General features: G+C 50.6%; 50 protein-coding genes and 2 pseudogenes (1 of these 52 running past the window's edge). 24 read left to right on the forward strand and 28 right to left on the reverse strand.

Annotated features, from left to right (window positions below; genetic code table 11):
- Positions 1-1,069 precede the first annotated feature (1,069 nt).
- The 3 genes from DW47_RS0109675 (at position 1,070) to DW47_RS0109685 (ending at position 3,697) form a co-directional block, all read left to right on the forward strand.
- Positions 1,070-1,621, forward strand: coding sequence for a flavodoxin family protein (locus DW47_RS0109675; RefSeq protein ID WP_029686239.1), 552 nt, complete (start codon positions 1,070-1,072; stop codon positions 1,619-1,621).
- Positions 1,622-1,787: 166 nt separating this feature from the next.
- Positions 1,788-2,846: a DmpA family aminopeptidase gene (locus DW47_RS0109680; RefSeq protein WP_029686240.1), complete on the forward strand. Its 1,059-nt coding sequence runs from the start codon at positions 1,788-1,790 to the stop codon at positions 2,844-2,846.
- Positions 2,847-2,875: 29 nt separating this feature from the next.
- Positions 2,876-3,697: a M55 family metallopeptidase gene (locus DW47_RS0109685; protein WP_029686241.1), complete on the forward strand. Its 822-nt coding sequence runs from the start codon at positions 2,876-2,878 to the stop codon at positions 3,695-3,697.
- A 44-nt stretch (positions 3,698-3,741) separates the two neighbouring features.
- On the opposite strand, the gene DW47_RS0109690 is transcribed toward DW47_RS0109685, so the two are convergent.
- The 9 genes and pseudogenes from DW47_RS0109690 to DW47_RS0109730 all read right to left on the reverse strand — a co-directional run.
- Positions 3,742-3,927 carry a tautomerase family protein gene (locus DW47_RS0109690; RefSeq protein ID WP_029686242.1) on the reverse strand — a complete coding sequence of 62 codons (186 nt, stop codon included), beginning with the start codon at positions 3,925-3,927 and terminating at the stop codon, positions 3,742-3,744.
- 48 nt (positions 3,928-3,975) lie between these two features.
- Positions 3,976-5,289, reverse strand: coding sequence for an MFS transporter (locus DW47_RS0109695; protein WP_420911400.1), 1,314 nt, complete (start codon positions 5,287-5,289; stop codon positions 3,976-3,978).
- Between the two features lie 185 nt (positions 5,290-5,474).
- The gene (locus tag DW47_RS0109700) at positions 5,475-6,440 is read right to left on the reverse strand and encodes a PDR/VanB family oxidoreductase (protein ID WP_029686244.1); all 966 of its coding nucleotides are present in this window, start codon (positions 6,438-6,440) and stop codon (positions 5,475-5,477) included.
- A gap of 50 nt (positions 6,441-6,490) precedes the next feature.
- Entirely contained in the window at positions 6,491-6,970 is a 480-nt protein-coding gene (locus DW47_RS0109705) for an aromatic-ring-hydroxylating dioxygenase subunit beta (protein ID WP_029686245.1), read from the reverse strand.
- Between the two features lie 2 nt (positions 6,971-6,972).
- Positions 6,973-8,268, reverse strand: a complete 1,296-nt coding sequence (locus tag DW47_RS0109710; RefSeq protein ID WP_029686246.1) for an aromatic ring-hydroxylating oxygenase subunit alpha — start codon at positions 8,266-8,268, stop codon at positions 6,973-6,975.
- Between the two features lie 18 nt (positions 8,269-8,286).
- Positions 8,287-8,814 (reverse strand): nuclear transport factor 2 family protein, encoded by a 528-nt coding sequence (locus DW47_RS0109715; protein WP_241430723.1) that lies wholly within the window; start codon positions 8,812-8,814, stop codon positions 8,287-8,289.
- 31 nt (positions 8,815-8,845) lie between these two features.
- Positions 8,846-9,991 (reverse strand): amidase, encoded by a 1,146-nt coding sequence (locus DW47_RS0109720; protein ID WP_029686248.1) that lies wholly within the window; start codon positions 9,989-9,991, stop codon positions 8,846-8,848.
- A 268-nt stretch (positions 9,992-10,259) separates the two neighbouring features.
- Positions 10,260-10,721, reverse strand: a complete 462-nt coding sequence (locus tag DW47_RS0109725; RefSeq protein ID WP_029686249.1) for a MarR family winged helix-turn-helix transcriptional regulator — start codon at positions 10,719-10,721, stop codon at positions 10,260-10,262.
- Positions 10,722-10,951: 230 nt separating this feature from the next.
- Positions 10,952-11,506, reverse strand: a pseudogene (locus DW47_RS0109730) (AbgT family transporter); the annotation flags it as partial.
- Between DW47_RS0109730 and DW47_RS17265 the strand changes: the two are divergent.
- From DW47_RS17265 to DW47_RS0109745, 3 genes and pseudogenes are all read left to right on the forward strand, one after another.
- A pseudogene (locus DW47_RS17265) lies at positions 11,498-12,209 on the forward strand (LysR family transcriptional regulator); the annotation flags it as partial. The pseudogenes DW47_RS0109730 and DW47_RS17265 sit on opposite strands and share 9 nt — an antisense overlap.
- An 88-nt stretch (positions 12,210-12,297) precedes the next feature.
- The gene (locus DW47_RS0109740) at positions 12,298-13,926 is read left to right on the forward strand and encodes a peptide ABC transporter substrate-binding protein (protein WP_029686251.1); all 1,629 of its coding nucleotides are present in this window, start codon (positions 12,298-12,300) and stop codon (positions 13,924-13,926) included.
- Positions 13,927-13,992: 66 nt separating this feature from the next.
- A complete protein-coding gene (locus DW47_RS0109745) occupies positions 13,993-14,562 on the forward strand; it encodes a GNAT family N-acetyltransferase (RefSeq protein WP_029686252.1) in 570 nt (189 codons plus the stop codon).
- Positions 14,563-14,628: 66 nt separating this feature from the next.
- Here the strand turns inward: DW47_RS0109745 and fis are convergent, their stop codons facing one another.
- From fis to msrP, 10 genes are all read right to left on the reverse strand, one after another.
- The gene (fis, locus tag DW47_RS0109750; RefSeq protein WP_000462905.1) at positions 14,629-14,925 is read right to left on the reverse strand and encodes a DNA-binding transcriptional regulator Fis; all 297 of its coding nucleotides are present in this window, start codon (positions 14,923-14,925) and stop codon (positions 14,629-14,631) included.
- 24 nt (positions 14,926-14,949) lie between these two features.
- Positions 14,950-15,915 (reverse strand): tRNA dihydrouridine synthase DusB, encoded by a 966-nt coding sequence (gene dusB, locus DW47_RS0109755; protein ID WP_029686253.1) that lies wholly within the window; start codon positions 15,913-15,915, stop codon positions 14,950-14,952.
- 342 nt (positions 15,916-16,257) lie between these two features.
- Entirely contained in the window at positions 16,258-17,139 is an 882-nt protein-coding gene (gene prmA, locus DW47_RS0109765; protein ID WP_029686254.1) for a 50S ribosomal protein L11 methyltransferase, read from the reverse strand.
- Positions 17,140-17,150: 11 nt separating this feature from the next.
- Positions 17,151-18,608 carry a sodium/pantothenate symporter gene (panF, locus tag DW47_RS0109770; RefSeq protein WP_029686255.1) on the reverse strand — a complete coding sequence of 486 codons (1,458 nt, stop codon included), beginning with the start codon at positions 18,606-18,608 and terminating at the stop codon, positions 17,151-17,153.
- Positions 18,605-18,841 (reverse strand): DUF997 family protein, encoded by a 237-nt coding sequence (locus DW47_RS0109775; RefSeq protein ID WP_029686256.1) that lies wholly within the window; start codon positions 18,839-18,841, stop codon positions 18,605-18,607. Before DW47_RS0109775 ends, panF begins: the two co-directional genes overlap by 4 nt.
- 70 nt (positions 18,842-18,911) lie before the next feature.
- Positions 18,912-20,261, reverse strand: a complete 1,350-nt coding sequence (gene accC, locus DW47_RS0109780; RefSeq protein ID WP_029686257.1) for an acetyl-CoA carboxylase biotin carboxylase subunit — start codon at positions 20,259-20,261, stop codon at positions 18,912-18,914.
- Positions 20,262-20,271: 10 nt separating this feature from the next.
- Positions 20,272-20,733, reverse strand: a complete 462-nt coding sequence (gene accB, locus DW47_RS0109785; protein WP_029686258.1) for an acetyl-CoA carboxylase biotin carboxyl carrier protein — start codon at positions 20,731-20,733, stop codon at positions 20,272-20,274.
- A gap of 21 nt (positions 20,734-20,754) precedes the next feature.
- Positions 20,755-21,207, reverse strand: a complete 453-nt coding sequence (aroQ, locus tag DW47_RS0109790) for a type II 3-dehydroquinate dehydratase (RefSeq protein ID WP_029686259.1) — start codon at positions 21,205-21,207, stop codon at positions 20,755-20,757.
- A gap of 228 nt (positions 21,208-21,435) precedes the next feature.
- Positions 21,436-22,053 carry a protein-methionine-sulfoxide reductase heme-binding subunit MsrQ gene (locus DW47_RS0109795; RefSeq protein WP_029686260.1) on the reverse strand — a complete coding sequence of 206 codons (618 nt, stop codon included), beginning with the start codon at positions 22,051-22,053 and terminating at the stop codon, positions 21,436-21,438.
- Positions 22,053-23,054 carry a protein-methionine-sulfoxide reductase catalytic subunit MsrP gene (msrP, locus tag DW47_RS0109800; RefSeq protein ID WP_029686261.1) on the reverse strand — a complete coding sequence of 334 codons (1,002 nt, stop codon included), beginning with the start codon at positions 23,052-23,054 and terminating at the stop codon, positions 22,053-22,055. The genes DW47_RS0109795 and msrP overlap by 1 nt, the downstream gene beginning before the upstream one ends.
- 239 nt (positions 23,055-23,293) lie before the next feature.
- Between msrP and DW47_RS16385 the strand changes: the two genes are divergently transcribed.
- From DW47_RS16385 to tldD, 9 genes are all read left to right on the forward strand, one after another.
- On the forward strand, positions 23,294-24,559 hold the full coding sequence (locus tag DW47_RS16385; protein ID WP_051150897.1) for a diguanylate cyclase domain-containing protein: 1,266 nt from the start codon (positions 23,294-23,296) through the stop codon (positions 24,557-24,559).
- A 14-nt stretch (positions 24,560-24,573) separates the two neighbouring features.
- Entirely contained in the window at positions 24,574-25,212 is a 639-nt protein-coding gene (locus DW47_RS17680; protein ID WP_338151557.1) for an EAL domain-containing protein, read from the forward strand.
- A 352-nt stretch (positions 25,213-25,564) separates the two neighbouring features.
- Complete coding sequence (gene mreB, locus DW47_RS0109810) at positions 25,565-26,608, forward strand: rod shape-determining protein MreB (RefSeq protein ID WP_029686262.1); 1,044 nt, start codon at positions 25,565-25,567, stop codon at positions 26,606-26,608.
- Between the two features lie 132 nt (positions 26,609-26,740).
- Positions 26,741-27,739: a rod shape-determining protein MreC gene (mreC, locus tag DW47_RS0109815; protein ID WP_029686263.1), complete on the forward strand. Its 999-nt coding sequence runs from the start codon at positions 26,741-26,743 to the stop codon at positions 27,737-27,739.
- Positions 27,736-28,227, forward strand: coding sequence for a rod shape-determining protein MreD (gene mreD / locus DW47_RS0109820; protein WP_029686264.1), 492 nt, complete (start codon positions 27,736-27,738; stop codon positions 28,225-28,227). Before mreC ends, mreD begins: the two co-directional genes overlap by 4 nt.
- An 8-nt stretch (positions 28,228-28,235) precedes the next feature.
- Positions 28,236-28,823, forward strand: coding sequence for a Maf family protein (locus DW47_RS0109825; protein ID WP_029686265.1), 588 nt, complete (start codon positions 28,236-28,238; stop codon positions 28,821-28,823).
- Positions 28,820-30,289, forward strand: a complete 1,470-nt coding sequence (gene rng, locus DW47_RS0109830; protein WP_029686266.1) for a ribonuclease G — start codon at positions 28,820-28,822, stop codon at positions 30,287-30,289. The genes DW47_RS0109825 and rng overlap by 4 nt, the downstream gene beginning before the upstream one ends.
- A 152-nt stretch (positions 30,290-30,441) precedes the next feature.
- Positions 30,442-34,245: an AsmA2 domain-containing protein YhdP gene (gene yhdP / locus DW47_RS0109835; RefSeq protein WP_029686267.1), complete on the forward strand. Its 3,804-nt coding sequence runs from the start codon at positions 30,442-30,444 to the stop codon at positions 34,243-34,245.
- A gap of 69 nt (positions 34,246-34,314) precedes the next feature.
- Positions 34,315-35,760 (forward strand): metalloprotease TldD, encoded by a 1,446-nt coding sequence (gene tldD, locus DW47_RS0109840; RefSeq protein WP_029686268.1) that lies wholly within the window; start codon positions 34,315-34,317, stop codon positions 35,758-35,760.
- A 39-nt stretch (positions 35,761-35,799) separates the two neighbouring features.
- Here the strand turns inward: tldD and aaeR are convergent, their stop codons facing one another.
- The gene (aaeR, locus tag DW47_RS0109845; RefSeq protein WP_029686269.1) at positions 35,800-36,720 is read right to left on the reverse strand and encodes an HTH-type transcriptional activator AaeR; all 921 of its coding nucleotides are present in this window, start codon (positions 36,718-36,720) and stop codon (positions 35,800-35,802) included.
- Between the two features lie 253 nt (positions 36,721-36,973).
- Between aaeR and aaeX the strand changes: the two genes are divergently transcribed.
- The 3 genes from aaeX to aaeB are packed head-to-tail and all read left to right on the forward strand — an operon-like array spanning position 36,974 to position 40,084.
- Entirely contained in the window at positions 36,974-37,177 is a 204-nt protein-coding gene (gene aaeX / locus DW47_RS17000) for a p-hydroxybenzoic acid efflux pump operon protein AaeX (protein WP_071846636.1), read from the forward strand.
- A 7-nt stretch (positions 37,178-37,184) separates the two neighbouring features.
- Positions 37,185-38,117 (forward strand): p-hydroxybenzoic acid efflux pump subunit AaeA, encoded by a 933-nt coding sequence (aaeA, locus tag DW47_RS0109850; protein WP_029686270.1) that lies wholly within the window; start codon positions 37,185-37,187, stop codon positions 38,115-38,117.
- 11 nt (positions 38,118-38,128) lie between these two features.
- The gene (aaeB, locus tag DW47_RS0109855) at positions 38,129-40,084 is read left to right on the forward strand and encodes a p-hydroxybenzoic acid efflux pump subunit AaeB (RefSeq protein WP_029686271.1); all 1,956 of its coding nucleotides are present in this window, start codon (positions 38,129-38,131) and stop codon (positions 40,082-40,084) included.
- Between the two features lie 177 nt (positions 40,085-40,261).
- On the opposite strand, the gene DW47_RS0109860 is transcribed toward aaeB, so the two are convergent.
- The 5 genes from DW47_RS0109860 to zapG form a co-directional block, all read right to left on the reverse strand.
- On the reverse strand, positions 40,262-40,525 hold the full coding sequence (locus DW47_RS0109860; RefSeq protein ID WP_029686272.1) for a YdgH/BhsA/McbA-like domain containing protein: 264 nt from the start codon (positions 40,523-40,525) through the stop codon (positions 40,262-40,264).
- A gap of 316 nt (positions 40,526-40,841) precedes the next feature.
- A complete protein-coding gene (gene argR / locus DW47_RS0109865; RefSeq protein WP_029686273.1) occupies positions 40,842-41,312 on the reverse strand; it encodes a transcriptional regulator ArgR in 471 nt (156 codons plus the stop codon).
- A 337-nt stretch (positions 41,313-41,649) separates the two neighbouring features.
- Positions 41,650-42,720, reverse strand: a complete 1,071-nt coding sequence (gene degS / locus DW47_RS0109870) for an outer membrane-stress sensor serine endopeptidase DegS (protein WP_029686274.1) — start codon at positions 42,718-42,720, stop codon at positions 41,650-41,652.
- A 91-nt stretch (positions 42,721-42,811) separates the two neighbouring features.
- Complete coding sequence (locus DW47_RS0109875; protein WP_029686275.1) at positions 42,812-44,188, reverse strand: Do family serine endopeptidase; 1,377 nt, start codon at positions 44,186-44,188, stop codon at positions 42,812-42,814.
- 89 nt (positions 44,189-44,277) lie between these two features.
- Complete coding sequence (gene zapG / locus DW47_RS0109880; protein WP_029686276.1) at positions 44,278-44,679, reverse strand: Z-ring associated protein ZapG; 402 nt, start codon at positions 44,677-44,679, stop codon at positions 44,278-44,280.
- 218 nt (positions 44,680-44,897) lie between these two features.
- On the opposite strand from zapG, the gene zapE reads away from it, so the two are divergent.
- From zapE to sspB, 5 genes are all read left to right on the forward strand, one after another.
- A complete protein-coding gene (gene zapE, locus DW47_RS0109885; RefSeq protein ID WP_029686277.1) occupies positions 44,898-46,025 on the forward strand; it encodes a cell division protein ZapE in 1,128 nt (375 codons plus the stop codon).
- A 244-nt stretch (positions 46,026-46,269) separates the two neighbouring features.
- On the forward strand, positions 46,270-46,698 hold the full coding sequence (gene rplM / locus DW47_RS0109890; RefSeq protein ID WP_029686278.1) for a 50S ribosomal protein L13: 429 nt from the start codon (positions 46,270-46,272) through the stop codon (positions 46,696-46,698).
- Between the two features lie 15 nt (positions 46,699-46,713).
- Positions 46,714-47,106 (forward strand): 30S ribosomal protein S9, encoded by a 393-nt coding sequence (gene rpsI, locus DW47_RS0109895; protein WP_025903812.1) that lies wholly within the window; start codon positions 46,714-46,716, stop codon positions 47,104-47,106.
- A 303-nt stretch (positions 47,107-47,409) separates the two neighbouring features.
- Positions 47,410-48,051: a stringent starvation protein SspA gene (gene sspA, locus DW47_RS0109900; protein ID WP_029686279.1), complete on the forward strand. Its 642-nt coding sequence runs from the start codon at positions 47,410-47,412 to the stop codon at positions 48,049-48,051.
- 2 nt (positions 48,052-48,053) lie between these two features.
- Positions 48,054-48,545, forward strand: coding sequence for a ClpXP protease specificity-enhancing factor (sspB, locus tag DW47_RS0109905; protein WP_029686280.1), 492 nt, complete (start codon positions 48,054-48,056; stop codon positions 48,543-48,545).
- Between the two features lie 82 nt (positions 48,546-48,627).
- Here the strand turns inward: sspB and DW47_RS0109910 are convergent, their stop codons facing one another.
- The 3 genes from DW47_RS0109910 to gltB form a co-directional block, all read right to left on the reverse strand.
- Positions 48,628-49,632, reverse strand: coding sequence for an Abi family protein (locus tag DW47_RS0109910; RefSeq protein WP_029686281.1), 1,005 nt, complete (start codon positions 49,630-49,632; stop codon positions 48,628-48,630).
- Between the two features lie 444 nt (positions 49,633-50,076).
- The gene (locus DW47_RS0109915) at positions 50,077-51,495 is read right to left on the reverse strand and encodes a glutamate synthase small subunit (protein WP_029686282.1); all 1,419 of its coding nucleotides are present in this window, start codon (positions 51,493-51,495) and stop codon (positions 50,077-50,079) included.
- A gap of 9 nt (positions 51,496-51,504) precedes the next feature.
- Complete coding sequence (gene gltB, locus DW47_RS0109920; RefSeq protein ID WP_029686283.1) at positions 51,505-55,971, reverse strand: glutamate synthase large subunit; 4,467 nt, start codon at positions 55,969-55,971, stop codon at positions 51,505-51,507.
- A gap of 752 nt (positions 55,972-56,723) precedes the next feature.
- Here gltB and arcB point away from each other — a divergent pair.
- Positions 56,724-57,671: the 5' end (the start) of an aerobic respiration two-component sensor histidine kinase ArcB gene (gene arcB, locus DW47_RS0109925; protein ID WP_029686284.1), read on the forward strand. It continues 1,398 nt past the right edge of the window; the window shows 948 of its 2,346 coding nt (coding positions 1-948); the start codon lies at positions 56,724-56,726; its stop codon lies off the right edge, out of view.

The raw sequence follows: 57,671 nt of genomic DNA on the forward strand, positions 1-57,671 counted from the left end.
CCGATGGTAGTGTGGGGTCTCCCCATGCGAGAGTAGGGAACTGCCAGGCATCCAAACAGTCAAAAAGGCCATCCTTACGGATGGCCTTTTTGCATTGGGGCAAATATAAGCGGTGAAGTGCGTTAATAAGTGCCGAAACAACGCTCATGTGGGGTCTCCCGCTGCGAGAGTAGGACAAAAGCGTGCTTTTGAACGTTGCCTGCGGCAACGGCCCGTAGGGCGGTGAACGCAGTGAGCCGTAAACTGCCAGGCATCCAAACAGTCAAAAAGGCCATCCGTAAGGATGGCCTTTTTGCATTGGAGCGGAAAAATAGCCTGTCTCACCCCTCTTTGAGATTGCCTCGTAACGCGATCGAGTTACCTCAATCTCGACACCATTCTGCCTCCGCCCATGCCATAAGCTGCGTAGCATTTCTCTGTAGGCTTATGCAGTAAATGAGGGAGCTTGAATCAACAACGGCAGCCTAAGCATATCAGTGATTACTGCTGCATATTACTGGCAGGCACACTGTTCCATTGGCAGCTGATCACTTGGCCGCTTCCAGAACACTGTCCGGTCGGGGTCGCTTTCGTTTGTGGGGGTTTTTCCTTTTTAGCGGCACAGGCAGTCAGGAGTACACTGAGAAGGATCAGGCTGAATATACGCACGCTTTTCTCTCCAATAACTATTTCAGCCTATAGTAAACCAGCCTCTGTTTAATGTCCTGCCATAGGTCATGATGACCGCAATATTTTCCTGAATTCTTCTGCTGTGGGATGATATCTCGGTGCAATACGGCACAATTATCTGCGAAGAAATATCGATTAACATAATTAAAATCAAAGCGTTACCCTATTAGGTGTCAGCTTTGTTTTTCTGTACTATGCTTGAACACTTGTTACCGCAATACGCCCGTCGCCAGCGAGTGTGCTGAATTCTCGTTTTCACCTTTATCTGACAGGCAGCTGTAGTGGTAGGTGATACTCTCGGGTTAGCTGAATTTTTTGAGTGTCGCAGGCTCTCTGCGGAATTTTCCTTTTATACTTCTACCGTTATTGTGACGGTAGCTTAATGATCAGAGAGGTAATTATGTCTGGTATTTACGTTGTCTATTTTTCCGGATATGGCCACACCCAGCGTGTTGCTGAGAGTGTTGCTGAAGGCGCACAAGCGGCCTTAATTGCTATCGATAACAATGGCGACATCAGTGCCGAAGATTGGGAACGATTAAACGCTGCCGATGGGATCATTTTCGGTGCGCCGACCTATATGGGTAGCGCCCCTTGGCAGTTTAAGAAATTCGCTGATGCCAGCTCAAAGCCGTGGTTTGCACGTCTGTGGCAGGACAAAGTGTTCGGTGGTTTCACTAACAGTGCCAGCCTAAACGGTGACAAACAAAATACTCTTATTTTCTTCCAGACTCTGGCGGCTCAGCACGGCGGGATTTGGGTCAGTCTAGGTGTATTACCGGCTAATACCACTGCGGCAACCCGCGAAGATATCAATAACCTGGGGGGATCTGCCGGGCCACTGGTCCAGTCACCTTCGGATGCTGGGGCAGACCAGATCCCTGCCGGTGATTTAGCCACTGCCCGTCAATACGGTGCCCGTGTTGCGGATATCACTGCCCGTCTAAAATAATCGTCGTATTAGCCCGTATGCTCTCTGCTGCGGGCTTGTCCTCTATTCTGTTAGCATCTCCTTACTTATCCTCTGCATTTACGCCTTATCCTAAATTCCGTATGCTGTTTTTATAACGTGTTAATGACTCAAGGCAACGCTTGCCTATTGAGTATGAAGGATAATCATGGCGATAAGCGCACTTCAGCGCCAGCAACAACTGGCGTTACTCCGGTACTGGCGAGATCACCGATGCCTCAATTTTCCCCGCGGGCCGGTGGGTAAACATAACGCCTTGACCGACGTTCCCGGTGTGCGTGTTGGTCACAGTACACTGGCACAGGGCGAAATACAGACTGGCGTAACGGCAATTGTGCCGAGTCACGATAATCTCTTCCAGAAACCTCTGCCCTGCGGTGTGTCCGTGCTTAACGGATTTGCGAAACCGACCGGTCTGACCCAGATTGACGAGCTTGGGGAACTACAAACGCCGGTACTGCTCAGTAATACCTTTGCGGTGGGAACCCTGTTTACCAGTTTGGTGAAAGCCACGCTGCGTGATAATCCTCAGCTTGGACGCGAACTGCCGACCGTCAATCCACTGGTACTGGAGTGTAATGATGGCTGGCTGAATGATATCCAAGCACTGGCCGTCAGTGAAGAAATGGCACAGCAGGCGCTGGCATCTGCCAGCACCCGTTTTGCACGTGGCAGTGTTGGAGCGGGTCGTGGTATGAGTTGTTTTTCCCTCAAGGGCGGTATCGGTACGGCATCCCGATCCCTCCCTGCGTTACAGGCGACTCTCGGTGTTTTGGTTTTGGCCAACTTTGGGACTCTGGATCACCTGACTTTGCAAGGGGTCAGGATAGGAGATCGGTTGGCACCCTTAGTCCCTGGCTTGATCCCCCAGAAAGATGCCGGTTCGATCATTATTGTGATTGCCACTGATGCCGCAGTCGATGCTCGGCAACTCAAACGGATTGCCCGGCGCGCCGGCGCGGGATTAGGCCGTATTGGTAGCTACTGGGGACATGGGTCTGGAGATATTGCCGTCGCGTTTTCAACCCTACGGGCAGAATCAACGGTTGATGAGACCCAGATCGAACCGCTATTGGCTGCGGCAGCCGATGCGACTGAACACGCGGTAGTGGATGCCTTACTCTCTGCTGAAGCAGTCACCGGTTTTCGCGGGCATCATCGTCCGGCACTTGCAGATCTTCTCGATCAGCTGGCTGCCGCATTGTGAATAACGATCCCAGAGGGATAACACATACAATGAAGATCTTTATTTCAGCAGATATTGAAGGCATTGCCGGGGTAATGCGTCCTGAGCAATGTTCTCCCGGCCATGCCGAGTATCAGATTGCCCGAAGTCTGATGGAGCAGGAAGTGAACGCTGCCATTGAGGGGGCATTCCGTGGGGGAGCCAGTCAAGTTGTGGTGGCTGACAGTCACGCGCAGATGACTAACCTCCGGGCCGCAATGCTCGACTCACGCGCACGGCTGGTACAGGGGAAACCCCGTGCCTTGTCGATGATAGAAGGTATTGAGCAGCAGGCTTTCGACGGGATGATGTGTATTGGCTTTCATACTGCTGCTGGGGAAACCGGCGTACTGGCTCATACGATTAACAGCCGCGCCTTCTGGCGGGTGAAAATTAATGGTCAGGTGATGGGCGAAACCGATATCTATGCCGCTGCGGCCGCAGAACAGGGCACACCACTGTTACTGGTGAGTGGGGATGACCATCTACAAAAGTGGATTAACCGCTATTATCCGCAGACTGCGTATGCCTGTGTGAAACGAGCCATTTCCAATACGGCTGCGGAATCAATGAGTCCACAGCAGGCTGGACAAACTATTACTGCCGCGGCAGAACAGGCAGTACGCCAGTGTAGGATAGCCGTGTCGCCTATCGTGACGACACCCTATCGGCTAGAATTATTGGTGACCCGCCCAGTATTAGCAGATGTCTTTGCGCTGATCCCTGGTGTGGAGCGAGAGGACGGAGTGACGGTCAGCTATCAGACCGAGTCGATCAGGGAATTGGTCAGTTTGCTCAGTACCTTTTCCACCTTAGCGATGACCCAAATATAACGGTAGGTAGAAGCAGGACACGAAGATGTGTCCTGCCAAAGACGTTACTGCTCGTCGAAAGGAATACCGCCCCGTGACTTATGCTGCTTAGGGGTTTCAACCACTGAGACCACTACCACCTCAGGGTCAACCTTAAAGTTACTGACCACGGCGTCGGTAATATCTTTCATCAGTTTCTTTTTCTGCTCACTGCTGCGGCCTTCCACAGCAAAGACAACGACTTCCGGCATACTCATCTCCTGTAAAGGGAACTGTATCTGACCTCAACGGACAGAGGGTTACGAAGATTTTTTATCAGGGCGAATACTCACCAGCGTGATAATCGCGATCACTGCAAAAACAATTAACATCAGGGATACTGGCCATGACGCATTGAACTTGATCAACAGTGCGACAGCAATCATTGGGCCAAATCCGCCAGCCAGTAAGGCCCCCAGTTCATGACCCAGCGCCAGCCCAGTATAACGTGCTTCAGTAGGAAACAGTTTACCCATCATAAACGGCTGTGCACCAATCATGGCTCCATGACAGCAAGGTAGCCCAAGGATCATTGCCAGCATAATGTATTCATGCACACCGGTGTTCAATAGCCAGAAGAACGGAAAAGCGATGATCAGTAGGCCAATGACACCAATGTAATACACGGTTTTAAAGCCAATTTTATCAGCCATTGATCCCCAAAAAAGTATAGCAAACAGCTCAACAGTCATCGCAATTCCGGTGGCTCCGACAATGGTACTACCAGTCAGGCCGATATGTTGTCCGTAAGCCATAGAAAAGGTAAAGAAAATATAGATCGCGCCGTTTTCCGGCATACGTAAACCGATAGCCTGCAGGACCTGCAATGGATAGCGTTTGAGAATAAGCATCAGTGGAACGCTGGAGGCTTTTCCTTCCGCTTTTTTGCGAGCACGGGCAGCCACGACGTCAGGGTTTTCTTTTATATTTTTCCGGATATAAATACCCAACACGAAAATCACAATACTGGCTAGGAAGGGCAGACGCCATGCCCAAGATATTATCGTTTCATGGGGTAACAGGTTGATCAGATAAAAAGCCAATGCCGACAGTACAAATCCACCGGATACGCCCACTTGACTCCAGGCAGTATAATAGCCTTTTTTATTTTCCGGCGCATTTTCACTCAGCATTAATACCCCGCCCCCCCATTCTCCCCCTGACGCAACGCCCTGAATGAATCGCATCAGAATCAGTAATGCTGGAGCAATCAGGCCGGCTTGAGAATAGGTGGGTAATACACCGATAATAAAAGTACTCGCGCCCATCAGTACTAAAGTAATAATTAGAGTCATTTTGTGACTATATTTATCACCAATATGGCCGAATAAAATACCACCCAGTGGCCGAGCAACAAAACCGATAGCAAATCCAGAAAAGGCTAGTAGCGTTCCTATTAATGGATCAGACTGGGCAGGGAAAAATAACGGACCAAAGACAAGTGCAGCTGCGGTGCCATAGAGAAAAAAATCATACCATTCTAGGGCATTTCCCAGCAGTGAACTGAATACAATTCTCCGCATGTCCTTTGATGCGTTATTCGGGATATCCATAGTCATCACTTTCTCATTCATAACGTATTCTCATGCAGGTGATGCGGTTATTATTTAAGGAGTAAGACAAAGATAACGACATCCTTTTATTATTGACTGCCGGAGAAAGTCTCTGCCCTGACTGATTATTGGTCAGAGGGAAGCACCGATCCGTTATTGATATTCCCCGTGATTCCTATTCAGTTATCTGTATTTTCCTCAGTGTGTTACTCAGTTTCAAAAACCTCAATGACCAGCTTTTTCGATTTTGAACGTGAACAGCAGAGGATAATTTGATCATTATCCTGCTTCTCTTCATCCGTCAGATAACTGTCACGATGATCAGGTACGCCCTCTAACACATTCGCTAAGCAGGTACCGCAGATCCCCTGTTCACAGGAGACTTTTACACGGACACCTGCTTCGCTGAGTGCATTGACAATACTCTGATTTTCTCTGACCTGTACCGTGATCCCCTGCTCCGGCAGTTCTACCTCGAAGGCATCACCGCTGGCATCGGCTTCCTTATTAAAATACTCCTTATGTACTTGGCCGGCGGGTATATCACTGGCCAGCGCAGTGTTGATAACCCAATCCATAAATCCTTCTGGGCCACAAACATAGACATGGGCATTGTTAGGGGCCTGCTTCAGTACATTTGCTAACTGTAAACGTTGTTCTTCGCCCTCGTCATCGAAATGGAAATGGACCTGCGAGGCATACAGCCCCTGTGTCATCTCATCAACAAATCCCATCCGCTTACGGGTTTTGCCACAATAATGGAGCTCAAAGGAGTGGCCCTCGCGGTGTAATTCATCAGCCATTGCTAGCATTGGCGTGACACCAATTCCACCCCCGAATAAATACGTATGAGAGGCCGTTTTATCCAGCGGAAAAAGATTACGTGGCAGGCTGGCCATCACTTCATCCCCGGCCTGCAAACGATGTGCTGCGACAGACCCCCCACGCGACTCCGGTGCTTTGAGGATACCGAGACGCCAAGTCTTATGGTCAGTTGGGCTGCTACACAGAGAGTACTGGCGTACCATCCCATCATCAAAATGAAGGTCGATATGCGCTCCGGCGGTAAATGTCGGCAGGTCCTGACCGTCAGCAGAAGCCAAGGAAATGACGAGCACATCTTCGCCTTGGAGTTCGCGTTGGGTCACCTGTAACTTAATGGTATCTGACATACACTGATCCTTTACTGCTAACCTAATGATAAACGGCTTTTTTCCAGAAATTAGATGATGTAACCGATACTTCGGAGGAAATCAGCGCCGTTAATGGTACGGACGACCTTCTGCGCAATTAACCATCCTTCACCGGCACGCACCAGGGTATAGGTCAGATCAGCCACATAATGTTGGGAATTCCCTTTGCGATACTCCCATAATGATTGCGCGCAACGGACTTCAACGCTCTGTTCATCGGCTCGTACGATGCGATGACGGCCTGCCATACGGATAGTTCGAGCCCGAGGAGTGGTCGAGATAGACTCGCCGCTATACAGACGGTGAACGCGCTTTTGACGCATCTCATGGTTGTCATAGGCATAATTCAGCACATTGGCAAAATCGGTGGTTTGCTGATCGATGGGGACAATGTACAGACCTTCCTGCTGCCACAGGGTGAGCCATTGGTTAAATTCTCCCTGGTCAAGCAGGTCAGCCTCCAGATTCAGAAAGTTGATTACGTCCTGATAGAGTTCATTATTGGTCATTATTACGCTTCCCCGGTGGTCATATAATCTTTCCATTTCTGGTAGGCAGCACGCATACCCGTTTCTGCACTGACATCACTCTTTAAGCCATCTTCTGTGGGGGTTTCGCCCGGCAAACCGCGATTCAGCATGATCCACAATGCTTCGCCAGCGCCTGAACCTCGTTGAACGCGCTCCCAAGCTTCAGAGTCATCAGGGGTACCAAAACCCATCGGCCCTTGGAAATGCTCGTGCATACGCAGGCGCGCTTGGTTTGCGATAACCGGGCCGCCTTTCATCGTAATGACCATGTGGTGGATTTCAGTTTCTTTGACCGAGATCGGTTGCAGTACTCGGAAAAAGGCCATTGAACACGCGACATTCGGAAATAGGTTGAGGTTAAAACCGCTGCCTCCGACGGCTCTGACGATTTTACGTACCTGCATCTCCTCGTGGCCCTCATCGCGCAGTGCCTGGGCTAGGCTGAGGAAACGGTCAGGAATATCGGCTTCAAGATTGTCTTCCAGATCAATCAGATCAGGAATCATTACCATGACACTGTGGCCATTCCCCAGATCTTCGACATAGCCACTGCCGTCAACAAAGTTGAGCATATCCTCAGTCTGTTTATCGACTGAGCTGAGGAAAGACTTATGCACGATAGGGAAGTGGTAACCATCGGTGGTATTTTCCAGCTGAATTTTCCAGTTACCTGGAAATCGGAACTTATGCGCAGTGGTTGCTTCCACTGGATAGCCAGCCCCCTGTTTATTGAACAGATCGATCCATTTTTTCGCCGGTCCAAGAAACGTATCCAATGGCTCGATATCGTCGTTGAAGGTAGCAAAAACCAGTCCACCGTAGGATTCAGTACGTAACTTCACTAAGCCGAGATTGGCTTTATCAAGGGTATCTTCATAGCTTTCAGGGTGAGGCACGCCACGTAATGCACCATCCAGACCGTATCCCCAGCCGTGGTAAGGACAAACAAAGTTATTGGTTTTACCCTTCTGATGCTCGCACACAGTGGCCGCACGGTGACGACAACGGTTGAGTAACACATTGATATTACGTTTTCTGTCACGGACGACGATAACCGGCTGTTTACCGACCATCGATGATTTAAAACTACCCGCATCAGGAATTTCACTTTCGTGAGCAACCCACACCCAGGTTTTATTAAAAATCCTGTCAATTTCGAGGTCGAACAATTCCGGTGAGGTATACAGTGAGGTATGTACACGATCGTGCTCTACCAGTGCCGCAATATCATTATTCGTTAACCCAGAATCTAAGGTCGTGGTTGGAATTATTTCCATTAGTGTCTCCAGCGTAATTCATTGACTGTTAATATCAGGAACCGGTAAATTTTTATCAGAATTCAGATAATCTATTGGCCTGCTGAATAGGTTTCGGGTAGTAAAGTGGTTAATCAGCCAATTATTATTAATTAAAGAAAATGTGACGATTAGTTCGGCACAATTAAGATGTGAGCCACCACCACTAAAGGTGGATGTCTGTAACATTTTCCAGCGCCCATAGGCAGATGTGGGGGAAATAACTTCGGTATATTCGGAACAAAGAAAATGGACATTAATAGAAAAATGCGGCGGCGTCCTAACGTAGCCTTGCATCATTTGCTGAATAGCCTGACGTCCTTGATATTTACCGAGTTTGTGTTTATATAATTCCCCAATACCTTCCCAGACAGCATCCTCAGTAAATAACTGTGAAATTTGTTCGGTGACAGCCAGTGACGAGAGGTCATCACATAAATGCATATACTGGCTCATGACATTTTTTAAGGACTGCTCTGTTTCCAGGCGTGAAAGCCGCAGCCTCATTTCCTGTTCAGTGATTGTCACACTTCACCCCTCCGAGTGTGTCTCGATACAGTTATGCGCTGACACTCTGTTTGGCCGCTATCTGAATGGCATAGTCAATTAATGCCAGATCATCCCCTTTGCGTCCGACAATTTGCAGGCTGACCGGCCGCTGATTAATTTCTCCCACCGGCAGTACAATTGCTGGATGGCCCGTCAGGTTAAAGGGGCGTACCAGGCGGGTGAGATTCACGACATTTAACGGGTCGGTTGCTTCCTCTAGTGTCGGCGGAAGTTCTGGCAAGGCGGGGAGTAGCAGAAAACGGTGTTCTTCCAGAACGGAATCGATTGCGCGGCAGGTCTGAGAACGGGCCTGCTCAGCGTTTGCGAGTTGTTCGGTAGTTAAAGATGAGGCCGCGCGAATACGGGTACGAACATCTTCTGAGAGCAGAGGGTGGTCGACTATCTCGGCATAGGCCTGCCAGTTTTCGTAGCCAATGATTGTAATACCCGCCTGATGTGCTGAGCTGATTTCTGGTATATCAGTCTGTTGCGGGATTATTCCTTTGGATGATAAGAAGTTATCGATCACTGTTTCGATTTCAGGCAGTGCCAGACCCGTCTGTCGTGCAGGTGCTAATACAGAGTCATTATTGGCCGGAGCATGGGGGTGGATAGCCTGCATCACCGTTTTGATCATAAGCGGATCGGTGGCAAAAACACCGACACAATCTAATGACGACTTAGTCGGTAAAACCCCCTTACGGCTGATTAAACCAAAGGTAGGTTTAAACCCGATAATCCCACAGCAGGCAGCAGGCATTCTGACTGAGCCACCGGTATCGGTCCCCAGCGAAAAATCGACGTCTCCAGCGGCGACCACTGCTGCTGATCCACTGGAAGAGCCTCCAGAGATTAAGGCCGGGTAAAGTGGATTGAGTGGTGTCCCAAACCACGGGTTAATCCCCGTGACACCAAAAGCCAATTCATGAAGAGTCGTTTTTCCACAACATTGAAAACCCTGTTGTAGGAGTTGGGACACGACCTCTGCATGTTGTGCTGCGGGTGCTGCATCGGCGTACACACGGCTACCCGAACAGGTGGGATAACCTGCAATATCGATACTGTCTTTCACCGCAAAGCAGTAGCGGCCCTTGCCGAGGGTCATTCGGGTGATAAAGCCGGATGTATTATGGTTAGTGCTGTTTTCATTGCTCATAATAATGTCTGCCGTCTACAGGTGAGGTACTTTGCCGTCACGATTTGTATGAATCATAGTCAGTCTATATAGAGTAATATTCAAGTAGTTGCGGTCATACGGAATTATTATTTCATAGGAAAGTGATTTTCGAAGAAGTGGGTTTTTTCTGCTATATTATTGTAATAGATATAATTTATATATAATTGAATGAGTGGGTGGGAGTTATCCCCTCATCATTTATCTATAATACTTTTCAAGTTTTTTAATGAGGGGAATGCTGGTGGGGTTATTCATTCATATTGCAAAGGATCATCGCCAGAGACATATTCATCCGTTCTGCCTGCTGCGCTGAGATCCCTTCAAAGGCTTTATCAAAGACACTCTGTACTCTAAGCATGGCACTGTCCAATAGCTCAATTCCGGCACTGGTCAGCGCAATCAGCGTCACACGCCCATCATTTTCGCTAGTACGGGTTTCCAACAATCCTTCATCTTTCAGCCGTGAAACGATTTTTACCACCGTTGGCATCTTGATAATGGCATGCTCAGAGATACGGGTGATGCTGGACACACCGTAGTCTCTTGCCAGACGTAGGATACGAAAGCGTGACACATCCAGATCAATTTTCTTAAGTTCAATTTCCATCAACTGGGTATATCTGGCATGAACGGTCACAATCCAGTGAAAAGGATAATCCTCATGGTGAAAGCGACTCATCTCATCGGCAACGTGGCGGGGGTGGTCCATTGTATGTTTCCTGTTGGCAGCCTGACGTCTCAAAATAGAATAAAAAGAAACTAATTTTTAAAGTAATTCTGTGCGGCTGTACAGTACGGAATGACAACTGTGCTCAAAGCATTGAGGGATAATCACCATACTCATCAGCGACGCTGACAGGTGGAATCGGCATCAGTGATGGGGTTGCCGGGAGGGGGAGAAGCGAGTAAGGACGATGGCTGATGCCCCCGTCTGCGGGTTTAGCTGGATAATTGCGGATGGACCCCGGGACCGATGGGTAAGCCGGTCAGATACCAGAACAGCACCAGTACCAGCTAGGTGGCATAAAAGAGAATTGGGTATGGAAATATCAGCATGTAGTAAGTGCCAAGTTGTGCGTCTTTAAAATACTTCTGTAAAAAGCCGAGAAACAGTGGCAGGAAAGGAGACATCGGCGATAGTGGCAGCACCGCGGCGTCTGAAATACAGAAAATCATCTGTGCAAAGGCTAGATGGAACCCGAGCAGCATAAACATCGGTACGAATACCGGAGCCAATATTGACCAGATGGCCGAGCCGCTGGCAATAAACATGCACAGCAAAGAGGAGAGAAACATTAGGCCAATAAAGGCTGGAGCACCACTGGCCCCGGCCCCTTCAATCAAATCAGTGAGCCCGATGGCCATAAATTTGCCCATATGGCTCCAGTTAAAGAAAGCCACAAACTGGGAAAGCGGGAATACCATCACGATAAATCCCACCATCCCTTTCATCGGTTCGATCAGTAACTCGGGGACATCTCCGGACTTACGGATATCGGCCATCGTTTCTATCAGCATGCCAGCCTGATGCTGGAAGAGTTACGTTTAGCCCAAGAGGGGTTCAAACAGCAGTTGGGACTCGGGAGAGGGAAGGTCAATATCGGCGTAGGTAGCTGTATTGCCCGTACCATTATGCCGAAGGTGATAACCCGTTTTCATCATGAATATCCGAACGTCCAGGTACGGATCACAGAGGGACAATTGGTCTCCATGTTGGTGGAGTTACGTCAAGGGTTGCTTGATTTCACCATAAATACCTATGATGAACATAACTTTGATAATGAACTCAGTTATCAGCGCATCTTAGAGAAAGAGTATCGGGTGGTGGTCAGACGTGGCCCCCTGCGCGCAGGCCAGATCTCTGCATGAATTACGGCACTGTGACTGGACGCTACCCACCCCGAAAGGGAGCTATTATCGGTTGCTGGAGGAGATGTTCGCCGAGATCAATATGACCCCTACGGTGATGATCAATTGTGAAACTTTTATGGTCTGCATCAGCTTAGTGGCGAACAGTGATTTCGTGACCATTCTCTCAGAGGATGTAGTGACTGACCCTCACTTCAGCCGTCAATTGGTTGCGCTGGACCTTGACCATTCGCTGCCAAAAGCCAGTTTTTATCTTATCCAGCGCCGTGATACTGCCTTAACGCCGATGAGCGCTTACTTAGCACAACTGTTCTACCGCCAGAGTTGATGTCAGGTTATTCAAAGATAGACTTTTTATTTCATCTATAGCTATGGTATTCATAACCTTATAATTATCAATAAAATAAGGGTATGTTATGCAAAGGCAAGGTCTACATCTCAATAAAATCTGTCTGTCTGCGGCGCTGGCTGGTCTCTGTTTCTCTTCTTTGGCCTTCTCAGCCACAGTGCCTGCCGGTACACAACTGGCAGCAACCCAGAACCTGGTCAGGGGTAATGGCGCCGAGCCGGCAAGCTTGGATCCGGATAAAGTGGAAGATAACAGCTCAATGGCGATCGTTAATGATCTGTTCGAGGGACTAGTGCGGGTCGATAATAATGGTAAGGTGATCCCGGCGCTGGCGGATTCTTGGCAGACCAGCGATCACAAAACCTGGACTTTCCATATCCGTCCCGGCGCAACCTGGTCTGACGGTTCACCGATCACGGCTCAGGACTTTGTTTATAGCTGGCGTCGTCTTTCCGATCCGAAAACGGCTTCTCCTTATGCCTCTTTCACCGCTAATGCACATATTCTTAATGCCCAAGCGGTGATTGACGGAAAAATGCCGACCGATAAACTGGGCGTTTCAGCACCGGATGCTGCTACGGTCAAAGTAGTCCTGGATCAGCCGGTATCCTATTTCCTGCAATTTGTGGCGCATCCCTCGCTGTTTGCGATCAGCGAGAAAGATGTCGAAAAGTACGGTGATTCTTGGACACAACCGGGCCATATGGTCAGCAGCAGTGCTTATCAGCTCAGTGACTGGGTTGTGAATGAAAAAATTACCCTGAAACGTAACCCCAAATACTGGGATAACGCCCATACGGTGATTAATCAGGTGACCTATTTACCGATCAGTGACAGCAGTGCCGAACTGAACCGTTACCTGTCCGGTGAAATCACGATTACCTCAACCATCCCGGCGATTGAGTTCGCTCGGATGAAGAAAGAAAAGCCAGACCAGGTGTATGTCGCGCCTCAACTGAGTGTGTTCTATTTTGATATCAACAGTACTCGTGCCCCGTTTAACGATCCCAAAGTGCGGCAGGCGCTGAACTTGGCATTGAACAAAGACATTATCAGTGAAAAAGTCGTTGGGATGGGGCGTACTGCGGCCTGGACCATCGCGCCTCTGTCCATGGGCGGTGTGACGGTCACGCCTCCGGACTGGGCACACTGGACCCAAACCCAACGCATTGCTAAAGCGCGGCAACTGCTGAAGCAGGCCGGCTATTCCGATGCTCACCCGCTGAGTTTTTCACTGCTGTACAACAATAACAATGATAACCAGCGTGTTGCCATTGCCGCTGCCTCGATGTGGAAAAGTGCCTTGGGCGTCAAGGCTAGCCTGCTAAACCAGGAATGGAAGTCGATGCTGGATACCATGCATCAGGGCCAGTTCCAGTTGGTACGCTATACCTGGGGGGCGGATTACAACGAATACTCGACCTTCCTGAATACGTTCCGCAGCGGTGATAGCAATAATACCGGCGGGTTCAGTAATAAAGAGTACGATAACGAGATCTCGGCGGCACAGTCTGCGCAAACCCCGGCAGAAACCGCGGCCCATTATCAGAAAGCCATGGATATCGCCGCCAATGAAACACCGGCTATTCCTATTTTCTATGATGCTCAGGATTATATGGTGAAAACCGACGTAGGAGGCTTTGCACCTTCTGCCTTGGGCTTTTACCAGACCAAAGATCTTTATCTGAAAAAGTAAGTCGGTCAGAGGCTGTTCCGTCTAGGGGCGGAGCAGTCTAAGTGATACAGATGACAGGAGTGCCGTATGACAGTCCCGACGTTTGACACTGAGCGATTGCTCCTGCGTCCGTTACAGGCGGAGGATGCTCAGCAGATACAGCGATGCTTTCCCCAATGGGAAATCGTTCGCTACCTGGCCGCACGCTTTCCTTGGCCATACCCGCCAGACGGCGCTGAACAATTTGTGAATAATGTGGCCTTACCGGCGATGACCCGTGGCGAGGGCTGGTTCTGGACGATATGCCGCAAAGAGGCACCTCAGCAACTGATCGGGGTGATCTCTCTGTCGTTAACCGCAGATAATCACCGTGGGTTCTGGCTGGACCCTGCCTGGCATCGCCGTGGGTATATGACAGAAGCCTGTCGGGTGGTCACGGAGTACTGGTTTACGGAACTGGAGCAACCGGTCCTGCGCGTGCCGAAAGCCCGAGATAATGCGGCATCACGTAAAATGTCTATGAGCAGTGGTATGCGTTTAATTCGCACCGGACAAGAGCAGTATATTGGTGGCGAAATGGCGTCGGAGTTGTGGGAAATCACCCGTCAGGAGTGGTTGACGTTAACCACAGAAAGCCGCGATATGAAGTCAGCCTAAACAAAAAAGGCACTGTCCTCGTCAGGAAAGTGCCTTTTTTTCAAACCGTTACGAATGAATGAACAATCAGTTCATGCCGTATTTTTTCAGTTTCTTACGCAGAGTTCCGCGGTTAATTCCCATCATCAGCGCTGCACGGGTCTGGTTGCCACGGGTGTACTGCATCACCATGTCCAACAGTGGCTGTTCAACTTCAGCCAATACCAGCTCATACAGGTCATTGACGTCCTGACCGTTTAACTGAGCAAAATAGTTCTTCAGTGCTTGTTTAACCGAGTCACGAAGGGGTTTTTGAGTTACCTGATCCTGTGAATTCACGGTAGAAACGGTCAGTACATCAGAATTTACGCGTTGTTCGAACATAGTTCTTTCAGCTCTTTTTTTCGTTTACGCAAGATTTTCGAAGTATGCCTCCAACGCCTCCAGTTGTTCACTGGCATCCTCTATGGCGTTGAATGTGCGCCGAAACTGGTCATCAGGAGCATGTTCCTGCAAATACCAGGAAACGTGTTTTCGGGCGATACGATATCCTTTGCGGTGACCGTAAAAGTCGTGCAGTTCACGTATATGCCCGATAAGCATTTGCTTCACCTCAGCGAGTGGCTTCGGCGCAAGCAGCTCCCCTGTGTCCAGATAATGCTGGATTTCCCGGAAGATCCACGGTCTTCCCTGAGCCGCACGGCCTATCATCAGGGCATCAGCCCCTGTGTAGTCCAGTACAGCCCTGGCTTTATGCGGGTCAGTAATATCTCCATTCGCGATAACCGGAATGGAAACGTTCTGCTTAACTGTCCGAATGCTGTCGTATTCTGCGTTACCGTTAAACAGACATGCACGGGTGCGCCCGTGAATCGTTAACGCCTGAATACCACAACGCTCAGCCAATTGGGCAATCTCGATACAATTGCGATTTTCGGTATCCCAGCCGGTACGAATCTTCAGAGTAACCGGTACATCCACTGCATTGACCACCGAGCGCAGAATCGATTCGACCAGCGACGGATATTGAAGCAGTGCTGAACCTGCCATCTTACGGTTCACTTTCTTTGCCGGACAGCCCATGTTGATATCAATGACTTGTGCGCCAGAGTCAGCATTAATTCGTGCCGCGGCCGCCATTTCATCAGGGTCCCCTCCGGCAATTTGTACCGAACGGATACCAGGCTCATCACTGTGCACCATCCGCAGTCTGGATTTATCACTCGCCCACACTTCCGGGTTAGAGGACATCATTTCAGAGACTGTCATGCCCGCACCATTCTCAAAACATAACGTACGAAACGGCCTGTCGGTAATACCGGCCATAGGCGCGGCGATCAGTCGGTTTCGGAGCTGGTATGGACCAATGCGCATGGGAAAGAGATGACCTTATATGTTCGCAAGGCGGCGTATATTACGCATTTTTTTGTGAAGATGAAAGGCCAAACTTTGAACAATATCGCGGCAGTGATCGACAGGATAACGAAGACGAGGGTAAGTAAATTAAGATTTATAATAATTTCAAAGAATTAGTGAATAAAACTGCCGGAAATCTCGAAATGTTTTCTTTGCAGTTCGCCATGGCGATAGTGAAAAAACAGGGCGGGCGTCCACATTTTCTGGCATAACGAGATTAAATCTACCTTAAAAACCGGCACATCCACAGATTACACTGCCGTTGTGCCGGTGGTAGATTATCGGTCAATAGAGGCGGTGTTATTTACGCTGGCCGGTAATACGGCACCATTCGTCTTTCTCCGCCACCGGATCTAAGTCAAATTTATCCGCATAGGCATCGCAAACATCGTCAGCCTGGCTGGCCAGAATACCGGACAGGGCAAGTTTCCCCCCCTTGGCAGGCAGGACGCTGATCAGCGGCGCTAACTCACGCAGTGGGCCAGCCAGGATGTTAGCGACCACCACATCGGCACTCAGGTTATCTGGCTGTTGCTCCGGGAGGTAAAGAGCCAGACGGTCGGAAACACCATTACGCTCAGCATTATCACGGCTGGCCTGAATCGCCTGTGGATCGATATCGATCCCAATAGCCTGTGCTGCGCCGAGTTTCAGTGCGGCGATCGCCAAGATCCCAGAGCCACAACCAAAGTCGATGACTGTCTTGCCATTCAGGTCTTGGCCATCCAGCCAGCTCAGGCACAGAGAGGTGGTTGGATGAGTGCCAGTACCGAAGGCCAGCCCGGGGTCAAGCATCACATTAACCGCATCCGGCTCCGGCACCTCGCGCCAGCTCGGGCAGATCCATAGCCGTTTACCGAAACACATCGGGTGGAAGTTATCCATCCACTCGCGTTCCCAGTCCTTATCCTCGATCTGCTCCACTTTATGATGGAAATCCGCACCTAATAACGGATGGTGTGTCAGTATGGCCACCACCTGTTTCATGTCAGTTTCAGCATCAAACAGACCAATCACGTCGGTATCACCCCATAACCGAGTCTCCCCGGGGAGCGGCTCATATACCGGGTTATCGTGGGTATCTTGGAAGGTAACGGAAACAGCTTCATTTTCGATCAGTGCATCACTGATCGCCTCAGCATTGGCACCGGTCGTATTAATTTTGATTTGAATCCACGGCATAGCGTATCTCTTTATTGCTCCATCCCGGAGGGTAATGTCCGGGATATGGGTTTACCCAGTCGGTTACCGATTAGAAACGCGACCAAGCTTAGTAATAGGGAAGGGACGATCGGGTGAAAGCCCCACCATTGAATTTTTAGGCTGACCAACAGGGTATAACTGAGGGCACCACACAGCATACTGCTGATTGCACCGGCGGCATTGGCTTTCTGCCAGTATAGCCCCAGCACCAGTGGCCAGAGAAATACCGTTTCGAGGGCACCAAATGCCAGCAGATTTAGCCAGATGATCATCTCTGGTGGACGCCAGGCGGTAATAATCAGTAGTAGCCCTAATCCCAGCGTCAACCAAGTCGAGAGGCGGCGGATATGCGCCTCATTGGCGGCTCGCTCTGGAAACAGCCGCAGGTAAAGGTCTTTGATGATGGTCGCTGATGCCTGAAGTAAGTGAGCGTTCACATTAGACATAATGGCAGACATCGGTGCCGCGAGGAAAATACCTGCGGCAAAGGGCGGCAGTACTTTCATCATCAGCGCAGGGATCACCAGGTCAGGCACTACCATATCCGGTAGAATAGCTCGTCCCAGCGCGCCGGAAAGGTGCATTCCCAGCATCAGTAACATCATGACCAATGTTCCCAGTAAGATCCCACGGTGGACGGCTTTACTATCACGGTAGGCGATACAGCGTACCGCCGTGTTCGGTAACCCGAGCACACCGAAACAGACCAGTACCGTAAAGGACGCTAACAAATGGCCGGAGATAATGCCGCCTGCGCCACTCACCTCCGTCAGTTGCGGATTAATGTGCTGTAGGGTCGCCACCGCTTGTGCCGGGCCGCCCGCGGCGTGGATAACGGCAAACAGCAGCAGGAAAGTCCCTGCCAGCATCACCAGTCCCTGCATTGCATCATTCAAGACACTGGCCCGGAAACCACCTAATGCGGTGTACAGAGCGATAATGCCGCCGAAAATCAGCAATCCTTGGGTATAAGGGATACCGGCCACACTCTCCAGCAAACGTGCACCACCGATAAATTGCACCGCCATCACGGCGATAAACGCCAGCAACAGGGTGATACTGGCGATCCATACCACGACACTGCTGCGGAAATGGGCCCACAGAATATCGTTAAGGGTGACCGCATTATAGCGTCGCGCCAGAATCGCAAATTTTTTTCCCAACACTCCCAGTGATAACCAGACGGCAGGGACTTGCACCATCGCCAGAAAGACCCAACCTAAACCGTATTTATACGCTGCGCCGGGTCCACCGATAAACGAACTGGCACTGACATAGGCGGTGGTCAGTGTCATCGCGAGCAGAAAACCGCCCAGGGTGCGGCCACCGAGAAAGTATTCGTTAAGAAAAGCGCCTTTTGCCTTCTTTTGCTGACGCATCGCAAACAGCGAAATTCCTGCTACTAATAGCAGGTATCCCAGCAGCGGCAGGATTAGCTGAGTATTCATGGGCGGTCCTCCAATGAGATATCTCGGAAGATCACCCGAATCATCAGTGCACAGAGTGCTAAGAACAGCAATGGGGCAAACAGACAGGAGAGTTCAAACCAGCGGGGGAAGCCAAAAATACCGGGCGCATTGCCACCCAGCCAGGCACTCACTGACCAGACAAGCAGCCAGGCCAAGGTCAGCCATAATGACCAGCGGGCTTCTTTATTGGCCTGCAGAAAACGAGCGTCCATCGATCACCTCAACGGAAAATAAAAACAATAAAGGCCGGAAAATCCGGCCTTGGCAGTGACTCAGAAAGGGTTATTTTTCCTGAAGTCCCAGCTTCTTCTCAAGATAGTGGATATTGGTTCCACCTTCACGGAAGTGTTCGTCAGCCATGATTTTTAACTGCAGGTCGACGTTAGTTTTAATGCCATCAACAATCAGTTCCCCTAACGCATTGGTCATGCGGGAGATAGCCACTTCACGGTTTTCACCGTAAGTGATCAGTTTACCGACCATCGAGTCATAGTAAGGCGGTACAGTATAGCCGGAGTAGATATGAGACTCCCAACGCACACCAAAGCCACCCGGCGCGTGAAAACGCGTGATTTTCCCAGGGCTTGGCAGGAAGGTGTTCGGATCTTCGGCGTTAATACGGCATTCGACCGCATGACCGCGGATCACTACGTCTTCCTGCTTAATCGACAGCGGGATACCGGCGGCGATACGTAACTGTTCTTTGATCAAGTCAACACCGGTGATCATTTCTGTGACCGGATGCTCTACCTGAATACGGGTGTTCATTTCGATGAAATAGAACTCGCCGTTCTCGAACAGGAACTCGAACGTCCCGGCACCACGGTAACCGATATCGATACAGGCCTGGGTACAACGGCTACCGATAAAGCTACGCAGCTCTGGGGTAATGCCCGGTGCCGGTGCTTCTTCAACCACTTTCTGGTGACGACGCTGCATGGAGCAGTCACGTTCTGCCAGATAGATAGCCTGACCCTGACCGTCTGCCAGAACCTGGATCTCGATGTGACGAGGATTTTCCAGGTATTTCTCCATATAGACCATATCGTTGTTGAAAGCGGCTTTCGCTTCCGCACGGGTCATATTAATGGACTGTTCGAGATCTTTTTCGCTGCGGACAACACGCATACCGCGGCCGCCACCGCCTCCGGAGGCCTTAACGATAATCGGATAACCGATACGTTTGGCAATCTCACGGTTTTTGTTCATGTCATCGCCGAGAGAACCATCAGAGCCTGGGACACAAGGTACACCGGCTTTCTTCATCGCATTGATCGCGGAAACTTTGTCGCCCATTAGGCGGATAGTTTCAGCTTTCGGGCCGATAAAGATAAAGCCTGAACGTTCAACCTGCTCGGCAAAATCTGCGTTCTCGGATAAGAAGCCATAACCCGGGTGGATAGCATCCGCACCGGTGATCTCTGCGGCAGAAATCAGTGCCGGGATGTTCAGATAGCTTTTTACTGACGGTGCCGGGCCGATACAAACCGTCTCATCTGCCAGTAACACATGTTTCAGATCGCGATCGGCTGTGGAGTGAACGGCTACGGTTTTGATGCCCAGCTCTTTACAGGCACGCAAAATACGCAGTGCGATCTCTCCGCGGTTAGCAATAACAATTTTTTCCAGCATGGTTGCCTCGTTATTCGATGACGACCAGTGGCTCGTCAAATTCAACAGGTTGGCCGTTTTCTACCAGGATTGCTTTCACAACACCAGATTTGTCAGCTTCGATCTGGTTCATCATTTTCATCGCTTCAACGATGCACAGAGTTTCACCGGCTGTCACTTTCTGACCCACTTCAACGAATGGTTTCGCATCTGGGCTTGGGGTACGGTAGAAAGTCCCGACCATTGGAGAACGCACAATATGACCGCTGACTTCATTGCTGGCAGCAGCCGGTTCAGCTGAGACAGGGGCGGCGGCCACTGGGGCAGCGGCAACCGGTGCAGGCGCGGCATAAGCCTGCTGCATCACTGGGTAGCCTGGGTTAGCCGGGGTGCGGCTGATGCGAACTGATTCTTCGCCCTCTGAGATTTCTAGCTCAGCGATGCCGGATTCTTCAACAAGTTCGATCAGTTTTTTAATTTTACGAATATCCATGAGTGTGGTTCCGTACTCTGTTTAATTAGAATTTGACAGGCGTTTAACTGCCGTATGTAAAGCCCATTGATAACCGTCGGGGCCAAATCCGCAGATGACGCCGGCAGCAATATCGGAGAGATAGGAATGGTGGCGGAAAGCTTCACGGGCATGCACGTTTGTTAAGTGCACCTCGATAAAAGGAATGCTAACCGCCAGCAAGGCATCCCGCAGGGCTACGCTGGTGTGCGTAAATGCGGCAGGATTGATAATAATGTAATCCACATTGCCTTTTGCCTCGTGAATACGGTCAATCAACTGATATTCCGCATTCGTTTGCAGGTGACTGAGTTTCACGTTTAGCGTCTGTGCCTGTTGCGTTAACCCACTGACAATGTCCTGCAATGTCGTATGACCGTAGGTCTCCGGCTCGCGGGTGCCCAGCAGATTTAGGTTCGGGCCATTCAGAAGCAAAACATGAAAGTTATCGGCCATCGTGTGGCTATCTCCTGCAAAAATAGTGACATCGCGTAAAATACTCCTCCGGCAGCGATTTGTCACCCATTCTGACGAAAAAGAGCGACTACCGGTGGAAGTCTTTAGGAAGTTACCCGCTTTCGGGGAAATTCGCCGCAACTTCGTCGTTTTATCCGAGACGTTCACCGATTGTTAACCGGCCGCACTTTTTAACAGAATTTTGCCGAAGAAGCCAATCAGATAAGTTTATTGATGGCGTTTCTTCCACCACACAGGGATGCGCAGCAGGCAGAGGATCAGACCACAAGCCAGCCACAGGCAGGGCTGAAGGGATAATGCTTTCACTGACCACAAATAATGTATCGGGATCAGGAATGCCAGCACATAAAGGCTGTTATGCAGAATTTGCCAGCGCTTTCCGAGTCGTTTACGCAGTATTGACAGAGAGGTGACGGCCATCAGACACAGTAAAACCCAGCTGATCATGCCAAGGGTCAGATAAGGGCGGCGTGCGATCTCTTCGCCGAGCAGTGACAAATTCCCCATCCCGAGTTCAAGAAAGTAATAACTGAGTAGATGTAGAGTTGCCCAAGCAAAGCACCATAGCCCACAAAGTCGCCGACAGCGCATCAGCAGCGGCAGTTTCAGTAAACGGGACAGTGGGCTAATAAGCAGCGTCAGCATTAATAACTTCAGGGCTATCAGACCGGTGAAATGCTGAATATCTTTGGCGGGATCAGCACTGAACCCGCCGGCCCTCACCGATAACAGCAGATAGATAAACGGCAACAGTGCCAGCAGGTGAAATAACGTTTTCACTATCACCACTGACAGACGCGGGCGAGAAGGTGCAAGGTGGGGCATTAAAAATCTCTCCGTAGATCCATGCCTTTATACAGTGAGGCTACTTCAGAACCGTAGCCGTTAAACATCAGCGTCGGCTGACGTTTAACATCAAATAGTCCGCCTGGGCCAATAAAACGCTCAGTCGCCTGGGACCAGCGAGGGTGATCGACATGCGGGTTTACATTGGCGTAAAAACCATATTCATCCGGAGCGAGGATATTCCACGTCGAGGGCGGCTGTGTCCGGGTAAGGCTAATTTTAACGATCGACTTAATGCCTTTAAAACCGTATTTCCACGGCACAATCAGCCTTAATGGAGCGCCGTTTTGCGGGGGGAGAGTTTTTCCGTAGACCCCAGTGGTCAGTAAAGTCAGTGGATTCATGGCTTCATCCAGCCTTAACCCTTCCACGTACGGATAGTTCAGCCCTGCGCTGTTCAACCCGTCACGTTGACCAGGCATTTGCTGCGGATCATATAACGTCTGGAAGGCCACATAACGGGCATTGCTAGTGGGATTGGCCATTTTAATCAGGGAAGCGAGACTAAAACCTATCCACGGCACCACCATCGACCAAGCTTCCACACAACGCATACGATAAATACGCTGCTCCATCGGAAACTGTTTAAAGAGCTGATCCATATCTAGGGTCATCGGCTGGTGAACTTCACCGTCAAGGGTGATTTTCCAAGGTTCGGTTTTAAACTGTCGCGCATTGGCGGCGGGATCGGCTTTATCCATGCCAAATTCGTAGAAATTATTGTAGCCGGTGACTTTGGATTCTGGGGTCAGAGTCAGGTCCGCCTGCCATTGGGGCGGCTGGCTATAGTGCATGGGTGTTGGCGGTGAGGCGAGAGGAGGCTGTTTATCCGCACTGAACCAGTCCGTGATGCCAGCTCGAGCGCTGAGCGGAGCACTGAGCGCAGCACCGCCAATGCCGAGTAGGCGGATAAGTTGCCGGCGCGAACAATTAAAAAGATGTTCCGGAGTGACATCGGACTCTTTCAGTTTATTGGACATTTTCTGGTGATCCTCATGGTCCGTTACTCGGGAGGTAGGTCTCAGTAACTGACTGCAGGCGATGTTAAGGCTGCTTTTAGTATAGACAACCCAGTCTCTGGGACCGACAGCAGAACGTAAAGTTACGTTTTTATGGGCAACCGCGCCGACCGGAAGTGTCGCTCTGTGCTATTTTCACGCAACGATCACTGGGAGTGTTGAAGGATCGAATTATAGCTTAAAACAAGGAGAACACAGGGATGCGTTCAACAGCCCGCCTTACGGCGGTGATGACGTTTATCAGTCTGCTAGCAATGTTACTGATGTTACTGGGATGTATGGCCAGCATGTTGTGGTTGAATCAGCAACGGCTGGAAACACAACTTTATGCGTTAGCCACTACCCTTGATCAGCAACTCATCAGCCGCCCGCCAGGCGAGACGATGGAGTGGCTACACAGTGTCATGCCGATCATGAATATTGAAAAGTTGGAAATTTATAACGGTAGCCGCCGAGTGAGTGCCCTTTCTCGTCAAGAACAGCCGCTGGTGGATGACAGTCCTAATCACTATTATCAGCTTTCTGCCCCACTGAAAACCCACCCGTCGCTGACCCTTAATATGACGATTTTGAACCCAGTAAAGACTTGGCTGGCCTCTTTCTCTGTGGTGTCTACCTTTATCTGTATGGGGGTGGTATTGCTGGTGGTCTCCATTTTGCTGATCCTTTTACACCTCTGGTTGTATCGTCAGTCTGCGGGAATGGAGTTACTGGAAAAGCGTAGCTTGCGGATTTTACAGGGCGCACGGCAACTGGGCAGTGCTTACCCTTGCAGGGAGAGGCCGCTGAGTGTTAGTCAGGCGTTGGATATACTGTTACAGGAAGTGGAACAGGCCGGATTACAGCGAGTCCGTATTGATCGGTTAATCCGAGAATTTGCTTCGCTGGATAATGAGAGCGGGGTGAATAACCGATTATTTTTTGACAGTCGTTTCGCCACCCTGCTGGATGCTCGTGAGGAAGGAGGGGAACATGGCGCCATTATGATGCTGCGTTTTTCAGAATCCCGTCCTCTGCCTCTCGCTCGACACACTGCCGATGACCCTTCACGACTATTTGAATTTGTGCACAGTCTATCGACGTTGGTGAGTTGCTATCCTGGCGCATTGTTGGCGCGCTATTTCCAAAACGATTTTGTGGTACTGCTGCCGCACCGTTCATTGAAAGAGGTAGAAAGCATTGCCGCCAAACTGATTACCGCAACGGACGCCTTAGCCCCGTTGAAACACTACGATAAAGAAGATTTTATCCATATTGCAATTACTGACTGGCGCAGCGGTCAAGACTCGGAGTCAGTGATGGCCAGGCTGGCGATGGCGATGCGCCGGTCGACCTTATTGGGCAGCAATAACTGGGCTCTGGAAGAAAGTCCGCAACTGAGTGCTGGCCGTGGCAGTGTTCGCTGGCGTACCTTACTAGAGAAGACCTCCCGCCAAGTGGGCCTTTACTGTTTTATAAAACGGTAAAAAATCTGCAAGGAGTGACGGATCATTATGCCTTGCAGGGACGGATTAGAGATGGAAAAACGTCTATTTTAGCGGCAGAATACATGCCGTTAGTCTGTGAAATGGGGATGTCCTCGCTTTGGGATCAACAATTGCTGGCTCGGGGATTCCAACTCTGCTGCCAATACTCTGGCAGCGCTTGGTCATTTCCGCTCACCACAGATGCCTTGTTACAACGTGCTTTTGTGCAAACTCTTTATAAAATGTTATTAGAGATCCCGCGTCTGCAAAGAAATTGTTTTTTGTTTGAACTTGCAGAAGCAGATGTTTGTCAACACATTACTCGGTTGTTACCGGTGCTGCACGGGCTAAAGGCGTTTGGCTGTCAAATAGTGATCAGCCGGGCAGGGCAAACCATGGTGAGCAGTGGCTGGTTACTGCAGATAAAACCTGCTCTAGTCAAGCTGGATGCAGGGCTAGTCCGGCAGATTGATCGCCGCCCTGAAAACCAGTTGCTGGTTCGCAGCTTGGCAGAGAGTTGCTGTGTGGTATCGGCCCGAGTCTTCGCCACCGGTGTGACCACTCATGAAGAGTGGCAGACGCTATTGACCCTAGGCGTCTGCGGCGGGCAGGGCAACTTTATCGCACCGGTTACAGCGGTGACCTGTCTGTAACCAATCGCAGTTATTGGCTGCTCTCTACGTAGGCTGGGCGCTAATATTGAGTTGGCACGGAGGCAGATAACGGAATGACACACTTTGGCCGCACTGATTCGCGGCAAAAATATAATGCCCTAAATGTTAGATTTTGTTTCCGGCACTGACGTTCGGAAATCTAACTCAGCCGAAAAAGGTTGGGTTTACAGTGTTGTGTTGACCCTTGCCATGACGGATATTGGCATAAATCGACACTTGTTTATTTTTTCACCGAAGCAGAATGTTTTTGCGCCTTGTAGCGGCTTCGCGTGGTTGGTAAAGTAAGCGGATTTTATTTTCCGCTCCCAGCTTGCAGGATTACCCCTTAGATATGTTTAAAAAATTTCGTGGCATGTTTTCCAATGACTTGTCCATTGACCTGGGTACAGCCAATACCCTGATTTATGTAAAAGGGCAAGGCATCGTGCTGAACGAGCCTTCTGTGGTTGCAATCCGTCAGGATCGTGCCGGCTCTCCGAAGAGTGTCGCGGCCGTCGGTCAAGAGGCCAAGCAGATGCTGGGTCGTACACCGGGTAACATCGCCGCTATTCGCCCGATGAAAGATGGTGTTATCGCTGACTTTTTTGTCACTGAAAAAATGTTACAGCACTTCATCAAACAGGTTCACAGCAACAGCTTTATGCGTCCAAGCCCGCGCGTGCTGGTGTGTGTACCGGTAGGTGCCACTCAAGTTGAGCGCCGTGCTATCCGTGAATCAGCCTTGGGGGCTGGTGCACGTGAAGTGTTCCTGATCGAAGAGCCGATGGCAGCCGCAATCGGTGCCGGTCTGCCGGTCTCTGAAGCGACCGGTTCCATGGTGGTCGATATTGGTGGCGGGACCACCGAAGTGGCGGTAATCTCTCTGAACGGTGTGGTTTACTCTTCTTCTGTACGTATCGGCGGTGACCGTTTCGATGAAGCCATCATCAACTACGTCCGTCGTAACTATGGTTCACTGATTGGTGAAGCGACCGCAGAACGCATCAAACACGAGATCGGCTCTGCTTATCCGGGTGATGAAGTCTTGGAAATCGAAGTCCGCGGACGTAACTTGGCTGAAGGTGTACCGCGCGGATTTACCCTGAACTCCAATGAAATCCTCGAAGCTCTTCAGGAACCGCTGACCGGTATTGTTAGCGCTGTAATGGTCGCGCTTGAGCAGTGTCCGCCGGAGTTGGCTTCTGATATCTCAGAGCGCGGTATGGTACTGACTGGCGGTGGCGCACTGCTACGTAATCTTGAGCGTTTATTGATGGAAGAAACCGGTATCCCGGTCGTCGTAGCGGAAGATCCATTGACCTGTGTGGCCCGCGGTGGCGGTAAAGCGCTGGAAATGATTGATATGCACGGTGGTGACCTGTTCAGTGAAGAGTAATCTTTGCTGCAGGGTAACTGGTCCAGTGGCCGGTGACAGTGCTGTCTGAACACCCAATGATGACGTGTCCAGCCTAAGGGAGTGCAGGCGAATCGCACTCCCTTAATATTTGTTGAGGAACACGCAGGATTTATGAAGCCGATGTTTAGCAGAGGCCCCTCTCTGCAGTTACGCTTAATTCTGGCAGTAATTGCCGCGATTGCAATTATCATTGCCGATAGCCGTATGGGATCTTTTCGTGAGATCCGCAGCTATCTTGATACCACCGTGAGTCCGTTTTACTTCCTGGCTGATGGCCCGAGACGCTTACTGGACAATGCGGCAGAAACCATGACTTCTCGTCAGACGCTGGAGCAGCAAAACGCCGCTCTGCGCCGTGAACTGATGCTTAAAAACAGCCAGTTACTGCTACTGGGGCAATATCAGCAGGAAAATATTCGTCTGCGGGAGCTGCTGGGCTCACCGCTGCGTGCCGGGGAGCGGAAGATGATCACTCAGGTCATTTCGGCAGGAACCGATCCGTACAGTGATCAAGTAATGATCGATCGCGGCAGTGACAGCGGTGTCTATGAAGGTCAGCCGGTGATCAGTGATAAAGGCGTGGTCGGACAAGTGGTCTCTGTGGGGAAATTCAGCAGCCGTGTAATGCTAATTTGCGATGCTTCTCATGCTTTGCCAGTACAGGTGTTGCGTAATGATGTGCGTGCCATCGCTTCCGGTGCCGGATGCTCTGAAAATTTACAGTTGGAAAATACTGCCGGTAACTCAGATATTCGGGTCGGTGACATGTTAGTCAGCTCCGGCTTGGGCGGCCGTTTCCCAGAAGGTTATCCGGTGGCGGTAGTTTCCTCCGTGACCGTCGATACCCGTCGTGCCACCACGCTGATTCAGGCAAAACCGACGGCAGGATTACAGCGATTACGTTATCTACTGTTGTTATGGAACAGTAACCCGACAGACGGTAACAGTGTTACGCCGCAGTCTGTCCGCCAAGCGGCAGATGATCGTCTGATGCAGGTGATGCCGCAGGTGTTTCCTCCTGCCGGTCAAGCAACTACCGGCAGTGATATGCTATCCACAGGTAACAGTAGCTCGCCTGCCACGCCAGTCAGCCATGGAGCCCGTCCTTGACCAGTCATTATCGTAGTCAGGGGCGTTGGATCATCTGGCTCTCTTTTCTGATAGCCTTAGTCCTCGAAGTGATGCCATGGCCGGATCAGTTCTATATGTTCCGGCCTTCTTGGGTCATGTTGATTCTACTGTACTGGGTGCTAGCGCTTCCCCATCGGGTCAATGTCGGCACTGGTTTCTTTGTCGGCGCAGTGATGGATCTGATTGTCGGGTCGACCCTCGGCGTTCGTGCCTTGGCCCTGAGCCTGGTAGCCTATCTGGTGGCGTATAAGTTTCAGAAATTCCGTAACCTCGCATTGTGGCAGCAAGCCTGCATGGTGACGGTGTTGTCACTGTTTGTCGATGTGGTGGTATTCTGGGCCGAGTTTATGGTCAGTGATGTCTCCTTCCGCCCTGAAATTTTCTGGGGAGGAGTGGTAAATGGTGTGCTCTGGCCATGGTTATTTCTGCTGATGCGCAAAATTCGTTATCAGTTTGCTGTTCAGTAAGGATACCTATGATCAGTCTCTATCTCGCTTCCGGTTCCCCGCGCCGTCAGGAATTACTGACACAACTTGGACTGCCATTTGAACGACTGAAGGCTGCAGTGGAAGAGTGCCGTCAGCCAGGAGAGGCACCATTAGCCTATGTCTGCCGTTTATCAAAGGAAAAAGCGCTCGCAGGGGTCGTCATCGCCGCGCAGGATTTACCGGTACTGGGTGCCGATACCATTGTGGTACTGGATGATGAGGTACTGGAAAAACCCCGTGATGCCAGCCATGCACGGCAGATGCTGTCCGCGCTCTCCGCCAAAACCCATCTAGTGATCACGGCGGTCACCCTTGCCGATCAACAACATCATTTGACCAGTCATGTGTTGACCAGGGTCACTTTCCGTCAGCTAAGCGATCAAGATATCAGTGACTACATCGCCAGCGGTGAGCCAATGGATAAAGCCGGTGCGTATGGGATCCAAGGAAAAGGGGGCTGCTTTGTCCGTCGTATCGAAGGCAGTTACTATGCGGTAGTCGGACTGCCGCTGGTGGAAACCGGCGAGCTATTTGAGACGCTTCAGGCATTGCGCAGTGAAAAGGGATCAGTATGACCGCCGAATTACTTATTAACGTCACGCCCTCAGAAACCCGGGTTGCCTACATTGATGGCGGGGTTTTACAGGAAATTCATATTGAGCGTGAATCGAAGCGTGGCATTGCCGGCAATATCTATAAAGGGCGGGTCAGCCGGGTATTGCCTGGTATGCAGGCGGCGTTTGTTGATATAGGGCTGGAAAAAGCCGCTTTCCTCCACGCTTCTGACATTGTACCGCATACCGAGTGTGTGGCCGGTGAGGAGCAGAAAAAATTTCCGGTCCGTGATATCGCTGAACTGGTCCGTCAGGGACAGGATCTGGTGGTTCAGGTAGTAAAAGACCCTTTAGGCACCAAAGGTGCCCGCCTGACCACGGATATCACGTTGCCTTCCCGCTATCTGGTGTTTATGCCGGGTGCTTCCCATGTCGGTGTCTCTCAGCGTATTGAAGGGGAGAAAGAGCGTAACCGGTTGAAAAAGGTCGTGGCTGACTATTGTGACGAAAACGGCGGATTTATTATCCGTACCGCGGCCGAGGGCGTGGGTGAGCGGGAACTTGCTCAAGATGCCGCTTTCCTCAAGCGCTTGTGGGATAAAGTCTCCCGCCGCAAGAAACGCCATCAGACGCGGACCAAGCTTTATGGTGAAGTCGCGTTGGCCCAGCGAGTATTACGGGATTTTGTTGAGGCGGAATTAGATCGTATCCGCATAGATTCTCGGCAGACCTATGAAATGCTGTTGGAATTCACCGCTGAATACATGCCGGAGATGACACAGAAGCTGGAACTGTATAGCGGCAATGCACCAATTTTCGACCTCTTCGATGTCGAAAATGAGATCCAGCGTGCACTGGAACGTAAAGTCGAACTGAAATCCGGCGGCTATCTGATTATTGATCAGACCGAAGCGATGACTACGGTAGATATCAACACGGGCGCTTTTGTTGGACATCGTAATCTCGAAGAGACAATTTTTAATACCAACGTTGAAGCGACGCAGGCCATTGCCCGTCAGCTGCGATTACGCAATCTGGGTGGCATCATTATTATCGATTTTATCGATATGGCCAGTGATGACCATCGACGCCGAGTACTGCATGCACTGGAAACGGCACTGAGTAAAGATCGTGTAAAAACCGGTATCCATGGCTTCTCCGCGCTGGGGCTGGTAGAAATGACCCGAAAACGCACCCGCGAGAGTCTGGAGCATGTGCTGTGCGGTGGCTGTCCTGCTTGCCAGGGCCGTGGGGCAGTCAAAACGGTGGAAACTGTCTGTTATGAGATCATGCGTGAAATAGTCAGAGTGCATTACGCGTATGATACTGATAGCTTCTTGGTGTATACCTCGCCAGCAGTGGCTGAAGCCCTGAAAGGTGAAGAATCTCATGCGTTGGCGGAACTGGAACTCTTTATCGGCAAACAGGTCAAAATTCAAGCTGAGCCCCTTTATACTCAGGAACAGTTTGACGTCGTCATGATGTAACCCCTAATGCGTGATACGCCGGACCCGGGTGAACCACAAGGATGACGGGCCGGAATTGACCTATACTCTATCAAAGATGGAAAGCTGACGGCGGCCCTCCTGTTTCCTGCGTTCTCCGTCATCAGTGTTATTCAGTTATCAAGGAGAAGTCTGTGAGGCGTTTGACCAGGATATTATCGCTGATCGCCGCTACGATTATCGTCATCATCGCCTTGCTGATCAGTGGATTACGTCTCCTGATGCCACATATGAACGCCTACCGCAGTGAAGTTCTGTCGGTGGTGTCTTCACTGACTGGTGCACAGATCCAGGCTGACCAGTTGCGCGGTCGTTGGGAAAATTTTGGTCCGGCTATCGAAGTACGTGGCCTGACATCGACCCTTAGCGACGGTACCTTATTGGACATCGGCCATGTGCGTCTGGCATTGGATGTTTGGCAGTCGCTGTTACATGCCCAACTGCAGTTCCGTGATTTGACCTTCTGGCAACTGCATCTCAATATTCCTACTTTACCCTCTTCCTCCAAGGAGGATCACCGTTCACTGGGGACCCAGCAATTAGAAAACCTGTTTCTGCGCCGTTTTGATCATTTTATCTTACGTGATAGCAGTATCCGTTTTCCGTCGCCCTCCGGCCAGCAAATCCAGTTCACGGTGCCACAGCTGACATGGTTTAACGAGGGCAGTCGCCACCAGGCAGAAGGTGAAGTTAGCCTCAGTAGCCTTACCGGGCAGCACGGTGCCGCGCAAGTCCGATTAGATTTGAATGATCGTCAGGGGGCTATCGATAATGGTCGTATCTGGTTACAGGCAGCAGATATCGATGCTCGGCCTTGGCTGGGGCGCTGGATTAAAGATAATACCTCACTGAAAAGTGCCTCTGTCAGCCTGACGGCCTGGGTGAACCTGAAAAACGGCAGCCTCGACAGTGGTGATCTGATGCTGTCGAAGGGGGGCGCTGAATGGCAGCAAGGACAGCAATCACATCAGCTACAACTGAATAAACTGACGGCTCATCTGGAAAAATCCGGAAAAGGCTGGGCGCTTTCATTCCCATTGTCAGCGGTTTCCACTGACAATGTCCCCTGGGCACCGGGATACTTTGCGGTGTACTGGCAGCCGCAGGTGACTGACCCACTGCAACTGGCCCCTAATTCCGATATTCGTCTGCGGGCAAGCCAGTTGGATCTGGCTCGACTTGATCCATTAATTCCTCTACTGGCACCGCTTTCACCAGACCTCGCCACCCAATGGCAACAGCTTCAGCCGCGGGGAAAAGTGGATGCTTTGGCAGTGGATTACGATTTGCAGCATCCACAGCAGAGCCGCTTCCAAACGAGCTGGTCTGATTTCAGGTGGCAATCTGACCGGCAGTTACCGGCGATCAGCGCCGTTAGCGGGAATGGCAGCGGACGTCTGGATCAAGGCCAAGTTTCTGTCAGTGTTGGCGCGCAGTCTGTGACTATGGGTGACTGGTTCCAAGCACCACTTCAAGTCAGTGCTGTCAGCGCTAATGTCGGTTGGGATATCCGAGATGGAAATCTGTTGCTCACCGGTGACCACATTAGTGCTGAGGCTCGCTCGGTCGCCGCCACCGGTGAGTTTCGTTATCAGCAGCCACAGAAGGGGGAACCTCGCCTTGATATTTTGGCGGGTATTAATGTCTCTGATGCAGGTGATGCGTGGCGTTATTTCCCGCATAATTTGATGGGTAAAGAATTGACCGATTATCTGAGTGGGGCGGTAAAAGGGGGAACGACCCGTAATGCCACTTTACTCTTTGCCGGTGATCCTCACCGTTTCCCATTCCGCCAGCATGACGGAATGTTCCAAGTCAGTGTCCCGTTACGTAACGCGACTTATGCGTTTCAGCCGGACTGGCCCCCCCTGAAAAACCTCGATATCGATCTGAACTTCGTGAATGACGGTTTGTGGATGAAAGCACAGAAGGTGGCGCTGGGTAACGCTCAGGCCACCACACTGACCGCAGATATACCCGATTATCGTCAGGAAAAACTGTTTATCAATGGAGATGTCAGGGGTACTGGCAGTGATATTGGTCACTACTTCCAGCAGACCCCGCTGGCAAAATCACTGGGAGCTGCGCTGGATGAAGTTCAGATTAAAGGGCAAGTAGGCGGGCACCTGAATTTGGATATTCCACTCAACGGTAAGCAGGTGACAGCGACCGGCAATGTGGCGATGAACAATAACAGCTTATATATCCGCCCCCTGAAAACCACCCTAACCGGTCTGAGCGGAAACTTCCGCTACAAAAACGGGGATCTCGACAGTGATACCTTGGTGGGGAAGTGGTTTGGTCAGCCGGTGAGTCTTAATTTTACGACCCGTGAGCAGTCTGATGATTTCGCTGTGGATGTCGGCCTGGAAGGTAATTGGTCAGCGGCGGCAGTTACGCAGCTACCTGCGTCTTTGCGTTCACATCTCGGCGGCCTGCTACCCTGGCAGGGCAAAGTGGCGATCACCCTGCCATACCACGGTGAAGCCAGTTATCAGGTTACCGTCAACGGTGATGCCAGGGAAGTAAGTAGTCGCTTACCTTCACCATTGGCTAAATTTGCAGGGACGGCATTTCCGTTTGATGTTAGCGTAAAAGGTGATTTGCAGCATTTCATGCTGACCGGTCATGCCGGTGGCGATCAGGCTTTCAGCAGCCGCTGGCTGTTATCCCCTCAACTGCGTCTTGACCGCGGACAATGGCAAAGCCAGACCCACAGCATTCCGGCACTACCGGCTGAAGATTCGATGGTCCTCAATCTACCGGCGTTGCAAGGGGAAGAGTGGCTCAGCCTGTTCAGTGGCCCAAAAAGTGAGGGCAATGCCCTACGGCAGAACAGCAGCCATTTTAGCCTACCAGGCAATATTCGCCTGCATACTCCAGCATTGACGCTGGCGGGGCAACGCTGGAATGATCTAACCGTGATACTGTCCCAGTTGTTGTCAGGAGAATCACGCATTACGGCACAAGGTAAAGAAATCCGCGGCAGTCTACAGATCAAGCCGCGCCAACCGTGGCAATTGGCCCTTGATTATCTTTATTATAATCCGCAGTGGGGAGGCAAAAGCAGTCATCCCGCACAGCAGATGCCAACTGTCGTGAATTTCAGCGGCTGGCCAGCCTTAGGGTTTGCGTGCCGTCAGTGCTGGCTGGCCGGACAGAACTTCGGCAAAATCGCAGGCCGTCTGACGCCGACCGGAAATAAGTTAGTGCTTACTAATGGTCTTGTCCAGGCCGGACAAACCCGTTTGACCGCACAGGGTGAATGGGAACAGCTGGGAGACCACGCACGTACCGCCCTTAAAGGGGAAATTCACAGCGATAATATCAGTCAAACCACTCAATGGTTCGGGGTCAGTTCACCGTTGGCGGAAGCACCGGTGACGCTGAACTATGATCTTCACTGGCACAATCAGCCTTGGCAGCCAGACCTGCCAACACTCAGTGGCTTACTTAGCTTCAATGCCGGTAAAGGGGTAGTTACCGATGTGGACACTGGCGCTGCAGGGCGGATCCTGCGTCTGGTCAGTATTGATGCGTTGCTGCGCAAATTGCGGTTTGATTTCAGCGACAGCTTTAACAGTAAAGGATTCTATTTTGATTCTGTGAAAGGGACTGCCTGGATTGAAAACGGGGTACTACGCACCGATAATTCAGTGATGGATGGTCTAGAAGCAGATATCGCCCTGAGCGGTAAGGCCGATCTGGTGCAAAGGACCCTGGACTTCGATGCCGCCATTACGCCGGAACTTTCTGCTTCTGTGGGGGTTGCCACCGCTTTTGTGATCAACCCGGTGGTTGGCGTGGCAGTGTATGCGGCGAGTAAAGCGCTCGGACCGTTGTGGAGTAAGATCGCTCTACTGCGCTACCATATCGGCGGGACATTGGATACGCCAGAAATTAAAGAAGTTTTACGTCAGACACGACGCGGCAGCTGATCCCTGATTTGACGCCAATACAGAATTACCGCAGGCTATAACCAAACGCGATAACACGAGTGAGAACCCATGACACTGAATCTGGTAAGTGAGCAGTTACTAGCTGCTAATAATATTAAACAGCAGGACCTGTCTGCTCTGTTAGGCCAGCTTTCAGAACGCCGCCTGGATTACGGTGACCTCTATTTCCAGTCGAGCTACCACGAATCCTGGGGACTGGAAGACAGCATCATCAAAGAAGGCTCTTGGAATATTGATCAGGGTGTAGGCATCCGTGCCATCAGTGGCGAAAAAACTGGATTTGCCTATGCGGACCAGATCACTCTTAATGCTCTACACCAGAGTGCTGAAGCGGCACGCAGTATTGTCCGTGAACAGGGTGATGGTAAGGCTAGAACCTTAGCAGGGGTACAGCATCATCCTCTGTATGCAGCCGTAAACCCGTTGGATAGCCTGAACCGCGAAGATAAAATCGCGCTGCTCCACCGTGTTGATAAAGTGGCTCGAGCCGAAGACGCCCGAGTCCAGGAAGTCAGCGCCAGCCTGAGTGGAGTCTATGAACAGGTACTGGTGGCGGCCACCGACGGAACGCTCGCGGCAGACATCCGCCCGCTGGTCAGACTCTCTGTTAGTGTGTTAGTAGAAGATCAGGGTAAACGTGAACGCGGGGCCAGTGGCGGCGGTGGCCGTTTTGGTTACGAGTTTTTCTTAGCAGATGAGCACGGTGAAGTCCGAGCCGATGCGTGGGCGAAAGAGGCGGTTCGTATGGCACTGGTCAATCTGTCTGCCGTTGCGGCACCGGCAGGCACCCTGCCAGTGGTACTGGGCGCTGGCTGGCCGGGTGTATTATTACACGAAGCGGTGGGTCACGGCCTGGAAGGTGACTTTAACCGTCGCGGTACCTCTATGTTCAGCGGTCAGATGGGTAAGCCGGTAGCTTCTGAGCTTTGTACGGTAGTGGACGATGGAACCCTTGAGGGACTGCGCGGTTCATTGGCTATCGATGACGAAGGGGTGCCGGGACAATATAACGTATTGATAGAAAATGGTATTTTAAAAGGCTATCTGCAGGATAAGCTGAATGCACGGTTGATGGGCGTGGCGCCGACCGGAAACGGTCGTCGCGAATCCTATGCCAACCTGCCGATGCCACGCATGACCAATACCTATATGCTGGGCGGGAAATCGACGCCGCAGGAAATCATCGAAAGTGTCGACTACGGGCTGTATGCGCCAAATTTTGGTGGCGGCCAGGTGGATATCACTTCCGGTAAATTTGTGTTCTCGACGTCAGAAGCTTATTTGATCGAGAAAGGGAAAATTACCAAACCGGTGAAGGGGGCAACTCTGATCGGTTCCGGTATCGAAGCCATGCAGCAGATTTCGATGGTGGGTAATGACCTGGCATTGGACAAAGGAGTGGGCGTCTGTGGTAAAGATGGCCAGAGTGTTCCGGTTGGGGTCGGTCAGCCGACACTCAAACTGGACAAACTGACGGTCGGCGGAACCGCCTGATCGTTTACTCTGCTCCGCACAGCCTGCAGGCTGTGCGTTCTATTTCCGCCCGCTGTATTCCTGATAGCGGGTAGCCATTTCGCTGAAATAATCTGTCAGATAATCAATACAGACCTGCACCTTGAGGGGCAAATTTTTCCTCTCGGTATACAGTGCATACACCGGCCTTGGTTGGGTCAAATAGTTCGGATAGAGGATCTCTATCTCTCCGCGGTTAATCTCATCCAGTACCCACATCAGTGGCATATAGGCAATTCCCGACCCCGCTTTCAACCAGCCAATCAGGGTTAGAGGGTCATTGGTGGACAATCGTCCTTTGGGGGCCAGAGAGATGGTCTGACCATCAGGGGCGCTGAGTCCGAACTCGTTGTAAGGGTAGACGCTGTATTCCAACCAGACATCCTGCGGCAGATCGTCTGGCCGTGCGGGTAAGTCGCTCCACCCAGAGAAATGTGTCGAAGCGCAGAGCACCATCGGCATACTGCCCAGTTGTCGCGAAAAAAGCGCCGAATTCTCCAAGTTACCGGAGCGGATCACCAGATCCAGTCCGTGAGCAATCAGGTCCGGAGGAGGGTTGCCGGTGATCAGGTTGACACTCATCCCCGGATAATCCTTTAACAGCCGTGCAGTCATCGGAGCCAGTATATTTTGTGCCAAGGTAGTGGTACTGCCGATACGCACTGTGCCAATCGGTGTGTGGTTAAATGCGTAGAGTTGTTCGTGGACCTGAGCCGCTTCGCTGAGCATTCTGCGGCAGCCCTGATAGTAGATCCGGCCAGCTTCCGTCAGTCCGAGGCTACGGGTACTGCGGTTCAGCAGCTTGATCTGCAACTCATCCTCCAGTTTCGCGATGGTCTGACTGACTGATGAGACACTGAGGTGTAGCTGGCGGGCGGCGGCGGTAAAAGAACCCAGATCCACGACTCGGGCAAATACCGACATACCTTTTAATCGTTCCATTATTAACTCCTGCTTAAAAGTGATTTGTGTCACATTTTGTAGAAAACTAACTATCAGACACGTTACTATAGTGCCATCGCGTCGATAATTTATGTGCGGCAAACAAGTCTGAAAATATATACTCATCACTTTTGCAGGCACTGGCTGTGTGATTCACCCGCCATCAGGTGACGTTCATCCTGATGTTGATGGCTTCTGTTGTTATTCGGCATCCTTGCTGTAAGTACAGGGCTTTGATTCCAAAGGATTTTTAATGAGTGTTCATCCGGTACTGGTTATTTTCGGGCTCTCGTTCCCGCCCGTTTTTGTTGAACTAATATTGTCACTGTTGCTGTTCTGGATAGTGAAAAGAATACTGACGCCCACCGGCATCTACGACTTGGTCTGGCACCCGTCACTTTTTAACACTGCTCTGTATTGCTGTGTCTTTTATCTTGTTTCCAGTTTAATGGTCTGAGGTTTCAGTGAAAACGCTAATAAAAAAAGTCTCCCGCTATGCGATCACCCTGATCTTGGTCGTCATTGCTGTCATGATTATATTCCGCGCTTGGGTCTATTACACCGAGTCTCCATGGACCCGCGATGCAAAATTTGCCGCTGATGTCGTGGCTATCTCGCCGGATGTCACTGGTCTTATCACCGATGTGAAGGTGTACGACAACCAATTCGTTAAACAGGGACAAACGCTCTTCGAAATCGATCGTCCCCGCTTCCAGGAAGCTTTGAATGAAGCTCAGGCTAATGTCGATTATTATCAGTCTGTGGTGAACGAAAAACGTCGTGAAGCTGCTCGCCGTAATCAGTTAGGCAGCGTTGCACTTTCCAAAGAGGCTGTAGAACAGGCAAACAACACCCTCCAGACCAGTGAGCAACAACTGGCACAGGCGACTGCTGCCCGCGACTTGGCGCAGATTGACCTGAACCGTACCGACGTTAAAGCCCCAGCAGACGGATGGGTGACTAACCTTAACGTCTATGGTGGAGAATTTATTAATCGTGGCTCTGTGGCAGTGGCGCTGGTAAAAGCTCAGACGTTCTATGTACTGGCCTATATGGAAGAAACTAAGTTACACGGGGTCAGACCTGGTGATCGTGCCGAAATCACACCGCTCGGCAGTAACACGGAGCTTAGAGGGTCTGTTGACAGCATCGCCGCCGGCGTGACCAATAGCAGCAGCAGCGTCGATTCGAAAGGTATGGCAACCGTGGATTCGAACCTGGAGTGGGTGCGTTTAGCACAACGTGTTCCAGTGCGTATTCACCTCGACCAGCAACCGGGAAACCATTATCCGGCGGGTACCACGGCGACAGTGGTTGTTACTGGGGATAAAGATCGTCCGCAGCAAAAACCAAACCCGATCTCTGACTTTCTCAACCGAATGCGCGAGTTTGGTTGATTGTGGGGGGCGTGATCCAATTCTTGCGCTTCCCAGTTAAGCTGACGTTTGCCGTCCTGCTGGCTATGCTACTGGGGTTCTACTGTAATCTGGAGACCCCACGTTGGGCGGTGATGACGGCTGCGATTGTTGCCGGAGGGCAGGCCTTTGCCACTGGCGGAGATCCCTATTCCGGAGCCCTTCGTCATCGCGGGATATTGCGAGTTATCGGGACCTTCCTTGGCTGTATCGCGGTACTGATCATTATGATCTTCACCGTGCGCGCTCCGCTGCTGATGTTGATGTTGTGCTGCGCATGGGCGGGTATCTGTGTCTGGCTCTCTTCTCTGATCCGAGCTGAAAATGCCTATGCATTAGGGTTAGCTGGCTATACTGCATTAATCATCGTTGTCAGTGTCAGTGCCACTGACTCAATCGGGCTGGTGCCGCGTTTCGCGGTGGAACGTTGCAGCGAAATTATTATCGGTATTGTTTGTGTCATTATCGCCGACATTCTTTTTTCCCCACGATCGATTAAGAAAGTGATCGATCAGGAAGTGGAATCGCTGTTGATCGGCCAGTATCAGTTGCTGCAGCAATGTATAAGAGGTGCCGATAAAGACGAACTGGACAAAAGTTGGGCTGCTTTAGTACGCCGTACCAGCGGTTTGGGCAGTATGCGTCAACAGTTACGTATGGAATCCCTGCACTGGCATCGCTCCCGTCGCCGCATGAAAATGATCAATACCTTGTCGCTGACGATGATCACCCAGGCAGTAGAGATTTTTTTGATCAAAAATTCACAGAAAACCTATATCCCAGATGCCTATTTTGAGGTCATTAATCAGGACGTCAGTAACTTTGATGAATTGTATAAGCAGCTAAAAGCCTTGCGACGGCTGATCCCGATTACCCGTCACGGTCAAACTCCGGAAAACATCAGTACTTGGATTGGGGCTGCCAGCGAATATCTAGTGCTGCTGAAAGGCTTACAGACCAATGCCCGTATCAGCCATATTGAAGAAGCGATCTTACAGCGTGAAGTCGTGGTCCAGGTTGGCTCTGCTGAAACCCACCCCGCGATGATCAACGGTATCCGCACCTTTGTCGCCACCGCCACGGGTTCACTTATTTGGTTATATACTGGCTGGAATGCAGGCAGTGCCTGTATGGTTATGCTGGCGGTGATCACCGCGCTGGCGATGCGCATGCCCAATCCGCTTATGTTGGCGAAAGATTTCTTGTACGGGATGACGGTCGCAATCCCAGTGGGTGCGCTCTACTATATGTTCCTGATGCCGGAAACCCAGCAAAGCGTTTTCTTACTCTGTCTGATCATGGGCGCGATGGCATTTATTGCAGGTATTTTTATTCAGCGACGACAGATAGGCACCCTCGGTGCATTTGTCGGAACCCTCAATATTATTGTCCTCAGCAACCCAATGAGTTTTGCGATCAATACGTTCCTCGATAGTGCTCTAGGTCAGGTGATCGGCTGTTTTCTGGCAATGATGGTAATATTACTGATCCGCGATAAATCCAAAGCTCGTACCGGCAGAAAAATCTTTAATCGTCTGATGTATGCAGCGGTATCGGCATTAACCACTAATCCAGAAAGACGGCGTGAGAACCATTTACCAGCACTCTACCAGCAACTATTTTTATTGTTGAAGCTGTTCCCAGGAGATATTAATAAATATCGTCTAGCCCTGATGTTAATCATTAGCCATCAGCGTTTACGCCGCGCCAATATTCCTCACAATGAAGAATTGTCAGAGTTTCATCGACAACTTCGTCTTACCGGTGATCGAGTGATTTCGGCACACAATGATGAAAAGCGGCAATATTATTATCAGCGACTCTTAAAAGAGCTCAATATTTATCAGGAGAAGCTTCATCAGTATTCGGTACCGTTGTCTGTGACTGAACCGGTACGTCGTCTAGAAGATATTTTGACCCGCTATCAGAGCACGATCATCGATCTTTAATCCCACCCGCCCACTCATTATTTGATTATCGATAAAAAGCCCCCTTTATGGGGGCAAATCATGACATAAGCGGCGGTTGAGGCTTAACCTAGACCGTCGTCATTATCTCTGATGCCCAGTACAGGCAGTCCGTTTTCTCTCTAGCGATGACGACTCTCTGAAACTTGGGTGGTGAGGTTATTTATACACTTCCGCAGTTGCATGGTAATTACCGTTTATATAGGCTTCGGTAACGTGATAAGCACGGGCCCCTAATGCGTTGGCCTTAGCGTTTAATTCATCATTAATATCAGAAGGGGAGCCATTAATACCACTGACGCTGACAACACCGATAGATTGCATACCCGTTGCCTGTGTACTACTGATAGATTGTGCGGCATTTGCAGTCACAGAGAAGATGGATAATGCGGCGATCATTGCCAGGCCGGCTTTTATACTCACGATAGGTTCCTTAGTTAATTTCAGTTAAGTTTTGTGATCTAAATCACAGAACGGATTATAGGACTGATAACGTAAGAAATTAATATATTGCTAATAATAATTTAGTTTAAGGCAATCGTTTTCATCATTATTGTTAGAACAAATTTAACTAACAGATGATGAATGTTTAATCATTCAGGTTTTTTTGTTAGCTAAAACAATGTGATGTTACATTTTAACTTTTTGTGCTATTCACGTATTGAGCAATGGGATAATCGGTTGTGCGGGATGAGGGGAAACTTCCCGAACGGTATCGCTGACCGTCCGGGGAAGTCTGCTACAATTCCTGTTCGAATAGCACCAAGATAGCGTCGTAGAGTTTCTTGACGGTGAAACCTCGGGAAGGAGTGATAAAAATCGTGTCATCCCCGGCAATGGTGCCTAAAATCCCTTCAGCCTTACCCAGAGAGTCCAGTAGACGGGCGATCAGCTGTGCAGCACCAGGACTAGTATGGATCACCACTAGGGCATCGTTATAGTCGATATCCAGTACCAAGTTTTTTAGCGGGCTGGTGGTGGTGGGTACGCCAAGCTCTGCTGGTAAGCAGTAGACCATCTCCATTTTTGCGTTGCGGGTACGCACCGCGCCAAATTTGGTCAGCATCCTGGAGACTTTTGACTGGTTAATGTTATTAAAGCCTTCATCCTGAAGAGCAACAACAATTTCGCCCTGAGAACTAAACTTTTCTTCTTTTAGCAGAGCCTTAAAAGCTCTGATTAAATCTTCTTGTTTAGAGGGGATACGCATAGTCTACCATTCTGAGTTAAGGATCCGGTCTTTAATTACATTATTATGCACCTAGGTGAATTTTTATGCAATACGTGAGGTGTTATAGCCGGCCGGAAGAAATAAGGCGCGGATTCTAACAAAGAAATATCAGAGAGTCCAAATTACTATATACGCTGCTAATTACAGGTTTTTATATTGCTTGTAGGGAATGAAAGGTGTTTGCTGCTAGCTAGGCAGCGTCAGATATTCTTCCCTGATCTCAGCACTGGCCATGCAGCAGTGAGCTCCATGGGGCAGCTTTGGCGTTAACAGAGTATCGGGAATGGAAAGTAGCAGGCACAGAGCCTGCTATCGATTACTGATTACTTTCCGGAAATTCCTCAATGGTTACCGGCAAGGTGAGGGTTTTCTCATTGCGTAATACCTGAACCTGGATCACTGAGCCTGGATGAATTTCCGCAACTTGGTCCATGGTTTCCTGTGCTGACACGGCGGGCTTACCGTTAACACTCAGCAGCAGATCATTAGGCTGAATGCCGGCCTGTTCTGCCGGTCCGTTCGGCGCAACCTGACTGACGACCAACCCCTGAATTTTATCGAGGCTGTTACCCTGATTATGTAACGCTGGGATCTCACGGGCGGTGATCCCGATAAATCCACGTATCACCCGACCATAACGGATCAGCTTATCCATAATGTTGGTGGCCAGCGCAGTCGGGATAGCAAAGCCAATCCCCTCCGGGGTCTCTCCATCGTTACTTTTATCAAAGGTGAGGGTATTAATACCCACCAGTTCACCTTGAGAGTTAATTAACGCGCCACCAGAGTTTCCTTGGTTAATCGAGGCATCGGTCTGCAGAAAGTTTTGTCTTCCGGAGGAGCTGAGGCCGACACGGCCGGTAGCACTGATAATCCCCTGAGTGACTGTCTGACCCAAGTTATAGGGGTTACCGATCGCCATTACCAAGTCACCGATATGGGCGATACGCTTACGGTTAATCGGGATGACAGGTAAATTACTGGCCGATATTTTCAGTACAGCCAAATCTGTCATGGCATCCGAGCCGACCAATGTGGCTTCATAAAAACGACCATCCTGTAGGGCGACGATGATCTGACCGGCATTGTTGATAACGTGTTTGTTGGTCAGGATATAACCGCGGGCATTCATGATCACCCCAGAGCCGAGTGTGGTCATGCCTTGGGTATTATTTGCCTGAGTGTTACGGTTATAGACGTTGACTACTGCCGGAGCGGCACGCCTGACGCCTTGGCTAAAACTGACAATAGGGGCTTCTGCGTTGTCGGTATCACGGCTAAAAAATTGCGTCAGCAAGTTACCGGCGTGAAAACCGGGCACTGCCAGCAGAAGGACGACAGCCACTATCAGGCCAATAATTACCGAACGTAACAGTTTGATGAGCATGCCAAGTTTCAAACAAAGAAAGGGTGACTAAGCATAACATGATAACGACCGACGCGGCTAACCGCTAGTATCGGTCGTTATCAGCTCTTTTTTACTGCATTAACAGGTAGATACTCTCTTTACCGCGCATCACGTTAAGGGCGACTACATCGGGTTTACTGTCGAGTGCTTTTTTCAGATCCGGCAAGTTCTCAACCCGTTGACGGTTGATACTGATGATGACATCGCCGCTATGCAGACCAAACTGTTCTGCTGGGCTCTGTTTATCGACAGAAGTAACCTTGACCCCTTTCTGATGATCGGCGGTCTCTCCATCGCTGAATTCTGCACCGCGTAACGCAGGCTGAGTCAATTCTGTGGTAGAAGCAACTCTGGCCCCGCTTTGGTCAAGGGTGACCACGACATTCTGAGACTTGCCATCACGCAACAGGCCCAGGGTGATCTTGTCACCCGGCGAGTGAATACTGACTTTATAGCGCAACTCAGCAAATCCTGAGATAGCCTTACCATCGAGGGTCGTAATAATATCCCCAGCTTTCAGGCCTGCTTTCGCCGCAGCAGAGCCGGGTAACACTTGAGCGACAAAGGCACCGTGGTCGACATTGACCTTAAAGGCTTTGGCCATATCCGGTGTGAGCTCTGTGCCCATAATGCCCAACTGACCATGTTTCACTTGGCCGAACTTAATCAACTGGTCAGCCACACTGATTGCCATATTGGCGGGGATGGCGAACCCAATACCAATATTGCCACCACCGGAAGCCAGAATTGCGGTATTGACCCCAACCAGTTCTCCCCGTAGGTTGACCAGCGCACCGCCGGAGTTACCGCGGTTAATCGCCGCATCCGTCTGGATAAAGTTTTCGATACCTTCAATATTTAAGTCATTACGACCCAGCGCCGAGATAATTCCCGAGGTCGCGGTTTGTCCAAGCCCGAAGGGGTTACCGATAGCCACTGCAAAATCACCTACCCTTAGCTGGTCAGAATCAGCCACTTTAATCTGTGTCAGATTTTTCGGGTCTTTCACCTGTAACAAGGCGATATCAGAAGGGGTATCACTACCGACCACCTTGGCAGAAAACTCCCGGCCATCGTTGAGCTGAACAGTGATTTTATTCGCACCGTTAATCACATGATGATTGGTCAGTATATAACCTTTATCTGCATTAATAATGACCCCAGAACCCAGTCCCTCGAAGGGCTGGGACTGTGAATTATCTGAGGGTTGCTGGTCAAAGAATTTTTTCAGAGGGCCGGGGATGTTTTGATCATCCTGCGTCGACTGAATGCCACTTACCTGCACGCTGACGACAGCAGGCAGAACCTGCGACAGCATGGGTGCCAGGGACGGCAAAGGTTGCCCGTCGACTTTGACCGGCAGACTGGCCTGAGCTAGGGGAGCTACCGGCAAATTAAGGCCGGTGCCGAGCATGAGAGCTAACAGAAGCGGCGAGAGTTTTTTCATATGCAAGTGTTCCCACGGATGAAGTCTGGAGGTGAAACCATAGCCGGTTGCGATGATAGCCGGGCGGCATCGCGCCCGGTAGCCTTGGATTATTTACGGCTGGCCGGTCCGCTTCTCAGAAGTCCTGAAGCCCCTTCAGAGTAATCTCTTGGGATTTGTACCGGTGATTGGTCATTATCTGCTTCCGCTTCAGTCTCTTGCCAAGCAAACGGATTTTGTTCACCTGGTAAGTCAGGCAGCAGGTTGTTAGAGCCTTTCGCCATATGCTGATACAGCTGGCGGTAATCCTGCGCCATGTTATCCAGCAGTTCAGCGCTGCGGGCAAAATGGCTGGTCAGTTCTTTGCGGTAATCTTCCAGTTCGGACTTCGATTTATCCAGTTCATATTGAACAGTATGTTGTTCACGCAGTTTTTTGTTCCCAAAGCGCATTGCGACGGCACCAATGATAAGGCCGACCACCAATCCGATAAGTCCGTATTCCCAGGTCATAATAACTCCCCCTAATTTCCGTTGTTATTCAGGGTACAACGGTTTTCTTCTGCAAAATAATTGTCGTGTTCGTAAGAAGATAACCTACTTCAATACTACTCACTATACCCGTTAATCTGAAGGATGTGGAATCCTGCATCCGGGTGGCGTACTGTATAACGGTTTTTTTTTCGTCAATCGTCCCTGACGGGTCTTTCTGAAATGTAGAGAAATACCAAATGACTTCTCCTCTGTCCTTATACCAACAAGCTTTAAGCCGTGGTGAATTTCAGCCAGATGACGTACAAAAAGAAGCGGTTACTCGCCTTGATGTTATTTATCAATCTCTTAAAAATAAACCCCTGGGTGCCCCCCCCGCGAAAAAAGGGCTATTTGGTCACCTTTCTGGGCTGATGAGAAAACCATCGCCGCAGGTGACACCGCCGATTGAAGGTTTATATATGTGGGGGGGAGTCGGGCGTGGAAAAACGTGGATTATGGATCTCTTTTTTCAGTCTGTTCCGAGTTCGCGTAAACTTCGCTTACATTTTCACCGCTTTATGTTGCGGGTACATCAGGAGTTAACCGAGCTACAGGGGCAGAGTGACCCTTTGCTGATTATCGCTGATCGCTTTAAAGCAGAAACTGACCTGCTGTGCTTCGATGAGTTTTTTGTCTCAGATATTACCGATGCCATGTTACTGGGTACGCTAATGGAGGCACTGTTCGACCGGGGAATTACGCTGGTCGCCACCTCGAATATTCCGCCGAGTGAACTTTACCGCAACGGGTTGCAGCGGGCACGCTTCCTGCCTGCTATCGAACAGATTAAACGCCATTGCCAGGTGATGAATGTCGATGCCGGCATTGATTACCGATTACGTACCCTGGCCTCTGCCCACCTGTGGAAAACGCCGATCACTGAGGCGACGAATACGGAAATGACCCTGATGTTCAGCCATTTGAGTGGTCAGGAATATGGATCAGCGGCTGCGCCGGTGCTTGAGGTTAATCACCGTACAATGCCGACCCTTAAGGCACATCAGGGGGTATTGGCCTTGGAATTCCATACGCTGTGCGGCGAAGGGCGTAGCCAACTGGATTATATTGAGCTTTCCAAACAGTTTCATACTGTGCTTCTTTTTAATATGCCGGTGCTGACCGGACGCACCGAAGACACTGCGCGACGTTTTCTGGCGTTAGTCGATGAGTTTTACGAACGACATGTTAAACTGGTGGTCTGCGCAGCAGTGGCGCTGGAAGAAATTTATCAGGGCAACCAACTTAAATTTGAGTACCAGCGTTGCCTTTCACGTTTGCAAGAGATGCAAAGTGAAGAGTATCTGCGCCGCCCTCATTTGCCCTGAATGCGAATGCCGGGAAGAGGTGAGCAATTTTATCGCAAAAAGGGTCGACCTTTACGGACGACTTCTCTATAATCTTGCGACCCCACGTTACGGCAAATGGTTTTTTTTCCCAAAAACCTTTGTGATCCGGTAACTCTATCCGAAGGGGTAGGCTTGCTGGCAAAATGGTCGTGTGAGCCTCAATCGTTTACTTAAGCGTTTGGGATTTCACCAACGTGTAACTTATATTTGGGTAAGCTTTTCAATGAAAACTTTTACAGCTAAACCAGAAACCGTCCAGCGTGACTGGTATGTTGTTGACGCTACAGGCAAAACTTTAGGTCGTTTAGCGACTGAACTGGCCCGTCGTCTGCGTGGTAAACACAAAGCGGAATACACCCCGCATGTTGATACCGGTGATTACATTATCGTTCTGAACGCTGAAAAAATTGCCGTAACTGGTAACAAGCGTAGCGATAAGATTTATTACCATCACACTGGCCACATCGGTGGTATCAAGCAAGCGACCTTCGAAGAGATGATTGATCGCCGTCCTGAGCGTGTGATTGAAATCGCGGTTAAAGGCATGCTGCCAAAAGGCCCGCTGGGTCGTGCAATGTACCGTAAGCTGAAAGTTTACGCAGGTAACGAGCACAACCATGCGGCACAGCAACCGCAAGTTCTTGACATTTAATCGGGATTACAGGCAATGGCTGAAACTCAAAACTACGGCACAGGTCGCCGCAAAAGCTCATCCGCTCGCGTCTTTATCAAGCCGGGAAGTGGTAACATCGTCATCAACCAGCGTTCTTTAGAACAGTATTTCGGTCGTGAGACTGCACGTATGGTCGTGCGTCAGCCACTGGAACTGCTGGACATGGTTGGTAAATTTGATCTGTACATCACTGTTAAAGGTGGTGGTATCTCTGGTCAGGCTGGTGCGATCCGTCACGGTATCACACGCGCTCTGATGGAGTACGACGAATCTCTGCGTTCAGAACTGCGCAAAGCGGGCTTTGTTACCCGTGATGCACGTAAAGTTGAACGTAAGAAAGTCGGTCTGCGTAAAGCACGTCGTCGTCCACAGTTCTCTAAGCGTTAATTTCCTACTGCCTCGGCAGCTCAGGCAATTGGCCCCAAAAACCCGCTTCGGCGGGTTTTTTGTTTTTTAGGGCTAATCTTTTGCAATATCAGACATTTTATTGGTAAATCTTTAATCACTCGCCACAAACAGGTCAGGATCTGGTAAACTAACGGCCTGATTCGTGCCTGTCAGTCGTTACTGCGATTTTCCCTGATAATGATCTGTGAGCACCGCAGTCCATGCGGGCAGGCATTTTGTATACTGGCTAGTCGGCTGTGGTTGGCTATTCGTAGTATCTTTTTGAGCTAAGTGGAGGTTTTCATGGCTGTCGCTGCCAACAAACGTTCGGTAATGACACTGTTTTCCGGACTCAGTGATATTTTCAGCCACCAGGTACGTATTGTACTGGCTGAAAAGGGCGTTAGTGTGGAGATCGAACAGGTCGAAATGGATAACCTTCCGCAGGATCTGATTGACCTCAATCCATACGGTACCGTGCCTACCCTGGTTGATCGTGAGCTGACTTTGTATGAGTCACGCATCATCATGGAATATCTGGATGAGCGTTTCCCGCACCCGCCGTTAATGCCGGTCTATCCTGTTGCCCGTGGTGAAAGTCGCCTGATGATGCATCGCATCGAGCAAGACTGGTATAGCCTGATGTTCCGCATTGCTAACGGCAGTGCCCAAGAGGCCGATGATGCCCGTAAACAACTGCGTGAAGAGCTACTGGCTATTGCCCCACTGTTTTCTCGTACGCCATTCTTCATGAGCGACGAGTTTAGCTTAGTGGATTGCTATTTGGCACCGTTGCTATGGCGTTTACCTTCAATGGGTGTTGATCTGAGTGGTGCCGGTTCTAAAGAGTTGAAAGGCTACATGACCCGAGTATTTGAGCGTGACTCTTTCCTGGCTTCTCTGACCGAAAATGAACGCGAAATGCGTCTGCAATTCCGGGGCTAATTATGGAAATGACCGGACTGAGCGCACGCCGTCCTTATTTACTGCGTGCCTTCTACGACTGGCTGCTGGACAACGATCTGACACCACATCTGGTGGCCGATATCAACATGCCGGGTGTCATGGTGCCGTTGGAGTATGCTCGTGACGGACAAATTGTCCTAAACATTGCCCCGCGTGCGGTAGGTGGTCTTGAAATCACTAATGACGAAGTGCATTTTAATGCTCGGTTTGGTGGTGTACCCCGTCAGGTGATTGTCCCAATGCCGGCGGTGATGGCTATCTATGCCCGCGAAAATGGCGCTGGAACGATGTTTGAAGCGGAGCCCGCTTACGAAACCGCGCCTGAGGATTTCCAGAGTGCACCGTCAGACAATTTTATGTCTGTGGTGGACGGTGATTTACCAGATGACCAGCCTGACGCGGAGCAGGACCCTGATGATGATCCGGAACCACCTCGTGGTGGTGGGCGCCCTGCCTTACGTATCGTCAAGTAACCACTAACCGGCCTCTGTGCCGGTTTTTTTATCTCTGCACCAAAAAGCATGATGATGGCTGTACTCGGCTTGCCGGAACCTGTCAGCGTCGAAGATAATCTGCCCCCATAATAGCGACCCTCTGATCAGATGACATCAAGCGGATTATTTTGTCCCTTTTTAGGTCATTGAGTAGCTCTAGTAACTGCCTATTTTGGCTGATATCCATGGCAGGTATTCTGGAGGCAGGGCGGATAAAACTGTAAATCCCTTCTCGGGTACATAGAGTTCTGAAGCGGCGATCATGTTCGTTCTCTAAAAAGACTTGATGCCTTTGCGGACTCAGCCAATAAAGAAGTTCCAGTAGAGTATTATAATGTTTAGACAGCAGAGCTAGAGAAGCATTCAGACCAAAAACGGGACGACTGTAATCGGGCTTCCCAGTAGTCGGGTCCTCGTACTGGAATTTCCACAGGGCTTCATGATGGGCAAGACGATTCCTTAATTCCCTAATTCGCTTAAACTTATCCTCAATAATATGGCGCTTTATGCCGGCGGGTGCTCCTGGAAAGACTGAGACCAAAAGGTTTGGCCAGAGTAAAGAGCGGTTACGCGAGTCTTCATAGGAACTTGTCAGCAAGTTAGTCCAGAAACCAAAACTGAGTCCCGATATCACTCGTTCAGCGGTCACCTGCTTACCTGCGTCGGTAATGCGTCGCGAGACTTTACGGAGCGTTTTCTCTTCCCATGTTGTCGTTTTATAAGCGGGAAAACCATTGGCGAGGTAGTGTATATTACCGTTCTCATCACGCCGATAGCGCTTATTTTGCCTGATGAATTGTATATCGCCCAAATAGCGGAACAGATCAAAGATCCAGTTTTTATCTGTCCGATACAATTCTGGCGAGGCACCGGGAGGCGGATTCTGGCGTATACTGCAGTCAATACTATTTCTGAACGTCACTTCAAGGCAGTGCATGATCGGTTGCATGGCACTGCTTAATGCTTTGTTCCAGTTATAGGCGCCAGTCACCTCTTCCTTACGGAGCTTGAGGAGAGTTTCATATATTTTCAGGCGCGGTTCTGAGATGTAATCTTCCAAATCCATATAAGGCCCCGCTGTTTATTTTATGTACAGGTATTGTTGACAGATGCGCAAAAGTAGCATAGGTTAGGGATGTCAAGGCTCAGACTTCTTCGGACCTGAGCGCTACAGTTAGTACTGGAAAAGCCACCCTTGGGGTGGCTTTTCTCATTCTGTTTGCCGCATACCCCGGGGCATGTACCTCTGCCCAAGTGCCCTGTTAACTCCCATAGGTGCATCTTCTCACCTCTTGGGGCAGTTGTGCGTGGTCAAGCGTTATACTGCGAGTTAGGCCGCGTATCTGAGACAGCCTTCTCGGTCAGGCAGGTCACTGTCATACCCTCTTATCGGGGGCGCTTTGAGGCAAGAGAAGGTAGGTTGTGGGTGTGATTGAGTGTCGCTGAAAAATAAAACGCCCGATGGTCTCATCGGGCGTTGTCACAGATAACAGCATTGATCTGTTGGGATTTACACTTCTAAGTAATCCATGATGCCTTCGGCCGCCTTACGGCCTTCTGCGATTGCCGTGACCACCAAATCTGAACCACGGACAATATCGCCACCGGCAAAGATCTGCGGGTTACTGGTCTGGAAAGCGTTATCGCTGTGCTCTGGGGCGATGATCCGACCCTGAACATCCAACTCCACGCCAAAGTCTGCCAACCATTCCATCTTGTGTGGACGGAAACCAAAAGCCATGACCACGGCATCTGCCGGGATAATATGCTCCGAGCCTGGGACGATTTCGGCACGGCGACGCCCTGCGGCATCCGGAGGTCCCATCTCAGTGCGGGCCATCTTCACCCCACAGACTCGACCATTACCGTTAATCTCCACCCCTAAAGGTTGCAGATTAAACTGGAATTCGACCCCTTCTTCGCGGGCATTCTTCACTTCACGCTTTGAACCCGGCATGTTTTCTTCATCACGACGGTAAGCACAAATCACGTGACTAGCCCCCTGACGAATTGAGGTCCGCACACAGTCCATCGCAGTATCGCCCCCGCCCAGTACCACGACACGTTTACCCTGCATCGTGATGTAAGGCTGAGCCTCAAGCGCATCAAAGCCCATCGTCTGACGAGTATTGGCAATCAGGAAAGGCAGGGCATCATATACCCCAGGCGCCGATTCATTTTCCAGTCCGCCGCGCATGGATTGATAGGTCCCCACGCCGAGGAAAACGGCATCAAACTCACTGGTCAGGTCAGTCAATGATACATCCTGGCCGACTTCTGTATTCAGACGGAACTCAATGCCCATCTCGGTGAAGAGTTCGCGACGCTTGATCATCACTTCTTTCTCTAATTTGAAAGAAGGGATGCCGAAGGTCAGTAGGCCGCCGATTTCAGGATGACGATCGAAGACGACTGCTTTCACGCCGTTGCGGGTCAGCACATCGGCACACGCCAATCCAGCAGGACCCGCACCAATGATCGCGACACGTTTACCGGTCGGCACGACGTGGGACATGTCTGGTTTCCAGCCCATCTCCATCGCCTTATCATTGATATAACGCTCAATGTTACCGATGGTGACGGCACCAAATTCGGCATTCAGGGTACAGGACCCTTCACACAAACGGTCTTGTGGACAGACACGACCACACACTTCCGGCAGGCTGTTAGTCTGATGTGACAAGTCTGCCGCTTCCATAATCCGTCCTTCATTGGCCAGTTTCAGCCAGTTTGGGATGTAGTTATGGACCGGACATTTCCATTCACAGTATGGGTTACCACAGTCCAGGCAGCGATCTGCTTGGGCTTTAACTTGGCCTTCCGAAAAAGGCTCATAAATTTCGACAAATTCAATTTTCCGGATTTTCAGCGGTTTTTTAGGCGGATCAACGCGCTGCAAGTCGATAAATTGATAAACGTTCTGACTCATCGTGACCTCTTACTGCGCCTGAACCCGCAGTTCTGCTGCGGAGCGGCTACGGTGGCCCAGCAGTGCTTTCACATCACTGGACTTTGGTTTAACCAAGGTAAATTTCGCGGACCAGGTTGGCCAGTTCGCCAAGATCTCTTCGCCGCGGGTGGACTGGGTGTACTGAACATGTTCGGTGATTAAGCCGCGCAGATGTTCTTCGTGGATCGGTAGCTGATCCACATCCAGTACTTCAACCAGTTCAGCATTCACACGTTTACGGAACTCGCCATCTTCATCCAGTACGTAGGCAAAGCCGCCAGTCATACCAGCACCAAAGTTGACGCCGGTCCGGCCCAGCACACAGACGATCCCCCCGGTCATATATTCACAACCGTTATCTCCGATACCTTCCACAACGGTGATGGCGCCGGAGTTACGGACCGCGAAGCGCTCACCAGCCCGACCGGCAGCAAACAGTTTGCCTCCGGTTGCGCCGTACAGGCAGGTATTACCGGCGATGGTCGCATCAACACAGCGGAAGGCTGAGCCGACAGGTGGGCGGATCGCTAGCAGACCGCCAGCCATTCCTTTACCAACGTAGTCGTTAGCATCACCGGTGAGGATCATCTCCAGGCCACCGGCGTTCCATACCCCGAAACTCTGCCCAGCGGTACCGTTCAGATAGACGCGCAATGGATCCGCGGCCAGTCCCTGATCACCGTGCAGGGTGGCAATCGCTCCCGACAGTGTTGCACCTACCGAGCGATCGGTATTGCGGATATCGAAGTAGAACGTTTTGCTCTGCTTCTGTTCGGCAAACGGCAGCGCTTGATCCAGCAAGGCTTTATTCAGCAGTCCCTGGTCAAACGGCGGGTTACTTTCGGTGCAGTGCATCGCTTTACCTGGCATCGGTTCGGCCGTTTTCAACAACGATGACAGATCCAGCTTCTGCTGCTTGGCGGTATATCCGTCCAGTTCTTTCAGCAACTCAGTACGACCGATCAAATCAGTCAGGCGAGTTACTCCCAGCGCTGCCATCAGTTCACGGGTTTCACGCGCAATAAACTCAAAGTAGTTGGTCACTTTGAACGGCAGGCCGTGATAGTGATTTTTGCGCAGCTTGTCATCTTGGGTCGCGACACCGGTTGCACAGTTATTCAGGTGACAAATTCGCAGGTACTTACAGCCCAGTGCCACCATTGGCCCAGTGCCAAAGCCGAAGCTTTCGGCCCCAAGGATTGCGGCCTTAATAATGTCTAGGCCGGTTTTCAGGCCACCGTCCACCTGCAGGCGGATTTTGTGGCGCAGACCGTTGGCAACCAGTGCTTGCTGGGTTTCGACTAATCCTAACTCCCACGGACAGCCAGCATATTTCACCGAAGAGAGCGGGCTAGCACCAGTACCACCGTCGTAGCCGGCGATAGTGATCAGGTCAGCATAGGCTTTAGCAACCCCGGTCGCCACGGTCCCGACGCCCGGCTCAGAGACCAGCTTCACTGAAATCATTGCTTTTGGGTTGACCTGTTTCAAATCAAAAATCAGCTGGGCCAGATCTTCAATCGAATAGATATCGTGATGCGGTGGTGGGGAAATCAGGGTCACTCCCGGCACCGAATAGCGCAGACGAGCGATATACGGGGTCACTTTATCACCCGGTAACTGGCCGCCTTCGCCTGGTTTAGCACCCTGAGCCACTTTAATCTGGATCACATCGGCATTGACCAGATAGGCAGGGGTCACGCCGAAACGACCGGAAGCGACCTGCTTGATACGGGAGACTTTATTGGTACCGTAACGGGCTGGGTCTTCGCCGCCTTCGCCTGAATTCGAGAAGCCACCGATGCCATTCATTGCTTCTGCCAGCGACTCATGGGCCTCCGGACTCAACGCACCGATAGACATCGCCGCACTGTCAAAGCGTTTAAACAGCTCACTGGCAGGCTCTACGTCATCAATGCTGATCGCGTTCTCTCCGGTTTGCAGTGCCAGTAGATCACGGAAAGTCGCTGCAGGACGTTGATTAACCAGCGCTGCATACTTTTGATAATCGCTGTACTCACCGCTCTGTACGGCCTGTTGCAGGGTACCGACCACGTCTGGGTTATAGGCATGGTATTCGCCACCGTGAACGTATTTAAGCAGTCCGCCCTGCTCTAAGGTTTTACGCTGCAACCAGGCACGTTTCGACAGGTTGATTAAATCCTGCTGGAAATCTGTGAAGCTGGCACCGCCGATACGGCTGGTGACATTTTGGAAGCAAAGACGAGTCACATCCTGATGCAGACCGACGGCTTCGAACAGCTTTGAGCAACGGTAAGAGGCAATGGTCGAGATGCCCATTTTGGACATGATCTTATAAAGCCCTTTATTGATACCGTTACGGTAGTTCAGCATCACGGTCCGGTAATCTTTGGCGATGACGTTACTGTCAGACATCTGGGCCAATGACTCGTAGGCCAGCCACGGATAGACCGCGGTGGCACCGAAGCCTAACAGTACCGCGAAGTGGTGCGGATCGCGGGCGGATGCGGTTTCAACAATGATGTTGGCATCGCAACGCAGACTTTTCTCTACCAAACGAGCCTGAACCGCCCCAACGATCATTGGTGCCGGCACCGGCAACCGTGTGCTACTGATGTTACGATCCGACAGCACCAGTAAGACGGTTCCCTGACGTACCAGCTCTTCCGCTTGATCATTCAGACGATGGATGGCCTGCTCGAGGGTTTCGTTATCCGGTTCAAAAGTACAATCCAGGGTATCTGCACGGTAATACTTCCCTTCCAGCGTGGTGAGCTGAGTAAAGTCAGAATAGAGCAGGATAGGGGATTTAAAGCTGACACGGTGCGCCTGGCCTTCGGCTTCACAGAAGACATTCATCTCCTGACCGATGCAGGTCGCCAAGGACATCACATGATTTTCACGCAGTGGATCGATAGGTGGGTTGGTCACCTGAGCGAATTGCTGACGGAAATAGTCATAGATAATGCGCGGACGGCTGGACAATACCGCAAACGGGGTATCATCACCCATTGAACCGACCGCTTCTTGGCCGTTTTCGCCGAGAACACGGATAATACTGTCCAGCTCTTCGCTGCTGTAGCCAAATTGTTTGTGATAGGTCGCCAGAGTACTATTATCCAGTTGGCGTTTGCCCACCTGATCGTCGGTAAGCTCCTCGAAAGGCACCAGACGTTTGACGTTCTTTTCCATCCACTCTTTGTAGGGATGACGGCTTTTCAGGTCATTATCTGTTTCAGCAGAATGCAGGATCCGCCCTTCACGGGTATCGATGACCATCAGCTCACCCGGCCCAACACGGCCCTTAGTCACCACTTCATCAGGCTGGTAATCCCAGATCCCCACTTCTGAGGCACAGGTGATTAATTTATCTGAGGTGATCACATAGCGTGCTGGGCGCAGACCATTACGGTCGAGGTTACAGGCAGCATAACGTCCATCAGACATAACGATACCGGCTGGACCATCCCACGGCTCCATGTGCATGGAGTTAAAGTCGAAGAAGGCGCGCAGCTCAGGATCCATATCCGGGTTATTCTGCCAAGCGGGTGGAACCAGCAGACGCATGGCACGGATAAGATCCATCCCACCGTTGAGGAACAGTTCCAGCATGTTATCCATGGAGCTGGAATCGGAGCCGGTTTCGTTGACAAAAGGGGCAACCGTTTGCAGGTCAGGGATCAGCGGCGTATTGAATTTATATGCACGGGCGCGTGCCCATTGACGGTTACCGGCAATGGTATTGATCTCACCGTTGTGAGCCATATACCTGAACGGCTGTGCCAGAGGCCAGCGCGGAACGGTATTAGTAGAAAAGCGCTGATGAAATAAACAAATGGATGATTCTAAACGTAAATCTGCCAAGTCCAAATAGAACCTTGGCAAATCTTTAGGCATACACAGCCCTTTATAGATATTGACCTGATTAGAAAAACTACAGATGTAGAAATCACTGTCATTCAGTGCTTCGACACGTTTTTCTATCCGGCGGCGGGCCATATACAGGCGGCGCTCCATATCACGCGGTCGCCAGCCAGCTGGGGCGTTGATAAAGACTTGTTGGATCCCAGGGAGGGAGGACAGGGCTATCTCACCCAATACATCCTGATTGGTCGGGACTTCACGCCATCCCACGACCGACAGGGTTTCGCGGATTATCTCTTCTTCGACGATCGCGCGGGCAGCACTGGCTTTCGCCTCATCAGTGCTCAGAAACAGCATACCGACGGCATAGTTTTTCGCCAGTCGCCAGCCTTTCTCTTCCGCCACAATGCGGAAAAAGCGATCAGGTTTCTGCAACAGTAGGCCACAACCGTCACCGGTTTTACCATCTGCCAGAATTGCACCGCGGTGTTGCATACGCGCAAGACCGTGGATCGCGGTTCGTACTACCTTGTGGCTCGGCTCACCTTCTATATGGGCGATCAGGCCAAAACCACAGTTATCCTTTTCAAGGGATTTATCATACAACATTTCGTGAACCTCCCCGGGCTCTAGAGACTCTTGTTATTCCGGCAGTCAGACACGCTCAGCGGTGGCGAATGAATGCGGGCATCAGCAGGTGCTCACAGACAATAATCGCTTTTTCAGCCATGACGGGCTTAGTCGATGTGACAAGTGTCGGGAACGTGTGACAGGGAACCTCTGTTACTGCATAAATATGGCAGAGTGTGGATCTGCACAGAAAGCTTCCAGTGGATTTCCAACTTATCGGGAAAGCGAAGTCAGGTCAAATAGTGATGATTTTTATTGATTAACATAAAAATAAGTTATATCAATTTGAAAATTAAGGAATTTTTAAGTTTGTGAAGCGTTAGTCTAGTTGAATGCTCGCAGGAGAACTGTGAACTGTCTCACTATGGTGCACCGCTGCTATGACTGCACCATGCTGAAGCTGCCATTATTTGCAGCATAAAATGCCAGATCTTAATTATTTATTGCATGATATGGCTGTTTTGATTGTTGCCATTTTTTTATTGCTGCTAAGCGGCAGCATTAAAAAAATTAATCACAAAGGCAGGTGCGTTAAGATCCTCTGCTAGTGAATGATTATTCATTTTATGCTGTGAGTTATCTATTTCTTACCTCAGAACAGTGAACCCAGGGAAACGGTAGCCACTGGCAGTCATTGCGGCCTTGAGAAAAACCGAGAGTTTGCCGCTATCAACATCTCTCAGTGAGAATAATTTAGGCTATGATGAGCACCTACAGTCAGGGAGGGAATGATGAAACAAATACGATTACTGGCGCAGTACTATGTAGACCTGATGGTCAAACTTGGTCTGGTACGGTTCTCACTGCTGCTGGCGTCGGCTCTGGTCGTATTAGCGATGATTGTCCAGATGGCCGTAACGCTAGTGCTGCAGGGGCGTGTCGAAAGTCTCGATGTGGTACGTTCCGTTTTCTTCGGCCTGTTAATTACCCCCTGGGCGGTGTACTTCCTGTCAGTAGTCGTAGATCAGCTGGAAGATTCTCGGCAGCGGCTGGCGAGGCTGGTGGATAAGCTTGAGGAGATGCGGGAGCGTGATCTGCAGTTAAATCAGCAAATGAAAATCAATATTCAGCAGCTGAACCAGGAAATTAATGATCGCGAAAAAGCGGAGCAGGCCCGTGAGCAGGCCATTGATAAACTCCGTGAAGAGATGGCTAGCCGAGAAAAAACACAGATTGAGCTTGAGCAGCAGTCTAGCTTTTTACGCTCTTTTCTTGATGCCTCACCCGATCTAGTTTTTTACCGCAATATTGACCGCCAGTTCTCCGGTTGTAACCGCGCTATGGAATTACTGACCGGCAAGAATGAAAGCCAACTGGTCGGACTGTCACCGCTGGATATCTATGATACCGATACCGCCAGCAAAGTCCTTGAAACGGATGAAAAAGTGTTTCGTCATAATGTCGCCTTGACCTATGAACAATGGCTGCAGTATCCGGACGGTAAAAAAGCCTGCTTCGAAATCCGAAAAGTGCCGTACTACGATCGGGTCGGTAAACGTGCCGGTCTGATGGGGTTCGGTCGTGATATCACCGAGCGCAAGCGCTACCAGGAAGCTCTGGAAAGTGCCAGCCGAGAAAAAACGACGTTTATTTCTACTATCAGCCATGAATTGCGCACTCCACTGAACGGTATTGTTGGCCTGAGCCGTATTCTGCTGGATACTGGCCTGAGTCAGGAG

Source organism: Tatumella saanichensis (assembly GCF_000439375.1).
GTDB classification, from domain to species: Bacteria; Pseudomonadota; Gammaproteobacteria; order Enterobacterales; family Enterobacteriaceae; genus Tatumella; species Tatumella saanichensis.

Bases quoted from the DNA above. Each gene is read 5' to 3' on its own strand.
- DW47_RS0109675 (WP_029686239.1), top strand. From the start codon at position 1,070: ATGTCTGGTATTTACGTTGTCTATTTTTCCGGATATGGCCACACCCAG.
- DW47_RS0109680 (WP_029686240.1), top strand. From the start codon at position 1,788: ATGGCGATAAGCGCACTTCAGCGCCAGCAACAACTGGCGTTACTCCGG.
- DW47_RS0109685 (WP_029686241.1), top strand. From the start codon at position 2,876: ATGAAGATCTTTATTTCAGCAGATATTGAAGGCATTGCCGGGGTAATG.
- DW47_RS0109690 (WP_029686242.1), bottom strand. From the start codon at position 3,927: ATGCCGGAAGTCGTTGTCTTTGCTGTGGAAGGCCGCAGCAGTGAGCAG.
- DW47_RS0109695 (WP_420911400.1), bottom strand. From the start codon at position 5,289: ATGAATGAGAAAGTGATGACTATGGATATCCCGAATAACGCATCAAAG.
- DW47_RS0109700 (WP_029686244.1), bottom strand. From the start codon at position 6,440: ATGTCAGATACCATTAAGTTACAGGTGACCCAACGCGAACTCCAAGGC.
- DW47_RS0109705 (WP_029686245.1), bottom strand. From the start codon at position 6,970: ATGACCAATAATGAACTCTATCAGGACGTAATCAACTTTCTGAATCTG.
- DW47_RS0109710 (WP_029686246.1), bottom strand. From the start codon at position 8,268: ATGGAAATAATTCCAACCACGACCTTAGATTCTGGGTTAACGAATAAT.
- DW47_RS0109720 (WP_029686248.1), bottom strand. From the start codon at position 9,991: ATGAGCAATGAAAACAGCACTAACCATAATACATCCGGCTTTATCACC.
- DW47_RS0109725 (WP_029686249.1), bottom strand. From the start codon at position 10,721: ATGGACCACCCCCGCCACGTTGCCGATGAGATGAGTCGCTTTCACCAT.
- DW47_RS0109740 (WP_029686251.1), top strand. From the start codon at position 12,298: ATGCAAAGGCAAGGTCTACATCTCAATAAAATCTGTCTGTCTGCGGCG.
- DW47_RS0109745 (WP_029686252.1), top strand. From the start codon at position 13,993: ATGACAGTCCCGACGTTTGACACTGAGCGATTGCTCCTGCGTCCGTTA.
- fis (WP_000462905.1), bottom strand. From the start codon at position 14,925: ATGTTCGAACAACGCGTAAATTCTGATGTACTGACCGTTTCTACCGTG.
- dusB (WP_029686253.1), bottom strand. From the start codon at position 15,915: ATGCGCATTGGTCCATACCAGCTCCGAAACCGACTGATCGCCGCGCCT.
- prmA (WP_029686254.1), bottom strand. From the start codon at position 17,139: ATGCCGTGGATTCAAATCAAAATTAATACGACCGGTGCCAATGCTGAG.
- panF (WP_029686255.1), bottom strand. From the start codon at position 18,608: ATGAATACTCAGCTAATCCTGCCGCTGCTGGGATACCTGCTATTAGTA.
- DW47_RS0109775 (WP_029686256.1), bottom strand. From the start codon at position 18,841: ATGGACGCTCGTTTTCTGCAGGCCAATAAAGAAGCCCGCTGGTCATTA.
- accC (WP_029686257.1), bottom strand. From the start codon at position 20,261: ATGCTGGAAAAAATTGTTATTGCTAACCGCGGAGAGATCGCACTGCGT.
- accB (WP_029686258.1), bottom strand. From the start codon at position 20,733: ATGGATATTCGTAAAATTAAAAAACTGATCGAACTTGTTGAAGAATCC.
- aroQ (WP_029686259.1), bottom strand. From the start codon at position 21,207: ATGGCCGATAACTTTCATGTTTTGCTTCTGAATGGCCCGAACCTAAAT.
- DW47_RS0109795 (WP_029686260.1), bottom strand. From the start codon at position 22,053: ATGCCCCACCTTGCACCTTCTCGCCCGCGTCTGTCAGTGGTGATAGTG.
- msrP (WP_029686261.1), bottom strand. From the start codon at position 23,054: ATGTCCAATAAACTGAAAGAGTCCGATGTCACTCCGGAACATCTTTTT.
- DW47_RS16385 (WP_051150897.1), top strand. From the start codon at position 23,294: ATGCGTTCAACAGCCCGCCTTACGGCGGTGATGACGTTTATCAGTCTG.
- mreB (WP_029686262.1), top strand. From the start codon at position 25,565: ATGTTTAAAAAATTTCGTGGCATGTTTTCCAATGACTTGTCCATTGAC.
- mreC (WP_029686263.1), top strand. From the start codon at position 26,741: ATGAAGCCGATGTTTAGCAGAGGCCCCTCTCTGCAGTTACGCTTAATT.
- DW47_RS0109825 (WP_029686265.1), top strand. From the start codon at position 28,236: ATGATCAGTCTCTATCTCGCTTCCGGTTCCCCGCGCCGTCAGGAATTA.
- rng (WP_029686266.1), top strand. From the start codon at position 28,820: ATGACCGCCGAATTACTTATTAACGTCACGCCCTCAGAAACCCGGGTT.
- tldD (WP_029686268.1), top strand. From the start codon at position 34,315: ATGACACTGAATCTGGTAAGTGAGCAGTTACTAGCTGCTAATAATATT.
- aaeR (WP_029686269.1), bottom strand. From the start codon at position 36,720: ATGGAACGATTAAAAGGTATGTCGGTATTTGCCCGAGTCGTGGATCTG.
- aaeX (WP_071846636.1), top strand. From the start codon at position 36,974: ATGAGTGTTCATCCGGTACTGGTTATTTTCGGGCTCTCGTTCCCGCCC.
- argR (WP_029686273.1), bottom strand. From the start codon at position 41,312: ATGCGTATCCCCTCTAAACAAGAAGATTTAATCAGAGCTTTTAAGGCT.
- degS (WP_029686274.1), bottom strand. From the start codon at position 42,720: ATGCTCATCAAACTGTTACGTTCGGTAATTATTGGCCTGATAGTGGCT.
- DW47_RS0109875 (WP_029686275.1), bottom strand. From the start codon at position 44,188: ATGAAAAAACTCTCGCCGCTTCTGTTAGCTCTCATGCTCGGCACCGGC.
- zapG (WP_029686276.1), bottom strand. From the start codon at position 44,679: ATGACCTGGGAATACGGACTTATCGGATTGGTGGTCGGCCTTATCATT.
- zapE (WP_029686277.1), top strand. From the start codon at position 44,898: ATGACTTCTCCTCTGTCCTTATACCAACAAGCTTTAAGCCGTGGTGAA.
- rplM (WP_029686278.1), top strand. From the start codon at position 46,270: ATGAAAACTTTTACAGCTAAACCAGAAACCGTCCAGCGTGACTGGTAT.
- rpsI (WP_025903812.1), top strand. From the start codon at position 46,714: ATGGCTGAAACTCAAAACTACGGCACAGGTCGCCGCAAAAGCTCATCC.
- sspA (WP_029686279.1), top strand. From the start codon at position 47,410: ATGGCTGTCGCTGCCAACAAACGTTCGGTAATGACACTGTTTTCCGGA.
- sspB (WP_029686280.1), top strand. From the start codon at position 48,054: ATGGAAATGACCGGACTGAGCGCACGCCGTCCTTATTTACTGCGTGCC.
- DW47_RS0109910 (WP_029686281.1), bottom strand. From the start codon at position 49,632: ATGGATTTGGAAGATTACATCTCAGAACCGCGCCTGAAAATATATGAA.
- DW47_RS0109915 (WP_029686282.1), bottom strand. From the start codon at position 51,495: ATGAGTCAGAACGTTTATCAATTTATCGACTTGCAGCGCGTTGATCCG.
- gltB (WP_029686283.1), bottom strand. From the start codon at position 55,971: ATGTTGTATGATAAATCCCTTGAAAAGGATAACTGTGGTTTTGGCCTG.